41 protein-coding genes and 1 tRNA gene are annotated in these 41129 nt (G+C 46.1%); 24 read left to right on the top strand and 18 right to left on the bottom strand.

The genetic code is table 11. The annotated features are described in order from the left end of the window. The 13 genes from B0H50_RS09745 to rpsG all read left to right on the top strand — a co-directional run. The coding region (locus tag B0H50_RS09745) for an EF-Tu C-terminal domain-related protein (RefSeq protein ID WP_456298014.1) at nt 1-141 on the top strand (141 nt) is incomplete at its 5' end. A 9-nt stretch (nt 142-150) separates the two neighbouring features. Next, complete coding sequence (gene rpmG / locus B0H50_RS09740) at nt 151-303, top strand: 50S ribosomal protein L33 (RefSeq protein WP_073305726.1); 153 nt, start codon at nt 151-153, stop codon at nt 301-303. Between the two features lie 9 nt (nt 304-312). After that, nucleotides 313-385: transfer RNA gene (locus B0H50_RS09735), tRNA-Trp, on the top strand. A 24-nt stretch (nt 386-409) separates the two neighbouring features. Then, the gene (gene secE / locus B0H50_RS09730) at nt 410-598 is read left to right on the top strand and encodes a preprotein translocase subunit SecE (RefSeq protein ID WP_106199362.1); all 189 of its coding nucleotides are present in this window, start codon (nt 410-412) and stop codon (nt 596-598) included. Nucleotides 599-602: 4 nt separating this feature from the next. Next, a complete protein-coding gene (nusG, locus tag B0H50_RS09725; RefSeq protein WP_106199371.1) occupies nt 603-1139 on the top strand; it encodes a transcription termination/antitermination protein NusG in 537 nt (178 codons plus the stop codon). A gap of 27 nt (nt 1140-1166) precedes the next feature. Next, nucleotides 1167-1592, top strand: coding sequence for a 50S ribosomal protein L11 (rplK, locus tag B0H50_RS09720; RefSeq protein WP_106199359.1), 426 nt, complete (start codon nt 1167-1169; stop codon nt 1590-1592). A 37-nt stretch (nt 1593-1629) separates the two neighbouring features. Beyond that, nucleotides 1630-2316, top strand: coding sequence for a 50S ribosomal protein L1 (gene rplA / locus B0H50_RS09715; protein WP_106199356.1), 687 nt, complete (start codon nt 1630-1632; stop codon nt 2314-2316). Between the two features lie 10 nt (nt 2317-2326). Further along, nucleotides 2327-2842 carry a 50S ribosomal protein L10 gene (rplJ, locus tag B0H50_RS09710; RefSeq protein ID WP_106199354.1) on the top strand — a complete coding sequence of 172 codons (516 nt, stop codon included), beginning with the start codon at nt 2327-2329 and terminating at the stop codon, nt 2840-2842. A gap of 60 nt (nt 2843-2902) precedes the next feature. Continuing rightward, nucleotides 2903-3274, top strand: a complete 372-nt coding sequence (rplL, locus tag B0H50_RS09705) for a 50S ribosomal protein L7/L12 (RefSeq protein WP_106199351.1) — start codon at nt 2903-2905, stop codon at nt 3272-3274. A gap of 104 nt (nt 3275-3378) precedes the next feature. Continuing rightward, entirely contained in the window at nt 3379-7755 is a 4377-nt protein-coding gene (gene rpoB, locus B0H50_RS09700) for a DNA-directed RNA polymerase subunit beta (RefSeq protein WP_106199349.1), read from the top strand. A gap of 1 nt (nt 7756) precedes the next feature. Continuing rightward, on the top strand, nt 7757-12238 hold the full coding sequence (rpoC, locus tag B0H50_RS09695; protein WP_106199346.1) for a DNA-directed RNA polymerase subunit beta': 4482 nt from the start codon (nt 7757-7759) through the stop codon (nt 12236-12238). A 73-nt stretch (nt 12239-12311) separates the two neighbouring features. Continuing rightward, nucleotides 12312-12695: a 30S ribosomal protein S12 gene (gene rpsL, locus B0H50_RS09690; protein WP_073305713.1), complete on the top strand. Its 384-nt coding sequence runs from the start codon at nt 12312-12314 to the stop codon at nt 12693-12695. Between the two features lie 11 nt (nt 12696-12706). Continuing rightward, nucleotides 12707-13183, top strand: coding sequence for a 30S ribosomal protein S7 (gene rpsG / locus B0H50_RS09685; protein WP_106199343.1), 477 nt, complete (start codon nt 12707-12709; stop codon nt 13181-13183). Nucleotides 13184-13394: 211 nt separating this feature from the next. Here the strand turns inward: rpsG and B0H50_RS09680 are convergent, their stop codons facing one another. Continuing rightward, nucleotides 13395-13841, bottom strand: coding sequence for a hypothetical protein (locus B0H50_RS09680; protein WP_109587630.1), 447 nt, complete (start codon nt 13839-13841; stop codon nt 13395-13397). Nucleotides 13842-13847: 6 nt separating this feature from the next. Here B0H50_RS09680 and B0H50_RS09675 point away from each other — a divergent pair, with 6 nt between their 5' ends. The 5 genes from B0H50_RS09675 to B0H50_RS09650 all read left to right on the top strand — a co-directional run bounded on the left by B0H50_RS09675 (nt 13848) and on the right by B0H50_RS09650 (nt 17369). Then, entirely contained in the window at nt 13848-14705 is an 858-nt protein-coding gene (locus tag B0H50_RS09675) for an SUMF1/EgtB/PvdO family nonheme iron enzyme (protein ID WP_199219622.1), read from the top strand. After that, the gene (locus tag B0H50_RS09670) at nt 14692-15234 is read left to right on the top strand and encodes a formylglycine-generating enzyme family protein (RefSeq protein ID WP_158275904.1); all 543 of its coding nucleotides are present in this window, start codon (nt 14692-14694) and stop codon (nt 15232-15234) included. Before B0H50_RS09675 ends, B0H50_RS09670 begins: the two co-directional genes overlap by 14 nt. Before the next feature lie 15 nt (nt 15235-15249). Then, complete coding sequence (locus B0H50_RS09665) at nt 15250-16245, top strand: hypothetical protein (RefSeq protein ID WP_109587628.1); 996 nt, start codon at nt 15250-15252, stop codon at nt 16243-16245. A 149-nt stretch (nt 16246-16394) separates the two neighbouring features. Beyond that, nucleotides 16395-16961 (top strand): hypothetical protein, encoded by a 567-nt coding sequence (locus tag B0H50_RS09655; RefSeq protein ID WP_109587627.1) that lies wholly within the window; start codon nt 16395-16397, stop codon nt 16959-16961. 9 nt (nt 16962-16970) lie between these two features. After that, entirely contained in the window at nt 16971-17369 is a 399-nt protein-coding gene (locus B0H50_RS09650) for a hypothetical protein (RefSeq protein WP_106199330.1), read from the top strand. A 214-nt stretch (nt 17370-17583) separates the two neighbouring features. Here the strand turns inward: B0H50_RS09650 and B0H50_RS09645 are convergent, their stop codons facing one another. The 3 genes from B0H50_RS09645 to B0H50_RS09635 are packed head-to-tail and all read right to left on the bottom strand — an operon-like array spanning nt 17584 to nt 18985. Next, a complete protein-coding gene (locus B0H50_RS09645; RefSeq protein WP_106199328.1) occupies nt 17584-18015 on the bottom strand; it encodes an RrF2 family transcriptional regulator in 432 nt (143 codons plus the stop codon). Then, nucleotides 18012-18440, bottom strand: coding sequence for an RrF2 family transcriptional regulator (locus tag B0H50_RS09640; RefSeq protein WP_106199326.1), 429 nt, complete (start codon nt 18438-18440; stop codon nt 18012-18014). Before B0H50_RS09640 ends, B0H50_RS09645 begins: the two co-directional genes overlap by 4 nt. Next, entirely contained in the window at nt 18437-18985 is a 549-nt protein-coding gene (locus B0H50_RS09635) for a hypothetical protein (RefSeq protein ID WP_106199323.1), read from the bottom strand. The genes B0H50_RS09640 and B0H50_RS09635 overlap by 4 nt, the downstream gene beginning before the upstream one ends. A gap of 170 nt (nt 18986-19155) precedes the next feature. On the opposite strand from B0H50_RS09635, the gene B0H50_RS09630 reads away from it, so the two are divergent. Together B0H50_RS09630 and B0H50_RS09625 are read left to right on the top strand one after the other, a co-directional pair. Continuing rightward, complete coding sequence (locus B0H50_RS09630) at nt 19156-19764, top strand: penicillin-binding protein activator LpoB (protein WP_106199321.1); 609 nt, start codon at nt 19156-19158, stop codon at nt 19762-19764. 91 nt (nt 19765-19855) lie between these two features. After that, the gene (locus tag B0H50_RS09625) at nt 19856-21271 is read left to right on the top strand and encodes a hypothetical protein (protein WP_106199319.1); all 1416 of its coding nucleotides are present in this window, start codon (nt 19856-19858) and stop codon (nt 21269-21271) included. Between the two features lie 49 nt (nt 21272-21320). Here the strand turns inward: B0H50_RS09625 and B0H50_RS09620 are convergent, their stop codons facing one another. From B0H50_RS09620 to B0H50_RS09610, 3 genes are read right to left on the bottom strand one after another with little or no spacing between them, the layout of a single operon-like run. Then, nucleotides 21321-22010: an HAD family hydrolase gene (locus B0H50_RS09620; RefSeq protein ID WP_106199317.1), complete on the bottom strand. Its 690-nt coding sequence runs from the start codon at nt 22008-22010 to the stop codon at nt 21321-21323. A gap of 18 nt (nt 22011-22028) precedes the next feature. After that, nucleotides 22029-22865, bottom strand: coding sequence for a tyrosine-type recombinase/integrase (locus B0H50_RS09615; protein ID WP_106199315.1), 837 nt, complete (start codon nt 22863-22865; stop codon nt 22029-22031). A gap of 52 nt (nt 22866-22917) precedes the next feature. Further along, nucleotides 22918-23508, bottom strand: coding sequence for a toxin-antitoxin system YwqK family antitoxin (locus B0H50_RS09610; RefSeq protein WP_158256512.1), 591 nt, complete (start codon nt 23506-23508; stop codon nt 22918-22920). 55 nt (nt 23509-23563) lie between these two features. On the opposite strand from B0H50_RS09610, the gene B0H50_RS09605 reads away from it, so the two are divergent. After that, a complete protein-coding gene (locus B0H50_RS09605; RefSeq protein WP_106199310.1) occupies nt 23564-25060 on the top strand; it encodes a B12-binding domain-containing radical SAM protein in 1497 nt (498 codons plus the stop codon). A gap of 71 nt (nt 25061-25131) precedes the next feature. On the opposite strand, the gene B0H50_RS09600 is transcribed toward B0H50_RS09605, so the two are convergent. Together B0H50_RS09600 and argB are read right to left on the bottom strand one after the other, a co-directional pair. Continuing rightward, on the bottom strand, nt 25132-26340 hold the full coding sequence (locus tag B0H50_RS09600; RefSeq protein WP_106199308.1) for an aspartate aminotransferase family protein: 1209 nt from the start codon (nt 26338-26340) through the stop codon (nt 25132-25134). Beyond that, nucleotides 26321-27097, bottom strand: a complete 777-nt coding sequence (gene argB / locus B0H50_RS09595) for an acetylglutamate kinase (RefSeq protein ID WP_106199305.1) — start codon at nt 27095-27097, stop codon at nt 26321-26323. Before argB ends, B0H50_RS09600 begins: the two co-directional genes overlap by 20 nt. Before the next feature lie 139 nt (nt 27098-27236). Here argB and B0H50_RS09590 point away from each other — a divergent pair, with 139 nt between their 5' ends. Beyond that, entirely contained in the window at nt 27237-27434 is a 198-nt protein-coding gene (locus B0H50_RS09590; protein WP_078777284.1) for a ferredoxin, read from the top strand. Between the two features lie 66 nt (nt 27435-27500). On the opposite strand, the gene B0H50_RS09585 is transcribed toward B0H50_RS09590, so the two are convergent. The 8 genes from B0H50_RS09585 to gltX form a co-directional block, all read right to left on the bottom strand. Next, nucleotides 27501-29027, bottom strand: a complete 1527-nt coding sequence (locus B0H50_RS09585) for a LamG-like jellyroll fold domain-containing protein (protein WP_158275903.1) — start codon at nt 29025-29027, stop codon at nt 27501-27503. A gap of 20 nt (nt 29028-29047) precedes the next feature. Continuing rightward, entirely contained in the window at nt 29048-29908 is an 861-nt protein-coding gene (locus tag B0H50_RS09580) for a TIGR02147 family protein (RefSeq protein WP_233244712.1), read from the bottom strand. A 185-nt stretch (nt 29909-30093) separates the two neighbouring features. After that, nucleotides 30094-31509 (bottom strand): cysteine--tRNA ligase, encoded by a 1416-nt coding sequence (gene cysS, locus B0H50_RS09575; protein ID WP_106199301.1) that lies wholly within the window; start codon nt 31507-31509, stop codon nt 30094-30096. 20 nt (nt 31510-31529) lie between these two features. After that, nucleotides 31530-33971: a DUF3536 domain-containing protein gene (locus B0H50_RS09570; protein ID WP_233244710.1), complete on the bottom strand. Its 2442-nt coding sequence runs from the start codon at nt 33969-33971 to the stop codon at nt 31530-31532. A gap of 32 nt (nt 33972-34003) precedes the next feature. Continuing rightward, entirely contained in the window at nt 34004-35050 is a 1047-nt protein-coding gene (queA, locus tag B0H50_RS09565) for a tRNA preQ1(34) S-adenosylmethionine ribosyltransferase-isomerase QueA (protein WP_233244707.1), read from the bottom strand. Continuing rightward, on the bottom strand, nt 35047-36042 hold the full coding sequence (locus B0H50_RS09560; protein ID WP_106199296.1) for a helix-turn-helix transcriptional regulator: 996 nt from the start codon (nt 36040-36042) through the stop codon (nt 35047-35049). Before B0H50_RS09560 ends, queA begins: the two co-directional genes overlap by 4 nt. A 12-nt stretch (nt 36043-36054) precedes the next feature. After that, the gene (locus tag B0H50_RS09555; RefSeq protein WP_106199294.1) at nt 36055-37293 is read right to left on the bottom strand and encodes a hypothetical protein; all 1239 of its coding nucleotides are present in this window, start codon (nt 37291-37293) and stop codon (nt 36055-36057) included. Nucleotides 37294-37305: 12 nt separating this feature from the next. After that, nucleotides 37306-38775, bottom strand: a complete 1470-nt coding sequence (gltX, locus tag B0H50_RS09550; RefSeq protein WP_106199292.1) for a glutamate--tRNA ligase — start codon at nt 38773-38775, stop codon at nt 37306-37308. 390 nt (nt 38776-39165) lie between these two features. Between gltX and B0H50_RS09545 the strand changes: the two genes are divergently transcribed. After that, nucleotides 39166-39726, top strand: coding sequence for an NADH peroxidase (locus B0H50_RS09545; protein WP_106199291.1), 561 nt, complete (start codon nt 39166-39168; stop codon nt 39724-39726). Nucleotides 39727-39790: 64 nt separating this feature from the next. After that, entirely contained in the window at nt 39791-40198 is a 408-nt protein-coding gene (locus B0H50_RS09540; RefSeq protein WP_109587623.1) for a Fur family transcriptional regulator, read from the top strand. Here the strand turns inward: B0H50_RS09540 and tsaA are convergent. Further along, entirely contained in the window at nt 40153-40944 is a 792-nt protein-coding gene (gene tsaA / locus B0H50_RS09535; RefSeq protein WP_106199286.1) for a tRNA (N6-threonylcarbamoyladenosine(37)-N6)-methyltransferase TrmO, read from the bottom strand. The genes B0H50_RS09540 and tsaA overlap by 46 nt on opposite strands. Nucleotides 40945-41129: the final 185 nt, after the last annotated feature.

Raw genomic sequence — 41129 nt, 5'->3', positions numbered from 1 at the left:
GAAATGGTGACTCCGGGTGACACCGTGACTATCGACGTCGAACTCATTGCTCCGGTTGCTATGGAACAGCAGCTCCGCTTCGCAATCCGCGAAGGAGGCCGTACGGTCGGCGCTGGCTCTGTAACTGAAATCATCAAGTAAGGAATAACAATGCCAAGAGAACTCATTACGCTCGAATGCACTGTTTGCCATCAGCGTAACTATGATTGCGACAAGAACAAGCGTCTTCACCCCTCTCGTGTGGAGTACAAGAAGTACTGCCCGTTCTGCCGCAAGCATACAGTTCATAAGGAAACCAAGTAAGGCGGTTTTAGGTCGGTAGCTCAATTGGTAGAGTCACGGTCTCCAAAACCGTTGGTTGGGGGTTCGAGTCCCTCCCGACCTGCTTCCTTTCTTTCGGAGTCATGATATGCAAAAGATCCAGCAATACATCAAAGAAGTCATCCAAGAGATGAAAAAGGTTTCTTGGCCCACATGGGACGAACTGAAAGGTTCTACTTTGGTTGTAATGCTTTTCAGCGTTATCATGGGTTGCTATATTGCTGCGATTGATTTAGGTCTTTCCTTTGTCGTCGATAAACTGTTAGGACGTGGGTAACATTATGTTATGGTATGCAGTCCATACGTTTTCCGGTCAGGAAAGCAAAATCAAGAAAAACATTGAAATGCTGATTGAACGCGAAGGTGTTCAAGACAAGTTTGGTCGTATTCTCATCCCCGAGTCTGCGACGCAAGTGAACGTCCGAGGAAAGCGCAAGACCGTGGTCTCCAAGCTTTTCCCGGCGTATTTGCTTATAGAGATGGAGCTGGACGAGCTCACCCAGCACCTAGTGACTTCTGTTCAAGGAGTTACTCATTTCGGAGGAACTAGTCGTCAGAATAAGATGCCGGTTCCTCTTCGTCAGAGCGAGGTCGATAGACTGCTCGGCATCAAAACAGAAGATGTCGAACAGGATGTGATCCAGAATCCGTATGTTGTTGGTGATACCGTTTCCATTAAGGATGGTCCGTTCGAAGGCTTTGATGGAGTGGTCGAAGAAATTCTCGCAGAGAAGAAAAAGCTTCGTGTGATGGTTTCTGTGTTTGGCCGCCCCACGCCGGTGGAATTGGGCTTTAACCAAGCGGAACGTGCATTATAACAGCGGATACTGAAACGGAGAAATACAGTGGCAAAGAAAATTGCAGGTTATATTAAGCTTCAGATCCCCGGCGGGGCTGCAAACCCGTCTCCTCCGGTAGGTCCTGCTCTGGGCCAGAAGGGCGTGAACATTATGCAGTTCTGCAAAGCGTTCAATGCTCAGACCCAGAATGAAAAGGGAATGATCATCCCCGTGGTTATCACGGTTTATGCTGACAAGAGCTTTACCTTCATTACGAAGGTTCCTCCTGTACCTGTTCTCGTAAAGAAAGCAGCTGGCATTGAAACCGCCTCGGGCGAACCGAACCGTAAAAAAGTCGGTAAGATCACCAAGGCTCAAGTCAAGGAAATCGCTGAAAAGAAGATGCCTGACTTGAATACAATTGACATTGAAGCCGCAATGCGCATGGTTGCGGGCACCGCACGCTCTATGGGCGTCGATGTTGTCGACTAATCAGGCAGACCTTAACCCTATTTCTGACAGGAAAACCATGTTCAGAGGAAAAAAGTATAAGAAAGTAGCTGAAGCTTTCGACCGTACTCAAGCGTACGGTCTCGAGCAGGCGCTCGAAATTCTTAAAAAATCCGAGGTTAAGTTCGACCAGACTGTCGAGCTTCATTTCAATCTCGGTGTAGATCCCAAAAACTCCGATCAAGCTGTCCGTGGCACGGTTGTGCTCCCGAACGGTACCGGTCGTCAGGTCCGCGTTCTCGTGTTCTGCAAGGACAACAATTTCCAAGCAGCAAAGGACGCAGGTGCTGATTACGTTGGTGGTGCAGACTTGGTCCAGAAGATCCAGGAAGGCTGGCTCGAATTTGATGCAGTCGTTGCGACTCCCGACATGATGCCGGTGATTAGTAAGGTTGCTCGTGTGCTCGGTCCTCGTGGACTTATGCCGAGCCCGAAGTCCGGCACGGTGACGATTAACGTCGCTCAAACCGTGAAGGAACTTAAGGCTGGTAAAATTCAGTACCGTGTTGACAAGGGCGCTAATGTGCATGCTCCGGTCGGCAAAATGTCTTTCACAGTTCCGCAGCTCGTTGAAAACGTAAAAGCTGTGATTGATTCTGTGATTAAGAACAAGCCGCAGACCGCTAAGGGCACTTACATCAAGAGCCTCTTTATTACGGCAACTATGACGCCGAGTCTCAAACTCGACATGAGCCTTACACGATAGGAGATAAACAATGAAAGCTGTAGTTAAAAAACAACAGAAAGTTGATTCTATCGTTAAAGAGTTTGAAGGTGCAACTTCGATCTTCCTTCTCAACTATGAGAAGATCCCTGTTGAACTGGACAACAAGCTCCGTAAGAATCTCAAGTCCAAGGGCGTTAAGTATGTCGCTGTCAAGAACACTCTCTTGAAGAAGGTTCTTGAAAAGATGGGCGTTACTGGTCTTGACGATGCACTCAAGGGTGCAACTTCCGTCATGGTCGGTCCGGCCGATGATCCGATTAGCCCGGCACGTGAAATCGAAAAATTCCATAAGGAAAATCCGGATTTCCTCGTTGCTAAGAGCTTGTACCTGGATGGTGCAGTTCGCCCGGGTTCCGATGTCGTTGAACTTTCCAAGATTCCAGACCGCGCAGGCATGCTTGCTCAGTTGGTCACAATCATTCTTGGACCGGGTTCGACCATTGCGGGTCAACTCAAATCTCTCACGGAAAAACTGGAGAAGGAACAGGCTGGAGCATCCGCCTAAGTTCTCTACACAACCACTCACAAATAACTTTTCAAAACGGAATAATTGGAGAAAAACATCATGGCAACAGATATCAAGGCTATTGGTGATCAAATCGCGGGTCTTACCCTCCTCGAAGCCAAGCAGTTGGCTGACTACCTCAAGGAAGCACACGGCATTGAAGCTGCTGCGGGTGGCGTTGTCGTCGCTGCAGCTGCTGGTGCAGCTCCTGCTGAAGAAAAGTCTGAATTTGACGTCGTTCTCGCTGAATGCGGCGCCAACAAGATGGCTGTTCTTAAGGCTGTTCGTGCAATCACCGGCCTCGGCTTGAAGGAAGCCAAGGAAATGGTCGAAAAGGCTGACAGTGTCGTCAAGGAAGGCGCACCGAAGGCTGACGCTGAAAAGATGAAGAAGGAACTCGAAGATCTTGGTGCCAAGGTCGTTCTGAAGTAATGCCTTCGATTCGTTAATTCGAATACGCCAAAATGCCTGCACGCATGTGTGGGCTTTTGGTGTTTTTCCCGTGTTTTAGTTTTTTCACTGGATGAGGTTTTAAAATGACGGAGCGAAAGAATTATTCCTCCAATAAGTTCCAGCTGGAACTTCCATATCTGGTCGAAGTGCAGAAAGCTTCTTATGACCACTTCCTCCAAAATGGCGTTCCTCCCGAGAAGCGTCTCAAAGTAGGTTTGGAACGTGTTTTCCAAGACATTTTCCCCATCACAGACGTGAAGAAGCTCTTCGCGCTCAAGTACGAAGGCTACTTCTTTGGCATTCCCAAATACAGTCTTCGTGAATGCCGTGAACGCGGGCTTACTCACTCCATTCCTCTGCATGCAAATCTTTCTCTTCAGGTCTTTGAAGAAGATGGCGAAGATCGCAAACTGAAGGAAGAAATCAAAAACGATGTTTTGATCTGCGAATTGCCGATCATGACGGAGAATGGAACTTTCATTATCAACGGCGCAGAACGCGTTGTCGTTTCTCAGTTGCACCGTTCTCCTGGTGTAAGCTTTGACGAAGAACTTCTCCCGAACGGACGCTCGAATTTTAAGAGCCGCATCATTCCTCATCGTGGTGCATGGGTAGAATTTAATACGGACGGCGATATTCTCTATTTGATTATCGACCGCAAAAAGAAGATTCCGGCGACGGCTCTTCTCCGCTGCATCGGTTTCGAAACGACTGCAGATATTATTTCGCTTTTCTATAAAAATATTGAAAAGGTGACTCTTTCTGCTGGCAATATGGAAGATTACTACAACCGTATTGTGGCTGCCGATGTGATTGACACATCTTCGGGCGAAGTCATCTTGGATGCTAACCGTGTTTTTGACGACAAATGCGCAGCTCGTTTAACAGAAAGCGGCATTTTTGAAATTTCTTTCATCGCTGTAGATGAAGAAAATATGCTCGTCCACAACACGCTTTTGGCGGATAAGTGCAAGACCAAAGAAGAAGCTTTGAAGCTGATTTACTTTGTAATGCATCAATCGCAGGAAGAAGCGCCGAATATGGCGACCGCTCAGATTGCATTCGAAAGCACTTTCTTGGATGATCCGCGCAAATACGATCTCGGCGAAGTTGGCCGTTATCGTTTGAATGCAAAAGTTTATACTCCGGCGATTGAAAAAATTCTTGCTGAAAAAGGATTTTCAAAGCCGTCTTTGACCACGATGACGATGACCGAAGCGGATTTCCTCGGTATCTTCGAATACATGGTCGGTCTTTATTGCGACGCTGATGGTTATGTCTTGGATGATATTGACCACCTTGGAAACCGTCGTACCCGTTCTGTTGGGGAATTGGTTGCGAACCAACTCTCTGTCGGTCTTTCTCGTATGGCTCGCGTCATCCGTGAAAACTTTACCTCGGGCGATAACGAAACGCCGACTCCGCGGGATTTGGTGAATACTCGCACGGTGAATACGGTTGTGCAATCGTTCTTCAGTTCTAGCCAGCTTTCGCAGTTCATGGATCAGATGAACCCGCTGTCGGAATTGACTCACAAGCGTCGTCTTTCTGCTTTGGGCCCGGGCGGTCTTTCTCGTGAACGCGCAGGCTTCGAAGTTCGTGACGTTCACTATACTCACTATGGACGCCTTTGCCCGATTGAAACACCGGAAGGTCCGAACATCGGTCTTATTAACTCTCTTGCAACTTATGCGGTGGTGAACCATTTCGGCTTTATCGAAACGCCGTATCGCATTGTCGGTTTGCAAGAATTTAAGGGCGCAGACGGCAAGTCGCTTTACTTCCCCGAAGAAAAGTGGCACTTTGGTTTGTACAAAGGATTTGTCCGCGAACCGCGTCTTTTTGTGCAATTAGAACTTGGCGCAAAGGACATTGCTGAAGTTCGTTCGAATTTGGACAACAACCAACGCGTTCTCTTTGATTCTTTTGTGAACAAAGTCTTTGAATTTAAGAACGATGATGGTTCGAGCTATTTCGTTCGCAACGGTAATCCGCTTGAAGCCTTTAAGGGTAAAGCTGATTATGTTTTGCAATCGTCTAAGGTTTATGATGTCGTTTCGTCTTTCGTGGTCTATTTGACGGCTGACGAAGAAGATGCCTTTAACATTGCTCCGGCCAATACCGTTTTGAAGAATGCGGGTTTTGATCCGCTGTTTGCAGGAATGCTTGCAAGTGCAGCTTCGGATGCAGAAAAAACGGATGTGGAAGAACGTCATCAGTTGACTTCTTTCGCCGAAGACTTTGTGATGGTTCGTGAAAAGGATGAATATCCGTTGAAAGCTCGCGTCGTAATCGGCGGCGAACTGGACGAATCGGGCAAATTTGAAAATGGCGTTGTACCGACATTTGATTTGAAAACCGTCGATAGCGAAGCTCTCGAAGGACGCATCCAGTTGATGGACGTTTCTCCGCAGCAAATTATCTCGGTCGCAGCTGGTCTTATTCCGTTCTTGGAACATGACGATGCTAACCGTGCATTGATGGGTTCGAACATGCAGCGTCAAGCTGTGCCTCTGCTCCGCACCGAAGCTCCGGTGGTGGGCACTGGTTTGGAACGTCGTGCCGCATTGGATTCGGGTACCGTTGTGCGTGCAAAGCATGAAGGTCGTGTGAAGTTCGTCGATGCGATGACTGTCGTTATCGAACGCGGAACTTTGGACGAAAACGGCGAATTCCAACCGTTGGAAGGACTTGGCGAAAACTTTGAATTCTTGGATCACGAACCGGTGGATACTTATCTCCTCCGCAAGTTTGAACGTTCGAACCAAGATTCTTGCATTAACCAAAAACCGGTTGTCAATGTAGGCGACTTTGTGAAGAAGGGTGACGTCTTGGCGGACGGCGCTTCGACGGATCACGGCGAACTCGCAATCGGTAAAAATATTCTCATCGCTTTCATTCCGTGGAATGGTTACAACTACGAAGATGCTGTGATCGTGTCCGAAGAATTGGCGATTAAGGACGCATTCACTTCGATTCACGTAGAAGAATACGAAGTGGAAGTTCGCGAAACCAAGCGTGGACCGGAAGAACTCACTCGTGAAATTCCGAACGTCGGCGAAGATGCTTTGAAGAACCTTGACGAACGCGGCATTATCCGCGTCGGTGCCGAAGTGCACGCTGACGATATTCTCGTCGGTAAGGTGACTCCGAAGGGTGAAACGGAACTTTCTCCGGAAGAAAGACTTCTCCGCGCTATCTTCGGTGAAAAAGCGGGCGATGTGCGCGATACTTCTCTCGTTGCGCCTCCGGGCATGAAGGGTATCGTTCTTGAAACGCGTGTCTTTAGCCGTAAAGATCATAACGACAAGAAGAGCCGCGCAGAAGATCAAGAAAAGATTAACGAAATCAAGGAACAGTTCCAAGCCGATATTGATAAGATCAAGACGACTTGCACCAATGCGATGATTGAAATGCTCTCGGGCAAAGTTTCGGGCAGCATTGTGGATATTGATACCCACGAAGTTCGCATTCCGGAAGGAACAACTTTGAACGAAAAGATGCTCAACAGTCTTGACTTCTTGACGATTGCTCCGTCTTCGACCTTTGCTCGTGACGATGCAGAAACTCAAGAAAAGGCTGCTGGTCTTCTTACCGTTGCAAACGAATCGATTGATCGCTTGACCCGTACGATGGAAAAGGAAATCGATAAGGTGACGAAAGGTGATGAACTCAAGCCGGGCGTTCTCCAAACGGTGAAAGTTTACATTGCCAAGAAGAAAAAGCTCCAAGTCGGTGACAAGATGGCTGGTCGTCACGGTAACAAGGGTTGCGTATCGAAGATCGTTCCGGTTGAAGATATGCCGTTTACCGAAGATGGTCGTCCGATTCAAATCCTTTTGAACCCGCTGGGCGTTCCTTCTCGTATGAACGTGGGTCAGGTTTTGGAAGTGCACTTGGGCTGGGCTGCAAAAGTTCTCGGCATGAAGATTGCAACGCCGGTATTTGATGGTGCATCCTTCGACGATATCGTTGGCGAATTGGAAAAAGCCTACCAGAAGATGCCGATTGTTTCTTACAAGATGGATCCGGAACACGGACAGATTATCGGTAAGGCAAAACTTTACGATGGCCGTACCGGTGAACCGTTCTTGAACCCGGTGACAATCGGTTATATGTACTACCTCAAGCTCGGTCACCTTGTTGAAGATAAGATTCACGCTCGTTCGATCGGTTCTTACGCACTCGTGACGCAGCAGCCGCTCGGCGGTAAGAGCCAATTCGGTGGTCAGCGCTTCGGTGAAATGGAAGTGTGGGCTCTCGAAGCTTATGGTGCTGCTTACACATTGCAGGAATTGTTGACGGTGAAGTCCGATGACGTGATGGGTCGTTCGAAGATTTATGACGCTATCGTTCACGGCAAGAATACGCCGGAACCGGGAATCCCCGAATCCTTCAACGTGATGATTCGCGAAGTTCGTTCGCTCTGCCTCGACATCAAGACAAGTGGAGAAAAGTAATATGTCAGAAGAAACTTTTGATTATTCTGAAAACAATAGCGGTGAAGTTTCGATTCACCTCGCTTCTCCAGATTTGATCCGTCAGTGGTCTTATGGTGAAGTCACCAAGCCTGAAACGATCAACTACCGTTCCTTTAAGCCGGAACGTGACGGCTTGTTCTGCGAACGCATTTTTGGACCGGTGAAGAACTGGGAATGCAACTGCGGCAAGTATAAGCGTATTCGTTTCAAAGGCGTTATCTGCGACCGCTGCGGTGTGGAAGTTACCCATTCCAAAGTGCGTCGTGAACGCATGGGTCATATTGAACTCGCTATTCCGCTTGCTCACGTTTGGTTTGTAAAAAATCAGCCGTGTGTGCTCGGAGCCATCTTGGATCTCGATACCAAGTCTTTGGATAACATCATCTACTACGAAAAGTACATTGTGCTGGATCCGGGCGATACCGATTTGAAGCAGAATGAATTGATCGATGAATTCAAGTATCAAGACTTGGAAAAAGAAGGTCGTCATTTCTCGGCAAAGATGGGCGCTTCTGCTTTGAAGCAGCTCCTCGCCAATGTTGACTTTGTCAAGCTCTCGGAAGAACTCCGTGTCGATGCAAATTCAAAGTCGAAGACGAAACGCGACGAAGCCATCAAGCGTTTGAAGATTGTTGAAGCCTTCAAAAAATCGCAGATGGAAGATTTCCTTTCTTACTACGAAAATCCGGAAAAGAAAAAGAATAACGCTTCGCCGAAAATTAAAGATCTCGCTGAAAAAGTCGAAGACTTTAAGTATGGCGTTGTCGGTGCTGATGGTGAACGCAAAGGCGGCTATGCAGCAAAAATTGAAGGCCAAGAATTCAATTTGCTCGACGCTTTCTGCGAATTCCGCGAAAAGTATCCGGCTCAGGCAAAGGAACTTTCGAATCAGCCGGAATGGATGATCCTCGATGTTCTGCCGGTGATTCCACCTGATTTGCGCCCGCTCGTTCCGCTGGATGGTGGTCGTTTCGCCACTTCTGACTTGAACGAACTTTATCGCCGCGTCATTAACCGCAATAATCGTCTGAAGAAATTGATTGACATCAAGGCTCCGGATGTGATTCTTTGCAACGAAAAGCGTATGTTGCAAGAAGCGGTTGACCAGTTGTTTGATAGCGGTCGTCGCACGGCTCGCGTCGGTTCGAATCGCCCGCTCAAGTCCCTCTCGGAACTTTTGAAGGGTAAGCAAGGCCGCTTCCGTATGAACCTTCTCGGTAAGCGCGTTGACTATTCGGGTCGTTCGGTGATTGTCGTCGGACCAGAATTGAAAATGCACCAGTGCGGTCTTCCGAAGCGTATGGCTTTGGAACTTTACAAGCCGTTTATTATTCAACGCTTGGAAGAATCGGGAACGGTTTATACTTTGAAGGCTGCAAAGAAATTTGTGGACGCCGAAAAGCCCGAAGTCTGGGACATTCTCGAAGAAATTATCGAAGACCATCCGGTGATGCTTAACCGTGCTCCGACACTGCACCGCTTGGGTATTCAGGCGTTCTATCCGAAATTGATCGAAGGAAATGCGATTCGTTTGCACCCGCTCGTTTGTACTGCATTCAACGCAGACTTCGATGGTGACCAAATGGCAGTGCACCTTCCGCTTTCTTTCGAAACGCAGTTGGAATGCCGCGTGCTTATGCTTTCGTCGAATAACATTCTTCACCCGGCTTCGGGTCTTCCGATTGCTGTTCCGGGTCAGGATATCGTGCTTGGACTTTACTACATCTCGAAGCCGCGTCCGAACCGTTTGGGTGCAGGTATGCATTTCTACGATGCAGCAGAAGCTCTCCGCGCTTATGGCAACGGAAAAATTGACCTCAACGCCGAATGCTATTTGCGTCTTCCTGCCGGAAGAAAAATTTACATGGGTGCTTTGGAAAAAGACACTCGTTGCTTGATGGAACAACCGGATGATAACGGTGTTTCTGAAGTTGTCGCTAAGAAGGGCGAAAAGATTAAGTTCCTCACCTTGCAGGAACCGTCGCTCATCAAGACGACGATGGGTCGAATTATTTTGAATGAAATCATCCCGAATGCAGTGGGTTTTGCAAACGAAACCTTCGGCAAGAAAGTGATTGCAAAGTCGATTGACGATTTGTATCGTCGTACCGGCAATCGCGTCACCGTGGAATATTTGGATGATTTGAAAGCTCTCGGTTATAAGTGGGCTGCAATTTCGGGCTCTTCTGTGGCTATCGCTGAAATGGTGATTCCGCCAGAAAAGCAACAACTCCTCGAAGAAGCAACCGAAAAGGTCAACCGCATTCGTGAACTCTACGAAGACGGTGTGATTACGGACGGTGAACGTTATAACCAGATCATCGACGTTTGGTCGAAGACGACTAGCGATGTGGCTGCAAAGCAGTGGGATCTCCTCTCTCATGACCGCGATGGATTCAATCCGGTTTACATGATGGCGGATTCGGGCGCTCGTGGTAGCCGCGAACAGATTAAGCAGCTCTCGGGTATGCGCGGCTTGATGCAGAAACCGACAAAGCAACTCGGCGGTCAAGAAGTTATCGAAAACCCGATTAAGTCTTGCTTCCGCGAAGGCTTGAACGAAATGGAATACTTCATTTCGGCTCACGGTGCTCGTAAAGGTTTGGCGGATACCGCTTTGAAAACTGCTGACGCAGGTTACTTGACTCGTCGTTTGGTTGACGTGGCTCAGGACTTGGTGATTGTCGAAGAAGATTGCCATACGAAAGATGGCATTGATATTTCGGCTTACAAGGATGGCGACGATACCATTATCACTCTCGAAGAACGTTTGCTCGGTCGCGCTCCGGTCGAAGATATCGTTCACCCGGTGACAGGCGAAGTTATTGTCAAGGCTGGTGAACTCGTTACAGAACGCGACTTGCCGAAAATTTCTGCAACCGGTCTTGAACATGTGAAGATGCGCTCGGTTCTCACTTGCGAAGCTCGTAACGGTGTCTGCGCAAAGTGCTACGGTCGTATGCTTGCTTCTGGTCGTCCGGTGGATCTCGGCGAAGCGGTCGGTGTTATCGCAGCTCAGTCCATTGGTGAACCGGGTACGCAGTTAACACTTCGTACATTCCACATCGGTGGTGCTTCTAGCCGTCTTACGGTTGAAAATTCGAAGAGCGCTCCGGTCGATGGTAAAATTGAATTGGATAACGTTAACACTTTGGATCATGACGGAAGCAAAATCGTGGTCAGCCGTATGGGCGAACTTGTGATTTATGATGCAACCGGCATTAACAAGGGTCGTTGGCAGATTCCGTATGGCGCAACCCTTTATGTTGAAGACGGCGCAACGGTGACAAAGGATACCAAGCTCTTTGAATGGGATCCGTACACAAGCCCGATTCTCAGCAACGCTAGCGGTAAAATCCAATTTGTGGATTTGATTGAAAATACAACTTATCGTGTGGATAAGGATGACGTGACAGGTGTTGAAACTTGGACCGTTATCAGTGATCGTCACGGTAAGCATCGTCCGGCGATTAACGTGGTCGATGCCGATGGCGCTCGTCTCGGTGTTTACTACTTACCGGATGGCGCAATTCTCTCTGTTCACGATGGCGATAAGGCTGTGCAAGGTGAAATCTTGGCAAAGCTTCCGCGTGCAGTGGGTAAAACAAAGGATATTACTGGTGGTCTTCCTCGTGTTGCAGAACTTTTCGAAGCTCGCGTCCCGAAGAATGTCGCAGTGATCGCTCCGATCGACGGTATCGTCGAATACGGCAACGAAGAACGCGGCAACCAAAAGGTGATCATCAAAAACGGCGACGAAGAACAAACTGTGCTCGTTCCGCGTGGACGCCACTTGGCGGTTCTCGAAGGCGACCGTGTTCGCAGAGGTCAAAAAATCTGCGACGGTTCCGTGGATCCGCACGATATTCTCCGCGTTCAAGGCCCCGAAGCTGTGCAACGTCACCTGGTCAACGAAATCCAGGCCGTTTACCGCTTGCAAGGTGTGGCCATCGCCGATAAGCATATCGAATGCATTGTCCGTCAGATGATGCGTAAGATTAAAATTTCCGATCCTGGTGATTCCGAGCTCCTTCCGGATGAAGAAATCTCCAAGGCACGTTTGCGCATGAAGAACGACAAGCTTAGAGCTGAAGGTCGTGCCGAAGCAAAGGGAACTCCGATGCTTCTCGGTATCACCAAGTCTTCGCTTGCTACGGATAGCTTCATTTCTGCAGCGTCCTTCCAGGAAACAACGAAGATCCTTACTCGTGCTGCTATTGAAGGTAGTGAGGACCCGTTGATGGGACTGAAGGAAAACGTCATCATGGGACACCTGATTCCTTGCGGAACAGGCGCCCGTCACCTGCGTGACGTTGTGGTCATCGATTCCGATGCCGAAGCAGAGGCTGCCGCTAACCGTGCTGCTCAGGTGGAATCGGACTATCAAACCGGAGGCGTCTCTTTCTCGATGCCAGACACCGGTTCCGAAGCCTCGGAAGAAAATGGTGAAAATCTCGAATAATTTGATAGGTAAAACTTGAAAATATTCGAAAAAGAACTATATTTGGGTTTCCAAAATTAGGGAATAAAATAAAATGCCTACTATACAACAGCTCGTCCGCAAGGGCCGTGAAAAGATCCTCAACAGAACCGCTTCGCCGGCTCTGAAACAAAGTCCGCAAAAGCGCGGTGTCTGCACCCGTGTGTACACCACCACGCCGAAGAAGCCGAACTCCGCACTCCGTAAAATTGCGCGTGTCCGTCTTTCCAACAAGATGGAAGTCACCGCTTACATCCCGGGTGAAGGTCACAACCTTCAGGAACACTCCATTGTTCTTATCCGTGGCGGTCGTGTCAAGGACGTTCCGGGTGTTCGTTACCACATTATCCGCGGTACTCTCGATACCCAGGCTGTGAACGGTCGTAACCAAGCACGTTCTAAATACGGCGTGAAGAGAAAAGCTCCGGCTAAGAAGTAAAGGAAGGGCACATGTCTAGAAGAAGAAAGACAATCCACAAGCGCACAATTGCTGACCCGCGTTATCATTCCGTTTTGATCACCGAACTCATCGGTGTTGTTCTCAAGCAAGGTAAGAAGACGATTGCAGAACAAATCGTTTACACTGCTCTTGACATTTTGAACAAGAAAGTGGAAGGCGAAGGCACTCCGCTTGCTAAGTTCGAAGAATGCCTTGAAAACATCAAGCCGAAGCTCGAAGTGAAGTCCCGTCGTATCGGTGGTGCAAACTACCAGGTTCCGATGGAAGTCGCTCCGGATCGTGCAAAGGCTCTCGCTCTTCGTTGGCTTTTGGCTGCAGCACGTAGCCGTACTGAAGCAAATATGGCCGAACGTCTTGCAGCAGAACTCGTTGCTGCTAAGAATAACGAAGGCAATGCCATCCGTAAGAAACAGGATGTGCATAAGATGGCTGAAGCGAACCGCGCATTCGCACACTTCCGCTTCTAATATCTTTAACCCTTTGTTTTGGAAAAAGCTCCGCGTGCTGCGGGGCTTTTTTTGTATTAGAAATGGGGAGGGAAATTTTGAACTGCAGTCACCAGGGAGCGTGATCGTTTAGAGTAAGGCGGCTTCGCAGCAAAATAATGGATAAAATAAGTATAGTAAGAAAAAAACAGATAAGTCTTCCAAAAATCATACTTGTTTACTATGATTAAAATTAAATCCACTTTTGGAGAATTGGTATGAAATCATTTATCCTTAAATCCACTTTGACAAGTCTCGTCGCTTTCGGCGTAGCTTTTACATTCACTGCCTGCGACGATTCCAGTTCGGGGGCAGGTCCCGATGAACCCGCAATAGAAGAAGATTCGAGCTCGAGCAGCGTCACGTCTTCGGAGTCAAAATCAAAATCTTCGAGCTCCACAAAGTCTTCGAAGTCATCGAGTTCGACGAAGGTAAGTTCTAGCTCTAACGCTAAATCTTCAAATTCAAAATCCTCGGATTCCAAATCTTCGAGTTCGACCAAGGTTTCTAGTTCGAGCGGAAAATCCTCGAATTCCAAATCTTCCAGTTCAACGAAATCCTCAAGTTCCAACAAAGACACAAAGTCGTCAAGTTCGACCGAGGTTTCAAGTTCAAGCGTTGCCGAAAGCTCGAGCAGCAAGCCGATGTGGGCTTCTATTACGCATTTGGCGAAGTCGAACCTAAAGAATCCTACGACGAAGAATCTCAAAAATTCAAAGATTCCGATGCCCAAATTACGGACTATTATAAAGTCGGAACCTCTGACATTGCAGGGAATGCTTCTTACGATGCCGCTGCAAAAAACTGGGGCAAAAACTGGCGCATGCCAACGCCCGAAGAAGTCGAAGAACTTCTTAAAAAGTGTACTTGGAAATTCAGCAGCCAGAAAAATTCCAAAGGCGAAAGCGTCGGCGGCTATGCGGTGACATGTAACGCCAAAACCATTTTTATGCCTGCGGGCGGCTATGTGGAAGGAAAGGACACTTTGAGTAAGGATGGTGGCACTTATTGGGTTTCTCAAACAGCGCAAAATTCAGCACAGGTGGGCAAAATTTTGGATTTTGCTGAATCCTATGGGGCTGACTTGAGCTTCTATGATTGGAAATATGGCGCCTTGATTCGCCCGGTACAGACAAATGAAAATTACAAGATGACTCCTAAAAATTACGGCAAGTTGATTGTCGATGGAGTTATGTACCAAAATACGGGGCTTGTTAAAGTTGTTGAAACGACTGCCTTTGTGAAACCGAATAGTGAAGCCAGTGACATTTTTAAATATCACAATACAAAGTTGAAACCTTACGCAATCGGTAAGTACGAAGTGACTCAGGAATTTTACACCGCCGTGATGGGAACAAATCCAAGTTACTTTGTCGGTGAAGAAGCCGCAAAAAAGGTGGCCGATGGTGAATCTCAAAATTTACGCCCTGTCGAATCGGTAAAATGGTTTAATGCGATTGTGTTCTGCAACGAACTTACGAAAAAAAACTTTGGGTGCAGATAGCATTGTGTATTTTTCTGACGAATCTTTGACGCAGGCTTACACAAGCGATGATGCCGCAAGCAATAAGACGGTTTACGCAAAATTTGAAGCATTGGGCTACAGGTTACCCACCGAAGTCGAATGGGAATACGCTGCCCGCGGTGGAAATGTCTTTGCAAAGGAATGGAACTACAGCTATGCCGGCGCTCAAAGCTTAGATGCAATTGCATGGTATAGCGAAAATTCCGATAGAACGCACGAAGTGGGTTCGCTAAGGTCAAATTCACTTGGAATTTACGACATGAACGGAAATGTTACTGAATGGACTTGGAATGGATATGGGAATAACGATTATGAAGAATATGCAAGCAGCTATCCAGAAGCCTATCCAAAATCTTCGAACGATGGATTGCATGTCATTCGTGGCGGTTCTTACAGGAGCGCTGATGATGCTCTCGTTTTAACTTCTAGAAATGGAAGAAATTCATTAGGAACAGCAATCGCTGCAAGTGCCATTGGATTTAGAATCGCTAGAACCCTTGAATTTTAAAGGAAACGAAGAGCTATGATGAAAAACTTTTACAACCTCCCATTCCTCGGCTTCGCCGCTCTGGGCTTAGCCTTTACATTCACCGCTTGCGGCGACGATTCGAGTTCGTCTTCGGCAAGTTACAAATCGATTTACGACGAAGTCAAAAATTTAAAGGACTTGGACGAATGCACCAAGGATAACGATGGCGATACGCTCTATGTGAATAGCGAAGAAGCGTATTATGTATGCCAAAGCGAAGACTGGAAATTGGCTTTACACGTCGTCGAAGACAAGGAATCGCTCAAAACCTGCGACGAAAAGCGTAAGGGCGAATACGCGCTAACTTACAGCGATTCGACCGTTTACGTGTGCGACGGAAAGGAATGGCTTGATGTCAAGGAAATTTCTTCGAGCAGCGCAAAATCTTCGAGCTCTACGAAAAAGTCTAGTTCAAGCGAAAAAACGGATGGAACGTCTTCGGATGCAAAATCTTCGAGTTCTGCTAAGAATTCAAGTTCTAGCGTTGAAGAAAAATATAAGGCGGTTGACTTGGGCTTGAGCGTTGACTGGGCCGAAGTCAACATTGGCGCCGAAAACGCAGCCGACTTTGGCGATTACTTTGCCTACGGCGAAACCGAGACGAAAGATGAATACAGCGAAAATACGTTGATTTACAATGTTTCGGCGCTCCCAAGCAATATTTCGGGTAATAAAAAGTACGATGCGGCTGCTGCCAAATGGGGCGGCAAGTGGCGCATGCCGACCGTAAAAGAAATGAAGGAACTTGTCACCAAGTGTAAATTGGAATGGACGAAAAAGGAATCGGTGAATGGTTATCGTGTGACTTGCAATGAAAAATCGATATTCTTGCCTGCTGCAGGAGCTTTTAATGAATTTCAGGCTATTTACATAGGTATTGCAGCTATGTTTCGTGGTGGATCGCGGATTGATATGGTTTTGATGAAGGATTCAAAACCTGCTTTGGAAGATATGGGTGTTGGGTATGCAGGGTCTCTGTTCGCCCGGTAAAGGTCAATAAAAATTACAAGCCGAAATCTTCGAGTTCTGTAAAGTCTTCGAGCTCCGTAAAGTCAAGCAGTAGCGTTGCGAAATCTTCTAGTTCCTCTGTAAAGTCCTCCAGTTCCTCGGCGAAGTCAAGCAGCAGTGTCGAAGAAAAAATGAAGGCGGTGGATTTGGGCTTGAACGTCAAATGGGGCGACCGCAATTTGGGCGCAGAAACGCCTACAGACGTTGGCAATTATTATGCGTGGGGCGAAATTGAACCGAAGGAATCTTACAGCAAAAGCACTTGCAAAATTTGCAATGATGCATCAATTACGTCGATTGTCGGCAATGCAAAATACGATGCGGCTACAGCAAAGTTAGGCGACAAGTGGCGTATGCCGACAAAAGAAGAAATTGAAGCCTTGATTGAATCCTGTACTTGGACGCTTGAAACCGTATCGGGTAAAGAAGTCTATAAAGTGACCGGGCCATCGAAGGTGTTTATTTATTTGCCGAAAACAGACTTCATTGTGAATGAATATACGCAAAAAGAAAATATCGGCTATTATTGGAGCGCAAATTTTTATGACAATCAAGGTGGAACGGCATCGGTTCTGTATCTTTCCTCAAGTGCTCATGGCTTGGATTATTACTTCTTATATGCAGGCCTTGCCATCCGCCCGGTTTACGGTGATGTGCCTGCAAAAATAGAAGCCGTTGATTTAGGTTTAAGTGTCTAATGGGCGAATATGAATGTCGGTGCAGAAAGCGAAACTGCTTACGGTGATTACTTTGCTTGGGGCGAAATTGAGCCGAAAGAAAGTTATGTCACTGCAACTTATAAACTTTGCGACAATAAATCGCTTACGGATATTTCGGGAAATGCGGAATATGATGCGGCCACCGCAAATTGGGGTGGCAAGTGGCGCATGCCGACAGAAGAAGAAATGGAAGAATTGAAAAATTCCTGCACATGGACTTGGAATGAAACAAAAAAAGGCTACCAAGTAATAGGAACGAACGGAAACTCTATTTTTATGCCAACAGCAGGGTATCGTTACGATTCTGACTTGTGGCACATTGGCTTTGATGGGAATTACTGGAGCTCTACTGCTAAAGACGGCCCCAGCAAGTACGCCGACGCTTAGGGCTTCCGTTCGGACCACTTGGGCGTGGGCTTCGCCTACAGTAGCGATGGCTACTCAGTTCGCCCGGTCTATGTAGAATAAAAGCGCAGCGTGTTTGATTTATTAGAGGAGTTACACTTGTAATTCCTCTTTTTGTATTTCTAACTTTTCATCAATTTTCTTGTAACCCGAATAAAGTTTATCGCGAAGCGAAGCCGCGCTCCTCACTTCTCATTTAAATGTAATACATATATTCCGGCTTATTTTTGCCGGAGATGAGTTTGTCGAGGGTCAATTTTTTGAGGACGATTTCAACGGCTTCGTCCATTTTTTGATAAAGACCGATGCGGATGGCGGTGCGGTAAGGAGTTTCTTCTTCGGAGGGAAGCGGCGATTCGACGACTTTCATTGAGCCTTCTAATGTATTCAATAATTCATCCAATTGAATTTCTTGAGAAGGTTTTGCTAAAACAAATCCGCCGTTTGAACCTTTGATAGAACGAATATATCCCGATTGCTTTAAGATAATCGCAATTTGTCCTAAGTAGGCGAGAGAAATTCCTTGACGTTCGGAAATGGCGGCTAATGTGGACGGTTTATTTTCGCCTTGTTCTGCGATGTCGAGCAGGAAACGGACGCCGTAGCGGCCTTTGGTAGAAATTTTCATCCGTAAAATTCTCCTTGTACGCCGCGGTAAACTTGAATTAAATCGTCCAAGGTAATTTGTGAAATGAGGCTGTCAATTGAATGATCAATCGATGCCCAAACGAATTTACTATCGCAGATTTTTTCGCGTTCGCATTTATCGCCATTTAAGCAAGGAATGGATTTGAGCGATTTTTCCATTAGCGTCAAAACTTCGTAAGCCGAAATTTCTTTCGGGCTTTTGGCCAAGCGGTAACCGCCTTGAATGCCGCGGCTACCGACGATGAGTTTTGCTTTTTTGAGCGGAATGAAAAGTTGCTCTAAATAGCCATCGGAAATGTGCGTTTTTTCCGAGATGGTGTGAATGCTACACGGCTTTTCGGGGTCTTCGGTAGCGATGCACAAAAGTGCTTCTAACGAATATTGTCCGCGAGTAGAAATTTTCATCGGCTTACATCAATCGCTTTGAGACCCGGACGTGAATTGGCGAAGAGAATGCCGAGCGATACGCCGAAACTATGATTGATTTCGTCGGCAAATGTCCATTGATACGAGCCTTTTAAGCGCATCGAAATCCAAGATTCGGTGAAGAAGAAAATACCCGCGTTTGCTTCGACGGTCGGACCAAAACGGTCGCCGAATGTATCGGCATCATCATCTTCGGGGATGGCTTGAATACCTGCCATACCGCCGATAAACGGAGTAATGCCCGCGGGAAGAAGCATTTGCTGGATACCGAATTTAACATCAAATCCGTTGCCGGGGAATGAATAGCCCGCATCGCCCGTTACGCTTGTATAAGGAAGAAGTTGATAGTTTGCGATAAATCCGACGTCGCCGAATGCTTTGCGGTTATCTTTCCAACGATCGTTCATCGGTCTATTGACGCCGATTTCTAAACCGTAACTGGCATACGGATTGTAAACAGGGCGACCTTCCCCTGCAAAAGTCCAAACGGCAAGTGCTGCGATAAGAATTAAAAGCTTTTTCATTCTGCTTCTCCAGCTTACAGAACATTCTGCGTCTATCAAATCTAATAAAAACGAAAGTGCGAAACTAGGGTTTTACGCTTTATCCGATAAGATGTTAAAATTGGAATACGAGCGGGGAAAGGTTTTCTATATTAAAAACAAACATTCAAAAATTCAAAAGAAGGTACAAAATGTCTAAAGTGCTTCGTCTTTCGATCCTCTGCTTTGCTGCATTTGCTTTGGTTGCATGCTCGGGCGGTAAAAAAGTCACCCGCATCGAATCGGATTCTGTGGTGGATCTTTCGGGTAAGTGGAATGATACGGACTCCCGTTTGGTTGCAGAAGAAATGATTCAGGATTGCATCGCTCGTCCTTGGTACAATAAACTTTTGCAGGGTAAAAACGGTGAACTTCCGACGGTTGTGATTGGATCTGTCCGCAACAAGAGCCACGAACACATTAACGTGGAAACTTTCATCAAGGATATGGAACGCGCTCTCATCAATAGCGGTAAAGTGGACTTCGTGGCAAACGCTGAAGAACGCGGCGAACTCCGCGCAGAACTCGCTAGCCAATCGGGTAACGCTACCGAAGAAACTCGCAAGGAAGCGGGTCAAGAAATCGGTGCGGATTTGATGCTCACCGGCAGCTTGAATTCTATCGTGGACCAAGAAGGCGGCGAACAAGTTGTCTTCTATCAAATCGACCTTCAACTCGTTGACATTCAAACACACAAAACCGTTTGGATTGGCGACAAGAAGATTAAGAAGTACATGAACAAAGCTTCGGTGAAGATGTAATTTGAAATGGCGAAAGCGTCTTTGTGGCGCTTTCGTTTTTTTGTAAAAACTTTTCCTTTTTCCGCCGCGATGTTGCGGCATTTTCCCCATAATGCAGAAATCTTTTTCTCTTTTTACGCTTCTCTTTTGTGTGGTTTTCCTTTGCAGCTGCGCCAATAAATCGATGACGCGTTACGAGGAACTTTCGGAGCCTTTGGAAAAAGAAGGCTTTTCTGCGGTCATTAAAAAAGTCCAAGACAAACAGGACAAACTCTACGGCTCAAATTCGGTGTTCTTGTATCACTTTGATTTGGCAACTCTTTACCATTATAATGGCGAGTATAAAAAGAGCGCTGACGAATTTGAAAAAGCCAAACAAGTTTACGAAGATTTATATACGAAGTCGGTGACGAATGAAGCGGTGTCGCTGATGACGAATGATAACGTGCGTCCATATCGTGCGCGTCCGTTCGAAGTGCTCGCGCTTTATGAAATGAACATCGTCAATTATTTGGCGATGAACGATGTGGACGGAGCGCTTGTGGAATGTCGCGCAGCCGATATTGCGCTCCAAGCGCTTTATCAGAAAGATAATCAGAAGACAAATGACGCGGGCTATTTGCGTTATTTAATCGGGCTCGTTTATGAAATGGAAGGCGAAAACGATGATGCGGCAATCGCTTATTACAAAGCAGCAAAAGCTTACGAAGAAGAACCGACTGTTCTCCCTGCCGAAGCGCAAGCGTTCATCGAAAGCCGTTTACAAAAAGCGGGACGAAGCGATGATGTGAAAGCGTTAAAATTCCCGCATCCGAATGCACCTGCGATGTTGCCCGTATATGCGGATAATGCGAATGGCGAAATTATCGTCATCGGTTATGCAGGACACAGCGCAATTCTTGGAGAATGGATGCTTTCGGGAACTTATGTGCGCGGCGGTATTTTGAATCTTACGGGAAAAAATCCGCAGACCGGAAATGTGCAAAGTTTGACGATTCCGTTCCCCGCAACAGCTGTCGGCTCGCACGGAGGCACCACGATTTCGGTAACGATTGCAATTCCAGAACGCAAAGATGTGCCATATCGGACGGAAAATTTTGAAGTCCGCATGGATGGAAAAAATCCTGCGGTCCGTCCAGAAATTTACCTCGACAACACAAAGCATTTGGTGAAAAATTTAAGTGAAGAACGGACGGCAACTCTCGGGCGCACAGCGGTTCGCGTTTTAACGCGGACGATTGCTGCGCAACAAGCGAAGAAGCAAATGGAAACGAATAATGTGTTTTTGAATTTGCTTACGAGTGTCGGAACCGATGTTGCCGCGGCACAGTTAGAACAAGCGGATTTGCGTGTGGGACTTTTCCTTCCGCAATATGTGCGCGTAACGCGAATTCCTGCGACTCCGGGAATGCATAAAGTTTCGGTTCTCCCGACGAATCGAAATGGCAGCGCAGTCGGACATTATGAATTTACCGCCAAAGTTAAAGCGGGTTCAAAAACTGTCGTCATTGTGCCGGCGATTTTCTAGAAATTTTTAGTTGAATTTTGAAGCGCAGACCTCTGCGCTTTTTTTGTTTTTAAACGGACATTTTTTGCAAAAGTGCAAAAAGTTTTGTGCGAAGCTCGTGAAAATTTTGGGCGCATAAAACGCCTTCACGGCTTTCGCCAAAGAGAATCGCTTGCATGCCGACTTGAAGCGCGCCGACGATGTCGCGTTTATAATTGTCGCCGATCATCACAGAATTTTCTGCGGAAGCGCCGAGCTTCTGTAAAATATCGCGGAACATTTTTGCGGACGGTTTTTCTTCGCCGCATTCTTCGCTGGTAACGATTTTATCGAAGACGCCGACGAGTCCGAGTTTCTGCAATTTGCGCAGTTGAATGTGCAGCGTTAAATCGGAACAAATGCCGAGAGGAATCTGCTTTGCTTTGAGTTCTTGAAGAAATTCTACGGCTCCGGGGAAAAGACGCATCGCATTGAGATAAGCGTCCCAGTAAGCGTTATACATCGGCAAATCGTGAACATCGGTCGGTAAATTTAAGACTTCACACATCCGATGATAAAACAGCAAACGGTTATGCCCCGCCGCTGTTTTCGGATGCATTTGCTTCGTGTATTGATCGCATTCGATATACAAATTCGAAAATTCTTCGGCGGATAATGCCGTGAAATTTTGCAGATATTTGTAAACGGAAGTGCGCCCTGCTGCGTCGCTTGGCGCATATGGATAGAGCGTATTATCTAAATCAAAAACAATGGCGAGCATAAGGAAAATTTAAAATTTTCATCGCAGCCGATTAAATTTTTTCATTTCTTTATCGAGAAATGCGTCCACATATTTCGCATAAATTAACGTCGTCGAAAGATTCCGATGCCCGAGAAGTTTTCCAGTCGCAGGAAGAGAAATGCCGATGGTAATGCAAGTGGTCGCGAAAGTGTGTCGCGCTAAATGACAATGCAAATAACGATTGCAATCGAGTTTTTTCGCCGCGCGACGCAGTTGTCGATTGAACTGAGAATTTTCGGTGACGTGAAAAATATTTCCGCACAAAGGAAGTGTATCGAGTAAAAGTCGCGCTTGTACGGGAATGGGAATGTAAACGGCTTCGCCCGTTTTCTGCGTTTGCTTTCGAATTTTCCAATCGGCAATTTCTGTCGCATCAAGAGATTTCAAATCGCTGTAACGCAGCCCGGTAAAACAGCTAAAAAGAAAAATGCGCATCGCTTCTTTTTCGTTTGCCGTTAAAATTTCTTTTTGATTGAAATAATTCCAATAGAGTTTTTTGAGCTCGGGAATCGTTAAAAATCCGCGATGAGAATAGACGCGTCCGATGCGAAATTTTTCAAATGGATTTTTCATTTTGACGCCGTCGTCGATAAATTGATTTAAGAAAATGCGCAGAACCGAGAGCGCTTTGTTCACGGTTGCGGGCTTGTTTCCGCATTCTTGCAAATGCGATTTATACGCGTGAATAAATGCGACGTCAATTTCTTCGCAGCATAAATTGGGCTGGAAATTTTCCAGCTTTTTCAAATTCCAAAAGTAAGTGCGAAGAGTTGTTTCCGAAAGTTCGTTGTTGTTATTTTGAATCGCCTGATACGCAGCGGGAAAAAATTGCATAAAGCCTCACAGATAAAAGAAAAACTGTGAGGGAAAATACGACTTTTACGAATTAGAAATTGCAGTTTTCGATGCAGCGATTGCGATGAAATTTCGCCGTGTGAACGACGATGCCTTTGTTGTATTTGTGATAAACGCCTTCGCGGATTCCGTTGACGATTTCCAAATCTTCGGTGAGCATTCCGTTTGCGTCATACATGCGAGCGGTACCGTTTACGTGACCTTTTTCATAAGGAAATTCCGCGCGGAGAGTTCCGTTCTCATTGTATTCTTTGGAAAGTCCATCGGGAATGCCGAGCTTATAAACCTCTAAATTGCGAAGATTTCCGTTTTCGAAATAAGTCTTCGATTCGCCGTGTTCAATTCCTGCGGCATAATGAATTTCTTGCCACAATTTTCCGTTGGCGTAATAACTTTTGAAGACGCCATCGAGATTGCCGTTGACATAATGCGATTCCACGCCAACTTTTCCGTCGGGATAGAACGATGTGAATTTTCCTTGTTTAATTTTAGTGCCTTTTTGAACAGTATAAATTTCTTGTAAAGTGCCGCTCGCGGCTTGCACGCGCACCGTATCGAGTTCATCGGTCGCTGCGAAAAGCGAAAGTGTTAAAAGCAACACAAATAAAAAAATCTTTTGCATTTTCATAAACTCATCCTCATCTTTTTTAAAATTAGAATGTATTTTGTGGGTGCTTATGCGTGTCACGTTTTTAAATCCCCCTTATTTCCCCATGTTCAGCCGGGAATCCCGCAGCCCGTGCGTTACCAAATCCAGTACGCTGTATTGGCCGATGTTTTTGAGCTATGCCGCGGGAACTGTCGAAGCCGACGGAAATGAAATTCAGCTGCTCGATAGTCCAGCGATGGATCTCGATCTCGAAAAAACGGTTGCAGCGATTCGCACTTTTAATCCGGAATTGATTATTGCGAGCACGAGTACGCCGAGCATTATCAACGATTTGTCGGTGATTAAAACGCTGAAGGTGATGTTCAATGTTCCGACGGCGATTATGGGAACTCACGCCACTGCAGAACCGTTAGAAAGTTTGCAGATGGAACCGAATTTGGATTACGTGATTATCGGCGAAGCGGATTATACTGCGCGCAATTTAGTGCGCCTTCTCCGCGGCGAAATTCAAAAACCTTCGGATATCGCCGGTCTTGCTTACCGCACTCCGGACGGCGGAATTGACTTCCAACCGGAAGGTCCGAAGATTGCAAATTTGGACGAACTTCCTTGGGTGAGCAAAACTTATTACAAGTATCTGCATTCGTGCTATAAGCGTTATTTTTACGGCGCGAATTTGAATCCGATTATCGTGATTCTTTCGGGGCGAGGCTGTCCGAACCGCTGCAGTTACTGCGTGATTCCGCAGACATTAAATGGCCACGTTTTTCGGATGCGTTCGCCCAAAGATGTCGTCGATGAATTGGAATTTATCCAATCGCATTTTGAAGAACTTGGCGAAGTCTTTTTTGAAGACGATACTTTTACAGCGAATCATCGTCATGTGCAAGAAATCTGCGAAGAAATTTTGCGTCGCAATTTGAAGATTACATGGAGCTGCAATGCTCGCGCCGATGTTCCGCTTGAACTTTTGAAATTGATGCACAAAGCGGGTGGCCGCGAAATGTGCGTGGGCTTTGAAAGCGCAAGCCCCGAAGTGTTGCAAAATATTCACAAGGGAATTAAGAATACCGATCGCGCCATTCAATTTATGAAGGATTCGCGGAAAGCGGGATTCTTGGTGCACGGATGCTTCATGGTTGGGAATCCGGGCGATACGAAAGAAACGTTGCGGATGACTTTGGATTATGCGAAAAAGCTGAATCCGAATACGGCGCAATTCTATCCGATTATGGCGTATCCGGGAACGGAAGCGTACAAAGAAGCTCTCGCGAGCGGCGCTTTGGAAAGTCGCGATTACAGTCAATGGTTGGATAAAGATGGATTCCATCGGACGACGATTCACCGCGGAACTCTTTCGAGTCAAGATCTCGTGGACTTCTGCGATCAAGCGCGCCGCGAATTTTATCTGCGCCCGAGTTACATTTTCCGTCAAGGAATTATGGCGATTAAAAATCCGAAGGAACGTTACCGCGTTTTCCGCGGATTTAAAACTCTCGTGAAGCATTTGTTCCGCAAACACGGAGAACTCGCTGTGCGTCAAGCGCCGACGAATAAACGCTAATCGAAAAAGTGAAACGAAAAAGCGCGCCCGAACGGGCGCGCTTTCATTTTACCTGTTTGAAAATTCTGCAGTTACGCGATGCGGGAAACAGCAGCTTCTAATTTTTGCAGTGCTTCATCGCATTCGGCTGCGGAAACATTCAGCGGTGGAAGCAAACGAATCACATTTCCTTTCGCACTTAAAATCAAAAGGCCTTCTGCACGTGCTGCGGTAATCACATCGCCGACGGATTTTTCTTGAGCAAGAGGAATGCCGAGAATTAAACCTTCGCCACGAACTTCGCCGAGGAAGTTGAACTTTGCGACGATTTTTGCAATGCCTTCTTTTAATTGCTTCGAACGTGCTTTCACATTTTCTAAAAGCGCAGGAGTTGCAATTTGCGAAACGACGGAAAGGCCGGCAGCACAAGCGACGGGGTTTCCTCCGAATGTCGTACCGTGATCACCCGGTTTCAATTCGTCTGCGATTTTTTGACGCAGAAGAACTGCGCCGAGCGGAAGTCCGCCGCCGAGAGCTTTTGCAAGAGAAACGAGGTCGGGTTTTAAACCGTATTTTTCGTGGCCGAGGAAAACGCCTAAGCGTCCCATGCCCGCTTGCACTTCATCGACGATGACGAGGCATCCGAATTCTTTTTGCAAAGCATTGACAGTTTCAACCATTTCGTGAGAAAGAGTCATCACGCCGCCTTCGGCCGCGAGAGATTCTAACATAATGGCGCAAGTGTCTTTATTCACTTCTTTTTTGAGCGCTTCGCAGTCGTTCCAAGGAACGTGCACAAAATCGCCCGGCATACTGCCAAAGCCTTCGCGGATAGCGGGCTGCCCCGTTGCCGAAAGAGCCGCAAAAGTTCTGCCGTGGAAACTATTCACAAAGGTGACGATTTTTTGGCGATTCTTTTCGCCTTTGCGATCGAAATATTTCCGCGCAAATTTAATGCAGCCTTCGTTTGCTTCGGTTCCCGAATTGCAGAAAAATGCTTTGTCAAATTTTGTAATCTCTAAAAGTTTTTTGCCTAATTGAATCTGCGGATAATTCGGATACAAATTCGAAAGATGAATGAATTTTTTCGCTTGTTCCGAAATCGCATTCAATATGCCCGCGTTCTGGTGACCTAAACTGTTGACCGCAATGCCTGCGACAAAGTCCAAATATTTTTTGCCGTCGGCGTCAAACAAGTAACTGCCTTTTCCTTCGACAAAATCAACATCGGGTTTTCCGTAAAGCGGCGCGATGACGTTTTTATCTTCCGCTAAAAGATTCTTAAGCGAGGATTGTGCCATAGTTCAGTTCTCCATGAATCTGCTTTGCAAAAGTTTCGGCATCTTTCCAGCCGAGAATGTGAATTTCTCCGAGTCCGCGTTGAATAGCGCGGAAACTTTCTTTGACTTTCGGAATCATGCCGCCGCTGATTGTGCCGTCGGCGATAAGCTCTTCGACTTTTTCTTCGGAAAGATTAGAAATGACATTTTTTTCTTTGTCAAGAACACCGGGAACATCGCTTACGAGCAAGAATTTGTCGGCTTTGAGAGCGACTGCAAGTTCGGAAGCTGCGGTGTCTGCGTTGATATTCCAAGCAACGCCTTCGCCGATGGAAATGGGGCTTACGACAGGCGTCCAACCAGCGTTCCACAAATCGGTGACAATTTTCGGATTCACTTTTTCGATGTTTCCGACTTGACCCAAATCCACTTTTCCTTCGCGCTTTTTCGCTTCGAAAAGTTTTCCGTCCACGCCAGAAATTCCGATGGCAGACGCACCGTTATTTTCGAGCATACGGACTAATTTTTTGTTCACATGACCGGACAAAGTCATTTCGACCATTTTCATAATGCCCGGAGTCGTCACTCGCAAACCTTCGATAAATCGCGGTTCTTCGGAAAGAAGCGCAATGTTTTCGTTGATATCTTTGCCACCGCCGTGGACGACTGCTACTTGAAAATCTTGAGCCGTGAGCATAGCGATTGCGCGGGTAAAATCCAGGAGCTTAGCTTCGTCAATAGCGAGGCTGCCACCGATTTTTACGACGACTTTTTTCATTTTTGTCTGTACCTCATAATGGTTGTGCTATAAATTTATTTATATTCCCCCGCTTTGGCTTTCCTTTTCACAAAAGAAATTGTTATATTCAAGAAGAGAACTCTCTCAAAACAAAAGACCCTTAACCAAAGGCAATTCTATGGCAATCAAAAAAGTTTGGCTCGACGAATCGAACGACGAATGCGTTTCTTGCGGTGCTTGCGAAGGCACTTGCGATGCAGTCTTCTCTGTTCCAGAAAAGATGCAGGTCAAGGAAGGCGTTGATTATTCTAAGTATGAAGATGACATCAAGGCTGCAGCAGAAGGCTGCCCGGCTCAAGTCATCAAGTACGAATAATTTTTCGTTTGATGAAAAAGACCGCTGCAAAGAATTTCTTTCGGCGGTCTTTTTGTTTTAAATGGTTCAATTTTTTGCGGCGCTTTGCGTCTCGTATTCCAGGCGCAGCCACTCGGCGCTTCGCGCTTTTTGAACGACGCGGATTTCGTCGAACGCGCCATTCCACGATTCTTCTTCGACTTCGTTTCCGCCGACGAGGAATGGAATGTCATCGAGAATTTTGTAAAGCGGGAATGAAATTGCTTCGCCGATTTGTTCGCCATTTACAAACATCGCAATGGAATCATTTTTCGAAACGAGACTGAGCATTTTCCAAGAATTCGTATCGACTGCAGAAACAGCTCCGGGAATGGAATCCCAATGCGCAACATTATAAATGGAAAATGCAGAATTGATTGTGTCGTAATACCATTGGAAAAGAAGGGAATCCGGCGACGCTCTTTTTGTAAAGAGAATTTGATGATGTCCGTTTTTGCCATTCCAATAAGCCCAAAGAGAAAGGGTGAAGTTGTGCGTAAACGGATTTAATGAATCGAGAGAAATGAATTCGCCCGCGTGAATTTTTTTGCCGTAGCCGATAAATCCAAATGGTTTGCTCGTATCGGATGAAGAATTGAATTTTTCATCGCCGAATAAATGAAGCGCTGCGAGAATAGAATCCGCGGGCAAGTAAGCGCGGGATTTTTTCGAATCGTTAGAATGGATTACATATAAATTCACTTTTTCGCAGTCGGCGAGAAGAGAATCCAAGCGCACCCATAAAACGCCTTGCGACGCTTGCGGTGTCCAATAATCCACTTCGAACGATAAATCGTTTCCGCGTTCATCGGTAATTTTAAAAGAATCGGGTTCTGCAAAAAGAGAAAAGTCGATTTGATTATTGAATTTTACGGGCAAAACAAATCCGCGGAGAGTTTCGCTTGGCACACTTTTTAAGGAAACGGAAATTGCAGTCGCTGCGTCAGAAAGTGAAATGCCAAGAGAAGTATCGGCGTAAGCGGAAGCGTCGGCAAAAACCAAAAGGGAATCGCTTTCGGAAAATGCTTTGAGCGCGGGCAAAGAAATTTTTTCTTTTGCAGAATTTGCAGAAAATTCAAAATGCGATTGTGGCGCAGAATTTTTCACAAAGACGAGAGAAATATTTCCCGCGGGAATAGAATCAAAAGAAAATTCTCCGTCCGAATTTAATGCGGCCGAAAGATTTGTGCCGACGATGCGAACGCTTCCCGAAAATTCGGATTCAATTTTTCCGAATAAGGATTTGCTATTTCCGAGAATAATTTTCATCGAATCTTGAATGGATGCGGCTAAGAAATTTTCTGCATTTTGCGATGCGTAAAGAAGTTGCATTTTTTCTGCAGAATTATCAAAAGCGAAATTGCCAAGGCTATCGCTCCATGTTTCAACGGAGTCTGCGATGTTTGAATTTTTCCAAGAGTCTTCGTAAGCGACAATGCGCGCATGCGCAGCGGGAGTTTCGCCATCGGCTAAATAAATTCGGCCAGCGATGGAATTGCCAATGTCTGTGACGCCGCCGGCTGTGCGGTCATCGGAACAGCCGAAAAAAATTCCGCTGAGGAGAAGAAAATTCACAAAGTAAAATTTACCCAGTTTCATTTTTCATTTTCCTTTTCAAATTTTTTGCTCATCGGAAAGGCGACAATCATCATCTCGTAAACTTTATCCATAATCGGATCGTCCGAAGCTTTTGCAATAATTTTTTTGCGGGCTTCTTCTAAAATTTTTACGGCATAATCGTAGGAGCTTTCGCTCATCGCAAGAGTTGTAAATGTGGCGAATCTTTCGCTCGGCTTTTTACTTTCGACGGCACCGATTGCTTGTTGCACATACTCGCGGCGAATTTCGCGCAAATCCATCGGCGAAACATTTCTCGCGTCGAGCATCAGCGAAGTGCTTTGAAATTTGCCTTCGGGAGTTTTTTGGATGAGATTCCACTTCTCTAAATTTTTAACAGCGGCGCGCGCTTCTTCTGTGGAAATGGCGGGATCGATAGCGCGAGCGAGATGCATCATATCTCCGTCGAAATCGGGATGCACGACGAGTTCGCGGAGAATCGGATAATACCATTTTGAAAAATATTCTTTCTGATCGTGCGAAATGTGATTGAATTCATTTTGCGAACGAATTTGTGTAATTTCGTCCCACGCACTTTCGCGTTCTTCGACGCGCTTCGCTTGATTGTATTCAACGAGAGCGGCAAAATATTTTGTCTGTCGATTATCGAGCTTCAACGCTTTCGTCATTTTCTCAATGGATTTCGGCGTTAAATTAAAACGCCCGCGGATGACGTTTAAGCAATAAGACGAAGAGCTGAATCCGGCTTTGGCTGCGAAAAATCGATGCGAAAAGACGGCGCGCAATTTCTTTTGCTCGTCGAAATAATCTTGCAGAAAACGGCGATAGTCGTCGTAATCAAAAATGTGGTCGATTGCAGACATTTCAATTTTAAACATAAATTTTTACACACCAAAATGCAAGAAGTCCGATAGAATAATGGTTAAAATCGATCATTCGATGACTAATTTTAATTAAAATTTACACAGTCTAAAGCCGATAAATTTCTTTGCCATTTGATTTTCGTGTAAAAAGTGTTTTGCGATTTTGAAAGGCATAAAAAAAGCGGCTTGCGCCGCTTCGTTTATTTTCTTGTCCAAGTTGTTCCTTGCGGACTGTCCTTGATTTCGATGCCTTTTTCTTTGAGAAGATCGCGGATGCGGTCGCTTTCTGCCCAATTTTTGGTTTTGCGGGCTTCGGTGCGCTGCGCGATGAGCGCTTCGATTTCTGCGGAATCGTCGGCTGCATTCGGGTCGGCTTTTTTCGCAAATTCTTTGCGCGGTTCATCCAATTTGAGTCCGAGAACGCGATCAAAGTCAGCGACAAGTGCTGCTTTTTCGCCTTCGGATAAATCGGTTTTGAGAACGCTATTCAAAATGCCGAGTGCGCGCGGCATATTCAAATCGTCGCCGATTGCATCGCGGAATTCTTGCTGCCATTTTTTCGCAGCATCGCTTTCGATTGCGGTGGCTTTGCCGATTAAAGGGTCTGTCTTTTTGTGCAGACTTTTCAAGGCTTCGCGGGCGCTGTCGAGAGATTCAAAGCTAAAGTTCAAATAGTTGCGGTAATGGCTCGTGAGCGCAAACAAGCGATAATCCAGCGGATTATAACCTTTGTCTTTTAAGACGGAAACGGTTAAAAATTCGCCAGAACTTTTGCTCATTTTGTTGCCGTCTAAGCGGAGAAATTCCCCGTGCATCCAGAAACGGCTAAACGGTTTTCCGGTTGCGCATTCGCTTTGTGCGATTTCATTTGTGTGGTGAACGCGGATGTGATCCGTGCCGCCGCAGTGAATGTCCAAAGTGGGACCATTATATTTCATCGCCATCGCAGAGCATTCAATGTGCCAGCCGGGGAATCCAATGCCCCACGGACTTTCCCATTCCATCAAACGCTTTTTGTCTTTCGGGCTGAATTTCCACAAAGCAAAATCGGTGGCGTTGTGTTTTTCGCCCATATCGATGCGGCTGCCTTTGCGCAAATTTTCAACATCGAGACGCGCAAAATCGGCGTAACGCGGGAATTTCAGGCTGTCAAAATAAATGCCGTCCGAAGTGCGATAGGTGTAACCTTTTTCTTCAAGAATTTTTACGAGTTCAATTTGTTCTTGAATGTGATCGGTTGCGCGCACCCAACGCGTCGGCTCTTGAATGTTTAAAGCGTGCCAATCAGCGAAGAATGCATCCATATAATATTTGGCGATATCCCAAACGGATTTTCCTTCGCGAGCGGCGCCCTTTTCCATTTTATCATCGCCGGTGTCACCGTCGCTTGTCAAGTGACCCACGTCGGTAATGTTGACGATGTGATTTAATTTGTAGCCGTAATATTCTAAAGTTCTACAGAGCGTGTCTTCGAAAATGTATGTGCGCAAATTGCCGATGTGCGCAAAATGGTAAACGGTAGGACCGCAGCAATACATCTTCACGGTATCTTCGCCGGGGAGAAGGCTGAACGGTTCTTTTTTTCGAGTTGCTGTATTGTAGAATGAAAGTGACATAGTATCCTTAATTTAGAAAATCAGTTTCTCGGTTCTGCACGACGCTCAAAATTGAGCCAATCAAACATAGGACGCAACGCGCGGTATTGCGGATTTTGCGAATCGGCAATGTAACGTTTGTAACTTTCAAATGCTTGGTTTTCGAGAGACGATTTGTTGATGTAAAGGTTGAGCCAATTTGCCATCGAGATGAGTCCGGTGATGTGTTTAATCACATTTTCATCGTAGTCAGTCGATGCGCTTTCAATGAGTTCCGAAAGTTTTTTGTGGAACATTCGACCTGTTCCGCCGAAGGAGAATTGCGTATTTAATTCTCGGGCTTCTTCGACTAAATCGCGGACGCTGTTTAACAAATTTTCGTCGTGCGCTTTTAAATATTGCAAAGCCATTTCGTGAATTTTGGCGTTGATTTCGAGCGAGAGCGCTTTGCGCATCGTATCAGTCAATGTGTGATCTTGATCGGCGAGCGAATCGATTGAAAGTCCGTGTTCCAAGGCGAAACCGTCAAAGGCGTGCGTGACTTCGACCAAGCGAGACTTGGTGAGAAGTTGATTGATGTGGCGCAGAGAATCGCTCATCAAATTGCGCATGCGGACAATGTATGCGGTGGGGAATTGTTCGTGCAAATCTTTAATCGCAACATTGGAATTCGGAATGAATTCAATTTCGTCGGGATTGATTCCGCCGAAAACGACTGCGGTTACGCGGCCCATGTTATCGTTCAAAACGAGAATCGTGGCATCTGTTTTTTCGCCGATATCTGCATCGTCAAAGACGACATGAACAATTGTTTCGTATTTCTGCGAAGCGATGACTTTTTCCGAAATGCGAGAATCGAGTTCTGCTTTATCTTCGTATTTGTCAAGTCCCATGTGCAAAACGATAGCGCGTTCGGCTAAAAGTTTTAAGGCGACAGGCATATCGGGCATTGCGTAGCGCACAAAAACTTCGGTCCCGCTCCAATGATGTTCATTGGAAGTCGCGCGTCCGAGAATGCTTAAGAATTGATCGCGCAGCGGATGATTGATAGGAAGGAATGGACGCAAAAGTTCCATTGCACGTTCAGCGTAACGCATATTTTGCACTGGTTCCAAGCCTTCGATATCGTTGAAGAACCAACCGCAACTTGTGAAACTGAATAAGCAGAATTTTTCAATTTCCATTAAACGAATCGCTGTTGCTCGGGCTTTTTTGTCGTTCGGATCTTTTAAAATTTCAGCGAAGAATTTTTCTTTGCGGTCTTTTTCTTCGGGCTTGACGAGAACTTGTGCGTAAAGATTTCGCGCATCCCACGGATTTACGCGGGCGATTTTTTCCATTTCGCGGACAAAAACTTCGTCCGCAAATTTTTTCAGATAATTCATCGCATCGCGCAAAGGTGTGCGCCATTTCTGATTCCAATCGGGGCCTCCGCCGGTTGAACATCCGCAATCGCGGTACCAACGGCCAACGCCATGAGCGCAGCTCCACGCACAGCCTTCGGAGTGAGCGTTCTTAATTTTCACTTCAAACTTCGGCGGGAATTTTTCGAGGAACCAACCAAAATTCACCGGAATCATTTCGTGTTCGGGCGCGTAATGATTGAAAAGCCAAGCGGCGCACATATCGCCGAACGGTTCGTGGTGACCGTAAGATTCACCGTCAGTTCCGATGCTTACAAGTTGAGCGTCTTCGCGATTCGGGTCAAATCCATCTTGAATGCGTTTTCCAAAAACATTGGCGTCGCGCAAAAGATGTTCAAATCCCACAGCGCTAGAAAGCCACGGATTGTAAAAGAAAACATCCAAGTAGCCGTCGCAAATTTTTTTGCCGTTTTCGTCCACGGGGAAAATGCGATACGGACGAGTTGTGTCGATGTCTGTATTTTCGCAACCTTTCCAATCGGAATCTTTGCCACCTAGCGGACGGAAACATTCTGCTTGCGTCGGCGAAAGAATGGTGAAGCGAATGCCTTCGCGGATTAAGTCCACGATGACATCCATGTTAATCGCGGTTTCGGCGAGCCACATCGCTTCGGGCTTTCTTCCAAAATGCGTTTCGAAATCTTGAATGCCCCAACGAATTTGCGTGATGCGATCTTCGTGAGAAGCGAGCGGCATAATGATGTGATTGTAAACTTGAGCTATTGCGTTGCCGTGTCCGAAACGCTTCACCGTTTTTGCATCGGCTTCTTGAATGCGACGGTAAGTATCGGGCAAGTGCGTGCGAATCCAACCGATTAAAGTCGGACCCATGTTGAAGCTCATGTATTCGTAATTGTTGACGATATTTTGAATGCGTCCCGAGCCCGAAAGAATGCGGCTTGCGGCATTAGGCGTGTAACACTGCGCAGCGATGCGATCGTTCCAATCGTGGAATGGCGCTGCACTCGGTTGATTTTCAATTTCACCCGTCCACGGATTTTCACGCGGCGGCTGATAAAAGTGGCCGTGAATTGCGAAGTAGAGAGGATTCTTTGCCATAATGATTCCGTTTTGAGTTTAAAATTTTGAGGTTAAAGGATGAGCATTCCGTCGCCGTAACTGAACAAATGCAACTGATGTTCTACGGCATAGCGGTAAGCGGCGAGAGTATTTTCGCGTCCGTAAAATGCTGCGACCAAAAGAATGAGAGAACTTTTTGGCCAATGAAAATTGGTGAGAAGACCGTCGACGATTTTGTAGCGGTAACCCGGATAGAAAAATGCGTGAGTCACACCGGTCTGCGGAACAAGAAATCCGTTTTCATCGGCAATGGTTTCGATGACGCGCGTGCTCGTTGTTCCGATGGGGACAATTCTTCCGCCGTTCTTTTTCGCTTGATTGATAATGTCGGCGTTTTCTTGCGTCAGTTCGTAATGTTCACCGTGCATTTTGTGTTTGCGAAAATCTTCTTCGGAAATATTTTGAAAAGTGCCTGGGCCCACGTGGAGAGTGACTTCGGCGATGTGAACGCCTTTTGCTTTTAAATCGCAGAGCATCTGTTCGCTAAAATGCAAACTCGCAGTTGGCGCAGCGACGGCTCCGTTGTATTTTGCAAAAATCGTTTGATACGCTTTTTTGTCTTCTTCATCATCGGGGCGGTGAATGTAAGGAGGCAGTGGAACGTGTCCTTGTTTATTCATCACTTCTTCAAGTTCGACAGGAGTAATATCAAAGCAAAGAATGCGTGCACCATCGGGATTGATTGCTTCGACGGTGACTTTTACGCCGGCAATTTCTAATTCGCGTCCCACGGGAAACGCTTTCCCAGGATGCACCCAAGCTTCCCATCGCGCGAGTCCGTTGGCATCGGGAAAGAGAGTTTGCACGAGAAGAATTTCCACTTGCCCGCCGTGCATCGTGTGCCCAAAAAGACGCGCCGGAATGACTTTCGTATTGTTGACGACAATGCAATCGCCCGGATTAAAAAAGTCCACGATTTTTGGTGCCGGCACAATTTCCAAAGGTCCGCCATTTTTCGGGCAATGCAAAATTTTTGTTTTGCCTTTTCCCGGAGTTCTGTTTGCAATCAGTTCCTTGGGAAATTCAAAAGAATAATCAGACAAATTCGTAGAAATCATAATGCTTCGTTTGCAGCCTTCAATTTATTTTTCATTTTTTCTTTGATGCTTGCCGGTTCCAAAATTTTCACATCCGGAAGAATGCTGAAAAGCCAAGATTCCAAATCAAGAGTATCGTAAAGGCTCAATTCCACCGTAAACGGTTTTTGCTTTTTGATTTTAATCGGCGGATTGAAATGCGATTCTTTCAAATAAGCTTGCAGCCATTCCGATTTGATTTCCAAAAGCAATTTAATTTTTGGAGAAGACGAACCGTTAAAGCGTCCGTAGCAACTTTCGAAAAATTTCTTGTAATCGAAATTTTGTTCGGGGAAAAATTCATTCAAACGTTGAATCGTTTTAATGCGACGGAACGCAAACTGAAATCCTTTTTCGCTGATTTTACCTTCTTCATCTTCGGTCTTTGCGATGAGATAAACCGTGTCGATGCGGAGAATCAATTTTAACGGCAAAATTTTGTGTTTCTTTTCGGCGCCGTCGTGCGCAGATTGATAACTAATCAAAAGTTTTTGGCGTTGCTTAATCGCATTCAAAACAGAATTGATTCGCGTCGTGCGATTGATTACGTTTTCGCTAAATTCTGAAAAAGGTCCCAAGTCCACAATGAAATTTTCGTCGGTGCTAATCGCTTGTGACGAAGTTTCTTCGGGCAATTCTTCGCCTTGCAAAAAATCGATGGCGCGTTTGACATTTTGACCTTGCGGAGTCGAACCCATATCATCCAAAATTTTTTGCGCCGATTTGAGTCCCTTGAGAATTTTTTCGGGCGGCCGCCACGCAGATGTCGGTTGAATGAAAAATTTCTTTGCCGTTTTATCTTTTTGCAAACCGCAATTTTCTTTTTCAAGAGTTTTGAGATGGCGATAAATCGTGCGCATATCGCAGGACATATATTCTGCAAGTTCAGGAATGGACGCGGGCTTATTCGGGGCTGTCAATCGGAGCTTGAGCTGTTTTAATTTGTCGTAAGTGGATTTCGGTTTCTTTTCCATTTTGATTTCTCCTTATGCGTCCACACGCAAACGGGTGTTGATTTTAAGTCCTTTTGAATTTTGAAGAATAAAAATGTTGACGGCACCTTTTTGCCAAATATTTTTGACGGAGCCTTCGACAAGAATTCCTTCGGAAAGAGGAATGACGTGAAAATTGCAATCCGTATATTTCGCTTTGAGTGTTGCCAAAAGAATTTCGGCGCGTTTCCGCATTGTCGGCGGAGGTAACGGCACTTCTTCTAATTCGAGTTTTAAATCGCGAAGTCCTAAAATATGATGCAAATCCGATTTGATTTTTTCTAAATGCGCATCTGCAAAATAGTAGGCGTTAATGTAGAGAACATTCTCTTTGACGTGAACTTCGTTGCAAAAAAACGGAGACTTTTCATTTTCTAAAATGCGGAAAGCTTCGCGGGAAATTTCTTCGTCAGAAACGGGCGAGCCGACGCAATAAACCGAAAGCATATCGACGACGCCGCGAAAATTAGGCTGCATTTTTACAAAGCGCGCAATCGCTTCTTTATCCGGCAAATTCGAAACGGAGCCGTAAACATAAACGACATTGTGCACGACATTCAAACGAATGCTATTTCCTAAATTCGGAAAGCGTTGTTGCACGCGTTCGGTAAGTCGTCGAAGAAGAATGCTATCGGGCAATGGCTGAAATTCATCGGGCAAAGTAATGAAAACGATTTTTCCATTTTCAAGTTGCACGACGAGCTTCTTCACATCTTTATCAAAAACGCTTCCGATGGCGACGCCTATCATTTTTCGCAGCACATGATAAATGGGATCGCCGAGAAGAGTTTCGCCCACTTGCGCCGGCAACAAACGAAATCCGAACGGAGCTTTTTCATTAAACTGCGTCAAAATTGAGCGCTTTAATTTTTCTTTTTGCCCATCGTATTCGACATCGATAATTTCTTCGGTCTGCGTTTTATAAACCGCATCCACTAAACTCGGGCGCTGTTTTCCGTCAACATAAACCCAATCACCGGGAGCAAGCCGATTTTGCGAAAGAAGCTTTGCGTATTCGGCTTTTGCATTTTTCGTGCCGAAAAAAATTTCGTGCGAAAAGGCGATGACGAAAGATTCGCAAATTTTGCATTGACAAACGAGAGGAATCTCCGGCGGAATTTCTGCGTGAATCGAAAACGGCTCGCGCGCCAAAATACGATGCGAAGTAATCGCATTGCACGTGGAGCAATAAAGCCGTTTTTCTTGCAGCAGATGAATCCAATACCGGAGCATTTTCCCTCGGAATTATTCTTGCATCAAAGGCTCTGCGACTTCAATGCGGCGAAGGGTTTCTGCTTTCCCGACGACTTCAAAAAGTTCCCAAAGTCCAGGTCCCGCAGTAACTCCCGAAACGGCCAAGCGGACAGCGCCCACGAGGTCGCCCAATTTGCAGCCGCACTTTTCGGTAAGCTCCACAAATCCTTTTTCGATTTCAGGAGTTGTAAACGGTTCCACCGTCGCGAGCATTTCGCGGACAGCGTGCGCAATTTCGCGGCTTCCTGCGCCCCACTGTTTCCGTTTTCCTTTTTCGTCATATTCGGTCGGCGCTTTGAAAAAGTAAACCGACATATCGGCGAGATCTTTCAAGAAATGTGCGCGCGGCTTTAACATTTCCACAATCATATTCAGCCGTTCTGCGGGCTCGTTCGCAGTCGAAATGCCTTTCGCTTCGAGACCTGCGACCATTTCCTTCAAGAGAACATCATTCGGCGTTGTATGAATGTGCTGCATATTCATCCACTGCAATTTTTTCTCGTCAAATTTCACAGCAGTCGGGTGAATATTTTCGAGCTTAAACGCTTGAATCATTTCGTCCAAGCTCATCACTTCGCGATCGTCGCCCGGATTCCAGCCGAGAAGCGCCAAATAATTGACCATCGTTTCGGGCAAATAACCGAGTTCGCGGAATTCGCTGACAGAAACGGCGCCATTTCTCTTCGACAATTTTCCGCCGTTTTTCGAATCGAGAATCACCGGCAAGTGGCACCAAATCGGCGCTTCCCAACCGAAAGCCTTATAAAGCAAAACGTGCTTCGGCGTTGAACTAATCCATTCATCGCCGCGGAGAACGTGAGTTGTTCCCATCAAATGATCATCGACGACGCTTGCAAAATGATAAGTCGGATAGCCGTCGCGTTTAATCAAAACCAAATCGTCCAAAACTTCATTCTTGTATTCAATGCGACCGCGGATTAAATCCGTAAATTCCGTCGAACCCGATTCAGGAATCTTAAAACGAATCACCGCTTTCTCGCCTGCGGCAATGCGCGCTTCCGCTTCTTCGCGCGGAATATTGCGGCAATGTCTATCGTAACCGGTTTCTGGCGCGCCGGCTTTTTTCTGCGCCGCACGCACTTCGTTCAAACGTTCTTCGGAACAGAAACAATAATACGCAAGACCCGCATCCAAAAGTTTTTGAATTTCGCGGTGATAAATATCCAAACGTTCGCTTTGGAAATACGGACCGCAATCGCCTTCGCAACCCGGACCTTCGTCCCAATTCAAACCGAGCCATTTCAAATCGCGCATCAAATCTTTCAGCGCCGCTTCGTTATAGCGTTTCCGGTCGGTATCTTCAATTCTCAAATAGAAAGTGCCGCCCATCGCTTTCGCGAAGAAATAATTGTAAATCGCAGTGCGCGCTCCGCCGACATGGAGAAAACCAGTAGGACTCGGAGCAAAACGAACGCGGACTTTGCGCGTAGATTCGGACATAGAAAACCTCAAAAAGAAAAGAGCACGAAAATTCGTGTTTTGACAAAATTTAACAAAATTGAAATCTCGCTGAAAAATCAAATCATTGAAAGCCGGAATACAAGGGGGAAAGCCTTCCCCTCGCGGGAACTACTCGCTTGCGCGAGCATTTCCCGCTACCCCTTCTCCTAGGGGACACCCCTAAAACCCCGAAAAATGAAAACTCATCTTCTCAAATGGAATAAAACCGAAAAAGAAAATCGCCAAATTCTCGCCGATGGAAAATATTTTCTAAAAAGTCAAAAAAAATTCTAAAACCCCTTGACTTTAATTTGCAATTATTATAAATTTGTAATAGTTACAAACTTAAACGCTTCAACGAGAAGCGACATCTTTAACAAGGAGACAACTATGAAAGTATGGGTTTGTTCTGTCTGTGGCTACGTTTCGTTTGGAGAAGAACCGCCTGAATGCTGCCCGCAGTGCAAAGCGCCGAAGTCCAAGTTCAAATTGAAAGAAGAACCGGCGACGAGCGGCAAAATGGTTTGGGCTGACGAACACAAAATCGGCGTCGCTCAAGGTTTGGATGCCGAAGTTGTTCAAGGCTTACGCGAAAACTTCACCGGCGAATGCACCGAAGTCGGCATGTATTTGGCAATGAGTCGCCAAGCAGACCGCGAAGGCTTCCCGGAAGTTGCCGAAGCTTACAAGCGCATCGCATTCGAAGAAGCAGAACACGCAGCAAAGTTTGCAGAACTTCTCGGCGAAGTCGTCTATCCGGACACCAAGAAGAATCTTTCTCTCCGCGTTGCAGCAGAAGCAGGCGCAACCGAAGGCAAACTCAAATTGGCAAAGCGTGCGAAGGAACTCGGTTACGACGCCATCCACGACACTGTTCATGAAATGTGCAAAGATGAAGCACGTCATGGCGGCGCTTTCGAAGGCCTCTTGAACCGTTACTTCAACAAGTAATCCACAAAAAATGGGGGAGCGGTTTCGCTCCCTTTTTCGTTTCACTTTCACCCGTTGAGGCTTTATGACTCCCTCGGAATCTCTCCGCGAAAAAAATATTCGCCCGTCGATTCAGCGGGTGAGCATTTTAAATTATTTACTCGAAAAAAAGAATCATCCGACAGTCGATACGATTTACGAAGATTTGCACCCGGCGATTCCGACTCTTTCGCGGACGACCGTTTACAATACGCTGCAAATGTTCAAAGAATATGACCTCGTTTCGACTTTAGATTTCGGCGATGGCAGTTTACATTACGATGCCGAAACGCATCCGCACATTCATTTTCGTTGTCGAATTTGCCACGCCATTTACGATGTTTTTGTCGCTCCCGCAGACATTCAAAAGCATTTAGAAAAAGACGCAATTCTCGAAGAATCGCAATTTTATGCGTTCGGCGTTTGCGCAAAATGCGCTAAAAATTCACGGTGAAGCGCTTTGTCGCTGTAAATATCTTCCGCAGAATTTAATTCGTCCGCAATGTAACCGCTGCGGATTTTTTGCAGACAAATTTTTTTGTTTTTTTCATCAAAAGAAAAATCGATTCGGAATGTGCGAAAGGCGAGTTCTGCTATTTGATTTTCGTGCACTTTGACGCGGCGACGCGAAGAATCTAGCGGAGAATTATTCAGTTGGCATTCTGCAAAACTTTTCAAATCCCAACCGCAAACGGATTCAATCCAACGACTTTGCACAAGAAATTCTTCGGTCGCAGAAATTTCCCACGGATCGATATTTTGCAAATCGACCCAGCCCGCTTTCGCCTGGGGAAATGCGTCGGCTTTGGGAATGTAAGGTTTGATGTCGAGAATCGGCGTTTCGCTCAGCAAATCCGCTTCATCAATAGTGAGAGTGAGTCCGTTTACCGAAATGAGTCGCACGCAAGAAAGTCCAATCGGATTTGGACGATAAGGGCTGCGCGATGCAAATGTGCCAACGCGTTCTTTTCCTGCTGCGGGAACGGGCGGTCGCGTCGTCGGACGCCATTCTGCATTTTGATGAAATTGAAAAATCACCCAAATGCGTTCAAAACCTTCGAGGTCGCGCAGCGCAATTTCAAAATCTTTCTGCGGCAACAATTCGATTTTCCCCAAATGTCCGCGAAAGAAAACGCCTTGCCGCGGCACTTCGAATTTGTAATGCGCCGAATTGTAAAAATATCCGATCGGGGAAAACATGAAATAAAATTAGAAATTAGAAGTGAGAGCGCGCGGCTGCGCCGCGCAGGGTTTGGAGAACTTAGAGCTGAGAGCTTAGATCTTAGAAATTCTAAGCTCTAAAATCGAAGTTCTAAAATCTTGCATTCCACTTTTTTCGATTTTAAGTAAAATCTTCTTTACTTTTGGAACATTTTTCCCGAAAA

This window comes from Hallerella porci (assembly GCF_003148885.1).
Classification (GTDB): domain Bacteria; phylum Fibrobacterota; class Fibrobacteria; order Fibrobacterales; family Fibrobacteraceae; genus Hallerella; species Hallerella porci.
The sequence above is the reverse complement of the archived record's forward strand: the minus strand, read 5'-3'. Positions and strand labels throughout refer to the sequence as shown.

Excerpts from the sequence above, each read along its gene's own strand:
- rpmG (WP_073305726.1), top strand. The coding sequence starts at position 151 with ATGCCAAGAGAACTCATTACGCTCGAATGCACTGTTTGCCATCAGCGT.
- secE (WP_106199362.1), top strand. The coding sequence starts at position 410 with ATGCAAAAGATCCAGCAATACATCAAAGAAGTCATCCAAGAGATGAAA.
- nusG (WP_106199371.1), top strand. The coding sequence starts at position 603 with ATGTTATGGTATGCAGTCCATACGTTTTCCGGTCAGGAAAGCAAAATC.
- rplA (WP_106199356.1), top strand. The coding sequence starts at position 1,630 with ATGTTCAGAGGAAAAAAGTATAAGAAAGTAGCTGAAGCTTTCGACCGT.
- rplJ (WP_106199354.1), top strand. The coding sequence starts at position 2,327 with ATGAAAGCTGTAGTTAAAAAACAACAGAAAGTTGATTCTATCGTTAAA.
- rplL (WP_106199351.1), top strand. The coding sequence starts at position 2,903 with ATGGCAACAGATATCAAGGCTATTGGTGATCAAATCGCGGGTCTTACC.
- rpoB (WP_106199349.1), top strand. The coding sequence starts at position 3,379 with ATGACGGAGCGAAAGAATTATTCCTCCAATAAGTTCCAGCTGGAACTT.
- rpoC (WP_106199346.1), top strand. The coding sequence starts at position 7,757 with ATGTCAGAAGAAACTTTTGATTATTCTGAAAACAATAGCGGTGAAGTT.
- rpsL (WP_073305713.1), top strand. The coding sequence starts at position 12,312 with ATGCCTACTATACAACAGCTCGTCCGCAAGGGCCGTGAAAAGATCCTC.
- rpsG (WP_106199343.1), top strand. The coding sequence starts at position 12,707 with ATGTCTAGAAGAAGAAAGACAATCCACAAGCGCACAATTGCTGACCCG.
- B0H50_RS09665 (WP_109587628.1), top strand. The coding sequence starts at position 15,250 with ATGATGAAAAACTTTTACAACCTCCCATTCCTCGGCTTCGCCGCTCTG.
- B0H50_RS09655 (WP_109587627.1), top strand. The coding sequence starts at position 16,395 with ATGAAGGCGGTGGATTTGGGCTTGAACGTCAAATGGGGCGACCGCAAT.
- B0H50_RS09650 (WP_106199330.1), top strand. The coding sequence starts at position 16,971 with ATGAATGTCGGTGCAGAAAGCGAAACTGCTTACGGTGATTACTTTGCT.
- B0H50_RS09645 (WP_106199328.1), bottom strand. The coding sequence starts at position 18,015 with ATGAAAATTTCTACCAAAGGCCGCTACGGCGTCCGTTTCCTGCTCGAC.
- B0H50_RS09640 (WP_106199326.1), bottom strand. The coding sequence starts at position 18,440 with ATGAAAATTTCTACTCGCGGACAATATTCGTTAGAAGCACTTTTGTGC.
- B0H50_RS09635 (WP_106199323.1), bottom strand. The coding sequence starts at position 18,985 with ATGAAAAAGCTTTTAATTCTTATCGCAGCACTTGCCGTTTGGACTTTT.
- B0H50_RS09630 (WP_106199321.1), top strand. The coding sequence starts at position 19,156 with ATGTCTAAAGTGCTTCGTCTTTCGATCCTCTGCTTTGCTGCATTTGCT.
- B0H50_RS09625 (WP_106199319.1), top strand. The coding sequence starts at position 19,856 with ATGCAGAAATCTTTTTCTCTTTTTACGCTTCTCTTTTGTGTGGTTTTC.
- B0H50_RS09620 (WP_106199317.1), bottom strand. The coding sequence starts at position 22,010 with ATGCTCGCCATTGTTTTTGATTTAGATAATACGCTCTATCCATATGCG.
- B0H50_RS09615 (WP_106199315.1), bottom strand. The coding sequence starts at position 22,865 with ATGCAATTTTTTCCCGCTGCGTATCAGGCGATTCAAAATAACAACAAC.
- B0H50_RS09610 (WP_158256512.1), bottom strand. The coding sequence starts at position 23,508 with ATGCAAAAGATTTTTTTATTTGTGTTGCTTTTAACACTTTCGCTTTTC.
- B0H50_RS09605 (WP_106199310.1), top strand. The coding sequence starts at position 23,564 with ATGCGTGTCACGTTTTTAAATCCCCCTTATTTCCCCATGTTCAGCCGG.
- B0H50_RS09600 (WP_106199308.1), bottom strand. The coding sequence starts at position 26,340 with ATGGCACAATCCTCGCTTAAGAATCTTTTAGCGGAAGATAAAAACGTC.
- argB (WP_106199305.1), bottom strand. The coding sequence starts at position 27,097 with ATGAAAAAAGTCGTCGTAAAAATCGGTGGCAGCCTCGCTATTGACGAA.
- B0H50_RS09590 (WP_078777284.1), top strand. The coding sequence starts at position 27,237 with ATGGCAATCAAAAAAGTTTGGCTCGACGAATCGAACGACGAATGCGTT.
- B0H50_RS09580 (WP_233244712.1), bottom strand. The coding sequence starts at position 29,908 with ATGTTTAAAATTGAAATGTCTGCAATCGACCACATTTTTGATTACGAC.
- cysS (WP_106199301.1), bottom strand. The coding sequence starts at position 31,509 with ATGTCACTTTCATTCTACAATACAGCAACTCGAAAAAAAGAACCGTTC.
- B0H50_RS09570 (WP_233244710.1), bottom strand. The coding sequence starts at position 33,971 with ATGGCAAAGAATCCTCTCTACTTCGCAATTCACGGCCACTTTTATCAG.
- queA (WP_233244707.1), bottom strand. The coding sequence starts at position 35,050 with ATGATTTCTACGAATTTGTCTGATTATTCTTTTGAATTTCCCAAGGAA.
- B0H50_RS09560 (WP_106199296.1), bottom strand. The coding sequence starts at position 36,042 with ATGGAAAAGAAACCGAAATCCACTTACGACAAATTAAAACAGCTCAAG.
- B0H50_RS09555 (WP_106199294.1), bottom strand. The coding sequence starts at position 37,293 with ATGCTCCGGTATTGGATTCATCTGCTGCAAGAAAAACGGCTTTATTGC.
- gltX (WP_106199292.1), bottom strand. The coding sequence starts at position 38,775 with ATGTCCGAATCTACGCGCAAAGTCCGCGTTCGTTTTGCTCCGAGTCCT.
- B0H50_RS09545 (WP_106199291.1), top strand. The coding sequence starts at position 39,166 with ATGAAAGTATGGGTTTGTTCTGTCTGTGGCTACGTTTCGTTTGGAGAA.
- B0H50_RS09540 (WP_109587623.1), top strand. The coding sequence starts at position 39,791 with ATGACTCCCTCGGAATCTCTCCGCGAAAAAAATATTCGCCCGTCGATT.
- tsaA (WP_106199286.1), bottom strand. The coding sequence starts at position 40,944 with ATGTTTTCCCCGATCGGATATTTTTACAATTCGGCGCATTACAAATTC.